This is a genomic window from Bacillus sp. FSL M8-0063 (assembly GCF_038005545.1).
Classification (GTDB): Bacteria; Bacillota; Bacilli; order Bacillales; family Bacillaceae_G; genus Bacillus_A; species Bacillus_A wiedmannii.
The window spans coordinates 713,317-768,675 of the sequence record NZ_JBBOTJ010000002.1 but is presented as its reverse complement, the minus strand read 5'-3'; the positions used below and the strand labels follow the sequence as shown (position 1 = coordinate 768,675).

71 protein-coding genes and 1 pseudogene (2 of these 72 cut by a window edge) are annotated in these 55,359 nt (G+C 36.7%); 34 read left to right on the top strand and 38 right to left on the bottom strand.

Translation table 11 applies throughout. The features are described 5' to 3' along the window. On the top strand, positions 1–655 hold the 3' portion of the coding sequence (locus MKX31_RS26485; RefSeq protein ID WP_098101649.1) for a 2-hydroxyacid dehydrogenase. It extends 326 nt beyond the left edge of the window; the window shows 655 of its 981 coding nt (coding positions 327–981); its start codon lies off the left edge, out of view; it ends in the stop codon at positions 653–655. A gap of 109 nt (positions 656–764) precedes the next feature. Then, positions 765–1,604, top strand: coding sequence for an alpha/beta fold hydrolase (locus MKX31_RS26480; RefSeq protein ID WP_001015206.1), 840 nt, complete (start codon positions 765–767; stop codon positions 1,602–1,604). A 29-nt stretch (positions 1,605–1,633) separates the two neighbouring features. Here the strand turns inward: MKX31_RS26480 and MKX31_RS26475 are convergent, their stop codons facing one another. Beyond that, positions 1,634–1,885: a YugE family protein gene (locus MKX31_RS26475; RefSeq protein ID WP_000537644.1), complete on the bottom strand. Its 252-nt coding sequence runs from the start codon at positions 1,883–1,885 to the stop codon at positions 1,634–1,636. A 117-nt stretch (positions 1,886–2,002) separates the two neighbouring features. Between MKX31_RS26475 and MKX31_RS26470 the strand changes: the two genes are divergently transcribed. Then, positions 2,003–3,157 (top strand): MalY/PatB family protein, encoded by a 1,155-nt coding sequence (locus MKX31_RS26470; RefSeq protein ID WP_001175862.1) that lies wholly within the window; start codon positions 2,003–2,005, stop codon positions 3,155–3,157. 95 nt (positions 3,158–3,252) lie between these two features. Here the strand turns inward: MKX31_RS26470 and sodC are convergent, their stop codons facing one another. Beyond that, positions 3,253–3,792 (bottom strand): superoxide dismutase [Cu-Zn], encoded by a 540-nt coding sequence (gene sodC / locus MKX31_RS26465; RefSeq protein WP_064476316.1) that lies wholly within the window; start codon positions 3,790–3,792, stop codon positions 3,253–3,255. Between the two features lie 68 nt (positions 3,793–3,860). Continuing rightward, complete coding sequence (locus MKX31_RS26460) at positions 3,861–4,037, bottom strand: hypothetical protein (RefSeq protein ID WP_000982763.1); 177 nt, start codon at positions 4,035–4,037, stop codon at positions 3,861–3,863. A 165-nt stretch (positions 4,038–4,202) separates the two neighbouring features. Between MKX31_RS26460 and MKX31_RS26455 the strand changes: the two genes are divergently transcribed. Beyond that, positions 4,203–4,586, top strand: coding sequence for a kinase-associated lipoprotein B (locus MKX31_RS26455; protein ID WP_001209345.1), 384 nt, complete (start codon positions 4,203–4,205; stop codon positions 4,584–4,586). Positions 4,587–4,628: 42 nt separating this feature from the next. Here MKX31_RS26455 and kapD read toward each other — a convergent pair whose 3' ends face one another. After that, on the bottom strand, positions 4,629–5,252 hold the full coding sequence (gene kapD, locus MKX31_RS26450) for a 3'-5' exonuclease KapD (RefSeq protein WP_064476315.1): 624 nt from the start codon (positions 5,250–5,252) through the stop codon (positions 4,629–4,631). Positions 5,253–5,541: 289 nt separating this feature from the next. On the opposite strand from kapD, the gene MKX31_RS26445 reads away from it, so the two are divergent. After that, on the top strand, positions 5,542–6,867 hold the full coding sequence (locus tag MKX31_RS26445) for an ArsB/NhaD family transporter (RefSeq protein ID WP_000545212.1): 1,326 nt from the start codon (positions 5,542–5,544) through the stop codon (positions 6,865–6,867). 110 nt (positions 6,868–6,977) lie between these two features. Here the strand turns inward: MKX31_RS26445 and MKX31_RS26440 are convergent, their stop codons facing one another. Next, positions 6,978–7,445 carry a hypothetical protein gene (locus MKX31_RS26440; protein ID WP_064476314.1) on the bottom strand — a complete coding sequence of 156 codons (468 nt, stop codon included), beginning with the start codon at positions 7,443–7,445 and terminating at the stop codon, positions 6,978–6,980. Positions 7,446–7,563: 118 nt separating this feature from the next. Between MKX31_RS26440 and MKX31_RS26435 the strand changes: the two genes are divergently transcribed. Beyond that, entirely contained in the window at positions 7,564–8,277 is a 714-nt protein-coding gene (locus tag MKX31_RS26435; protein WP_064476313.1) for a DNA alkylation repair protein, read from the top strand. Between the two features lie 344 nt (positions 8,278–8,621). After that, positions 8,622–9,998, top strand: a complete 1,377-nt coding sequence (locus MKX31_RS26430; RefSeq protein ID WP_060488162.1) for a glycine--tRNA ligase — start codon at positions 8,622–8,624, stop codon at positions 9,996–9,998. 38 nt (positions 9,999–10,036) lie between these two features. Here the strand turns inward: MKX31_RS26430 and MKX31_RS26425 are convergent, their stop codons facing one another. Further along, the gene (locus MKX31_RS26425) at positions 10,037–10,420 is read right to left on the bottom strand and encodes a hotdog fold thioesterase (RefSeq protein ID WP_000520763.1); all 384 of its coding nucleotides are present in this window, start codon (positions 10,418–10,420) and stop codon (positions 10,037–10,039) included. Positions 10,421–10,515: 95 nt separating this feature from the next. Between MKX31_RS26425 and MKX31_RS26420 the strand changes: the two genes are divergently transcribed. From MKX31_RS26420 to MKX31_RS26410, 3 genes are all read left to right on the top strand, one after another. After that, positions 10,516–11,259, top strand: a complete 744-nt coding sequence (locus tag MKX31_RS26420; protein WP_064476312.1) for a DUF3298 and DUF4163 domain-containing protein — start codon at positions 10,516–10,518, stop codon at positions 11,257–11,259. 50 nt (positions 11,260–11,309) lie between these two features. After that, positions 11,310–11,903, top strand: a complete 594-nt coding sequence (locus tag MKX31_RS26415) for a biotin transporter BioY (RefSeq protein ID WP_001252151.1) — start codon at positions 11,310–11,312, stop codon at positions 11,901–11,903. Positions 11,904–12,051: 148 nt separating this feature from the next. Then, on the top strand, positions 12,052–12,888 hold the full coding sequence (locus MKX31_RS26410) for a hypothetical protein (protein ID WP_340981701.1): 837 nt from the start codon (positions 12,052–12,054) through the stop codon (positions 12,886–12,888). A gap of 105 nt (positions 12,889–12,993) precedes the next feature. Here MKX31_RS26410 and galU read toward each other — a convergent pair whose 3' ends face one another. Both galU and MKX31_RS26400 read right to left on the bottom strand, forming a co-directional pair. Then, a complete protein-coding gene (gene galU / locus MKX31_RS26405) occupies positions 12,994–13,881 on the bottom strand; it encodes a UTP--glucose-1-phosphate uridylyltransferase GalU (protein ID WP_000832650.1) in 888 nt (295 codons plus the stop codon). A 108-nt stretch (positions 13,882–13,989) separates the two neighbouring features. Further along, positions 13,990–15,714, bottom strand: coding sequence for a phospho-sugar mutase (locus MKX31_RS26400; protein ID WP_064476310.1), 1,725 nt, complete (start codon positions 15,712–15,714; stop codon positions 13,990–13,992). A gap of 143 nt (positions 15,715–15,857) precedes the next feature. Between MKX31_RS26400 and cdaS the strand changes: the two genes are divergently transcribed. Then, a complete protein-coding gene (gene cdaS / locus MKX31_RS26395; protein WP_001158734.1) occupies positions 15,858–16,463 on the top strand; it encodes a sporulation-specific diadenylate cyclase CdaS in 606 nt (201 codons plus the stop codon). A gap of 130 nt (positions 16,464–16,593) precedes the next feature. Here cdaS and pepA read toward each other — a convergent pair whose 3' ends face one another. The 5 genes from pepA to MKX31_RS26370 form a co-directional block, all read right to left on the bottom strand. Further along, positions 16,594–18,078: a cytosol aminopeptidase gene (gene pepA, locus MKX31_RS26390; RefSeq protein WP_064476309.1), complete on the bottom strand. Its 1,485-nt coding sequence runs from the start codon at positions 18,076–18,078 to the stop codon at positions 16,594–16,596. Positions 18,079–18,224: 146 nt separating this feature from the next. After that, positions 18,225–18,851, bottom strand: a complete 627-nt coding sequence (locus MKX31_RS26385) for a 3D domain-containing protein (RefSeq protein WP_000920109.1) — start codon at positions 18,849–18,851, stop codon at positions 18,225–18,227. An 86-nt stretch (positions 18,852–18,937) separates the two neighbouring features. Continuing rightward, a complete protein-coding gene (locus MKX31_RS26380; RefSeq protein WP_000027007.1) occupies positions 18,938–19,255 on the bottom strand; it encodes a YuiB family protein in 318 nt (105 codons plus the stop codon). Further along, positions 19,252–19,758, bottom strand: a complete 507-nt coding sequence (locus MKX31_RS26375) for an NUDIX hydrolase (RefSeq protein ID WP_064476308.1) — start codon at positions 19,756–19,758, stop codon at positions 19,252–19,254. The genes MKX31_RS26380 and MKX31_RS26375 overlap by 4 nt, the downstream gene beginning before the upstream one ends. 123 nt (positions 19,759–19,881) lie before the next feature. Then, the gene (locus MKX31_RS26370; protein WP_142289306.1) at positions 19,882–21,090 is read right to left on the bottom strand and encodes an NAD(P)/FAD-dependent oxidoreductase; all 1,209 of its coding nucleotides are present in this window, start codon (positions 21,088–21,090) and stop codon (positions 19,882–19,884) included. A gap of 462 nt (positions 21,091–21,552) precedes the next feature. Between MKX31_RS26370 and MKX31_RS26365 the strand changes: the two genes are divergently transcribed. The 3 genes from MKX31_RS26365 to MKX31_RS26355 all read left to right on the top strand — a co-directional run bounded on the left by MKX31_RS26365 (position 21,553) and on the right by MKX31_RS26355 (position 24,567). Beyond that, positions 21,553–22,542, top strand: a complete 990-nt coding sequence (locus MKX31_RS26365; RefSeq protein WP_000829782.1) for an NAD(P)/FAD-dependent oxidoreductase — start codon at positions 21,553–21,555, stop codon at positions 22,540–22,542. Positions 22,543–22,667: 125 nt separating this feature from the next. After that, positions 22,668–23,144 carry a GyrI-like domain-containing protein gene (locus MKX31_RS26360; RefSeq protein ID WP_149173739.1) on the top strand — a complete coding sequence of 159 codons (477 nt, stop codon included), beginning with the start codon at positions 22,668–22,670 and terminating at the stop codon, positions 23,142–23,144. Between the two features lie 175 nt (positions 23,145–23,319). Continuing rightward, entirely contained in the window at positions 23,320–24,567 is a 1,248-nt protein-coding gene (locus MKX31_RS26355; RefSeq protein ID WP_064476305.1) for an MFS transporter, read from the top strand. Positions 24,568–24,584: 17 nt separating this feature from the next. Here MKX31_RS26355 and MKX31_RS26350 read toward each other — a convergent pair whose 3' ends face one another. Beyond that, positions 24,585–25,466 carry a helix-turn-helix domain-containing protein gene (locus tag MKX31_RS26350; protein ID WP_149173740.1) on the bottom strand — a complete coding sequence of 294 codons (882 nt, stop codon included), beginning with the start codon at positions 25,464–25,466 and terminating at the stop codon, positions 24,585–24,587. A 77-nt stretch (positions 25,467–25,543) separates the two neighbouring features. Here MKX31_RS26350 and MKX31_RS26345 point away from each other — a divergent pair, with 77 nt between their 5' ends. Then, positions 25,544–26,005 carry a DUF523 domain-containing protein gene (locus MKX31_RS26345; protein ID WP_098111116.1) on the top strand — a complete coding sequence of 154 codons (462 nt, stop codon included), beginning with the start codon at positions 25,544–25,546 and terminating at the stop codon, positions 26,003–26,005. A gap of 27 nt (positions 26,006–26,032) precedes the next feature. On the opposite strand, the gene MKX31_RS26340 is transcribed toward MKX31_RS26345, so the two are convergent. The 3 genes from MKX31_RS26340 to MKX31_RS26330 form a co-directional block, all read right to left on the bottom strand. Next, a complete protein-coding gene (locus MKX31_RS26340; protein WP_098101656.1) occupies positions 26,033–26,386 on the bottom strand; it encodes a YxeA family protein in 354 nt (117 codons plus the stop codon). A 105-nt stretch (positions 26,387–26,491) separates the two neighbouring features. Then, positions 26,492–26,599, bottom strand: coding sequence for a methyltransferase (locus MKX31_RS26335; RefSeq protein WP_081257367.1), 108 nt, complete (start codon positions 26,597–26,599; stop codon positions 26,492–26,494). 66 nt (positions 26,600–26,665) lie between these two features. After that, complete coding sequence (locus MKX31_RS26330) at positions 26,666–26,854, bottom strand: hypothetical protein (RefSeq protein ID WP_064476301.1); 189 nt, start codon at positions 26,852–26,854, stop codon at positions 26,666–26,668. Between the two features lie 256 nt (positions 26,855–27,110). On the opposite strand from MKX31_RS26330, the gene MKX31_RS26325 reads away from it, so the two are divergent. Further along, positions 27,111–27,674 (top strand): GNAT family N-acetyltransferase, encoded by a 564-nt coding sequence (locus MKX31_RS26325; RefSeq protein ID WP_064476300.1) that lies wholly within the window; start codon positions 27,111–27,113, stop codon positions 27,672–27,674. Positions 27,675–27,820: 146 nt separating this feature from the next. Here MKX31_RS26325 and MKX31_RS26320 read toward each other — a convergent pair whose 3' ends face one another. From MKX31_RS26320 to MKX31_RS26310, 3 genes are all read right to left on the bottom strand, one after another. Next, a complete protein-coding gene (locus MKX31_RS26320; protein WP_000573830.1) occupies positions 27,821–28,174 on the bottom strand; it encodes a HesB/IscA family protein in 354 nt (117 codons plus the stop codon). 41 nt (positions 28,175–28,215) lie between these two features. Then, entirely contained in the window at positions 28,216–29,082 is an 867-nt protein-coding gene (dapF, locus tag MKX31_RS26315; protein ID WP_064476299.1) for a diaminopimelate epimerase, read from the bottom strand. A gap of 243 nt (positions 29,083–29,325) precedes the next feature. Then, positions 29,326–29,565, bottom strand: a complete 240-nt coding sequence (locus tag MKX31_RS26310; RefSeq protein ID WP_000595025.1) for a YuzB family protein — start codon at positions 29,563–29,565, stop codon at positions 29,326–29,328. Positions 29,566–29,918: 353 nt separating this feature from the next. Between MKX31_RS26310 and MKX31_RS26305 the strand changes: the two genes are divergently transcribed. The 4 genes from MKX31_RS26305 (at position 29,919) to MKX31_RS26290 (ending at position 32,889) form a co-directional block, all read left to right on the top strand. Further along, positions 29,919–30,989: an NAD(P)/FAD-dependent oxidoreductase gene (locus tag MKX31_RS26305; protein ID WP_064476298.1), complete on the top strand. Its 1,071-nt coding sequence runs from the start codon at positions 29,919–29,921 to the stop codon at positions 30,987–30,989. A gap of 231 nt (positions 30,990–31,220) precedes the next feature. Next, positions 31,221–31,394 (top strand): aspartyl-phosphate phosphatase Spo0E family protein, encoded by a 174-nt coding sequence (locus MKX31_RS26300; RefSeq protein WP_063222111.1) that lies wholly within the window; start codon positions 31,221–31,223, stop codon positions 31,392–31,394. A 54-nt stretch (positions 31,395–31,448) separates the two neighbouring features. Continuing rightward, a complete protein-coding gene (locus MKX31_RS26295) occupies positions 31,449–32,108 on the top strand; it encodes an ABC transporter ATP-binding protein (protein WP_076541849.1) in 660 nt (219 codons plus the stop codon). After that, complete coding sequence (locus tag MKX31_RS26290; RefSeq protein WP_000679243.1) at positions 32,092–32,889, top strand: ABC transporter permease; 798 nt, start codon at positions 32,092–32,094, stop codon at positions 32,887–32,889. The genes MKX31_RS26295 and MKX31_RS26290 overlap by 17 nt, the downstream gene beginning before the upstream one ends. Before the next feature lie 92 nt (positions 32,890–32,981). Here MKX31_RS26290 and phnA read toward each other — a convergent pair whose 3' ends face one another. From phnA to MKX31_RS26265, 5 genes and pseudogenes are all read right to left on the bottom strand, one after another. Then, positions 32,982–33,323 carry an alkylphosphonate utilization operon protein PhnA gene (gene phnA / locus MKX31_RS26285; protein ID WP_000212737.1) on the bottom strand — a complete coding sequence of 114 codons (342 nt, stop codon included), beginning with the start codon at positions 33,321–33,323 and terminating at the stop codon, positions 32,982–32,984. A 234-nt stretch (positions 33,324–33,557) separates the two neighbouring features. Then, positions 33,558–33,839, bottom strand: a pseudogene (locus tag MKX31_RS26280) (DUF2628 domain-containing protein); the annotation flags it as partial. Positions 33,840–33,958: 119 nt separating this feature from the next. Then, complete coding sequence (locus tag MKX31_RS26275) at positions 33,959–34,636, bottom strand: CPBP family intramembrane glutamic endopeptidase (protein WP_088046863.1); 678 nt, start codon at positions 34,634–34,636, stop codon at positions 33,959–33,961. Between the two features lie 96 nt (positions 34,637–34,732). After that, positions 34,733–35,527 carry a nucleotidyltransferase domain-containing protein gene (locus MKX31_RS26270; protein ID WP_340981699.1) on the bottom strand — a complete coding sequence of 265 codons (795 nt, stop codon included), beginning with the start codon at positions 35,525–35,527 and terminating at the stop codon, positions 34,733–34,735. Positions 35,528–35,580: 53 nt separating this feature from the next. Further along, a complete protein-coding gene (locus tag MKX31_RS26265) occupies positions 35,581–35,889 on the bottom strand; it encodes a YuzD family protein (protein ID WP_048561653.1) in 309 nt (102 codons plus the stop codon). 206 nt (positions 35,890–36,095) lie between these two features. Between MKX31_RS26265 and MKX31_RS26260 the strand changes: the two genes are divergently transcribed. Together MKX31_RS26260 and MKX31_RS26255 are read left to right on the top strand one after the other, a co-directional pair. Beyond that, positions 36,096–36,332: a NifU family protein gene (locus MKX31_RS26260; RefSeq protein ID WP_000431158.1), complete on the top strand. Its 237-nt coding sequence runs from the start codon at positions 36,096–36,098 to the stop codon at positions 36,330–36,332. A gap of 313 nt (positions 36,333–36,645) precedes the next feature. Further along, positions 36,646–36,861 carry a hypothetical protein gene (locus MKX31_RS26255; protein WP_064476294.1) on the top strand — a complete coding sequence of 72 codons (216 nt, stop codon included), beginning with the start codon at positions 36,646–36,648 and terminating at the stop codon, positions 36,859–36,861. A gap of 58 nt (positions 36,862–36,919) precedes the next feature. On the opposite strand, the gene yutH is transcribed toward MKX31_RS26255, so the two are convergent. After that, positions 36,920–37,921 (bottom strand): spore coat putative kinase YutH, encoded by a 1,002-nt coding sequence (gene yutH / locus MKX31_RS26250; RefSeq protein WP_000581260.1) that lies wholly within the window; start codon positions 37,919–37,921, stop codon positions 36,920–36,922. Positions 37,922–38,041: 120 nt separating this feature from the next. Here yutH and MKX31_RS26245 point away from each other — a divergent pair, with 120 nt between their 5' ends. After that, positions 38,042–38,533: a phosphatidylglycerophosphatase A family protein gene (locus MKX31_RS26245; protein ID WP_000665100.1), complete on the top strand. Its 492-nt coding sequence runs from the start codon at positions 38,042–38,044 to the stop codon at positions 38,531–38,533. A gap of 20 nt (positions 38,534–38,553) precedes the next feature. Here MKX31_RS26245 and MKX31_RS26240 read toward each other — a convergent pair whose 3' ends face one another. Then, positions 38,554–39,033, bottom strand: a complete 480-nt coding sequence (locus MKX31_RS26240; protein ID WP_088046861.1) for a GNAT family N-acetyltransferase — start codon at positions 39,031–39,033, stop codon at positions 38,554–38,556. Between the two features lie 615 nt (positions 39,034–39,648). Here MKX31_RS26240 and MKX31_RS26235 point away from each other — a divergent pair. After that, a complete protein-coding gene (locus MKX31_RS26235) occupies positions 39,649–40,230 on the top strand; it encodes an NAD(P)H-dependent oxidoreductase (protein WP_064476293.1) in 582 nt (193 codons plus the stop codon). A 32-nt stretch (positions 40,231–40,262) separates the two neighbouring features. On the opposite strand, the gene MKX31_RS26230 is transcribed toward MKX31_RS26235, so the two are convergent. The 4 genes from MKX31_RS26230 to MKX31_RS26215 form a co-directional block, all read right to left on the bottom strand. Continuing rightward, on the bottom strand, positions 40,263–40,793 hold the full coding sequence (locus MKX31_RS26230) for a hypothetical protein (RefSeq protein ID WP_064476292.1): 531 nt from the start codon (positions 40,791–40,793) through the stop codon (positions 40,263–40,265). A gap of 115 nt (positions 40,794–40,908) precedes the next feature. Continuing rightward, complete coding sequence (locus MKX31_RS26225) at positions 40,909–41,673, bottom strand: TIGR01457 family HAD-type hydrolase (RefSeq protein ID WP_064476337.1); 765 nt, start codon at positions 41,671–41,673, stop codon at positions 40,909–40,911. Between the two features lie 107 nt (positions 41,674–41,780). Then, on the bottom strand, positions 41,781–42,413 hold the full coding sequence (locus MKX31_RS26220) for a helix-turn-helix transcriptional regulator (RefSeq protein WP_064476291.1): 633 nt from the start codon (positions 42,411–42,413) through the stop codon (positions 41,781–41,783). 86 nt (positions 42,414–42,499) lie between these two features. Beyond that, entirely contained in the window at positions 42,500–42,940 is a 441-nt protein-coding gene (locus MKX31_RS26215; RefSeq protein ID WP_064476290.1) for a DUF86 domain-containing protein, read from the bottom strand. 147 nt (positions 42,941–43,087) lie between these two features. Here MKX31_RS26215 and glpX point away from each other — a divergent pair, with 147 nt between their 5' ends. The 3 genes from glpX (at position 43,088) to MKX31_RS26200 (ending at position 45,213) form a co-directional block, all read left to right on the top strand. After that, positions 43,088–44,059, top strand: a complete 972-nt coding sequence (gene glpX / locus MKX31_RS26210) for a class II fructose-bisphosphatase (RefSeq protein WP_064476289.1) — start codon at positions 43,088–43,090, stop codon at positions 44,057–44,059. A 16-nt stretch (positions 44,060–44,075) separates the two neighbouring features. Next, positions 44,076–44,342 carry a DUF3055 domain-containing protein gene (locus MKX31_RS26205; protein ID WP_000392616.1) on the top strand — a complete coding sequence of 89 codons (267 nt, stop codon included), beginning with the start codon at positions 44,076–44,078 and terminating at the stop codon, positions 44,340–44,342. A gap of 373 nt (positions 44,343–44,715) precedes the next feature. Next, a complete protein-coding gene (locus MKX31_RS26200) occupies positions 44,716–45,213 on the top strand; it encodes a hypothetical protein (RefSeq protein ID WP_064476288.1) in 498 nt (165 codons plus the stop codon). Between the two features lie 41 nt (positions 45,214–45,254). Here MKX31_RS26200 and MKX31_RS26195 read toward each other — a convergent pair whose 3' ends face one another. Next, positions 45,255–45,566 carry a YutD family protein gene (locus MKX31_RS26195; RefSeq protein ID WP_002008894.1) on the bottom strand — a complete coding sequence of 104 codons (312 nt, stop codon included), beginning with the start codon at positions 45,564–45,566 and terminating at the stop codon, positions 45,255–45,257. 115 nt (positions 45,567–45,681) lie between these two features. Between MKX31_RS26195 and MKX31_RS26190 the strand changes: the two genes are divergently transcribed. Next, the gene (locus MKX31_RS26190) at positions 45,682–46,260 is read left to right on the top strand and encodes a YhcN/YlaJ family sporulation lipoprotein (protein WP_002191082.1); all 579 of its coding nucleotides are present in this window, start codon (positions 45,682–45,684) and stop codon (positions 46,258–46,260) included. A gap of 30 nt (positions 46,261–46,290) precedes the next feature. Here the strand turns inward: MKX31_RS26190 and MKX31_RS26185 are convergent, their stop codons facing one another. Further along, the gene (locus tag MKX31_RS26185) at positions 46,291–47,022 is read right to left on the bottom strand and encodes a MerR family transcriptional regulator (protein WP_064476287.1); all 732 of its coding nucleotides are present in this window, start codon (positions 47,020–47,022) and stop codon (positions 46,291–46,293) included. A 99-nt stretch (positions 47,023–47,121) separates the two neighbouring features. Between MKX31_RS26185 and MKX31_RS26180 the strand changes: the two genes are divergently transcribed. Then, positions 47,122–47,937 carry a YhfC family intramembrane metalloprotease gene (locus tag MKX31_RS26180; protein ID WP_142289305.1) on the top strand — a complete coding sequence of 272 codons (816 nt, stop codon included), beginning with the start codon at positions 47,122–47,124 and terminating at the stop codon, positions 47,935–47,937. 22 nt (positions 47,938–47,959) lie between these two features. Here MKX31_RS26180 and MKX31_RS26175 read toward each other — a convergent pair whose 3' ends face one another. Beyond that, entirely contained in the window at positions 47,960–48,403 is a 444-nt protein-coding gene (locus MKX31_RS26175) for a hypothetical protein (protein WP_064469504.1), read from the bottom strand. Between the two features lie 134 nt (positions 48,404–48,537). Between MKX31_RS26175 and MKX31_RS26170 the strand changes: the two genes are divergently transcribed. Both MKX31_RS26170 and MKX31_RS26165 read left to right on the top strand, forming a co-directional pair. Beyond that, positions 48,538–49,092 (top strand): histidine phosphatase family protein, encoded by a 555-nt coding sequence (locus MKX31_RS26170; protein ID WP_064469505.1) that lies wholly within the window; start codon positions 48,538–48,540, stop codon positions 49,090–49,092. Between the two features lie 74 nt (positions 49,093–49,166). Next, the gene (locus MKX31_RS26165) at positions 49,167–49,646 is read left to right on the top strand and encodes a YbaK/EbsC family protein (RefSeq protein ID WP_000272726.1); all 480 of its coding nucleotides are present in this window, start codon (positions 49,167–49,169) and stop codon (positions 49,644–49,646) included. A 20-nt stretch (positions 49,647–49,666) separates the two neighbouring features. On the opposite strand, the gene lipA is transcribed toward MKX31_RS26165, so the two are convergent. Continuing rightward, positions 49,667–50,563 (bottom strand): lipoyl synthase, encoded by an 897-nt coding sequence (gene lipA / locus MKX31_RS26160; RefSeq protein WP_000166376.1) that lies wholly within the window; start codon positions 50,561–50,563, stop codon positions 49,667–49,669. Between the two features lie 189 nt (positions 50,564–50,752). Between lipA and MKX31_RS26155 the strand changes: the two genes are divergently transcribed. Next, positions 50,753–51,736 (top strand): M23 family metallopeptidase, encoded by a 984-nt coding sequence (locus tag MKX31_RS26155; protein ID WP_000944679.1) that lies wholly within the window; start codon positions 50,753–50,755, stop codon positions 51,734–51,736. Positions 51,737–51,772: 36 nt separating this feature from the next. On the opposite strand, the gene yunB is transcribed toward MKX31_RS26155, so the two are convergent. From yunB to MKX31_RS26140, 3 genes are all read right to left on the bottom strand, one after another. After that, positions 51,773–52,504: a sporulation protein YunB gene (yunB, locus tag MKX31_RS26150; RefSeq protein ID WP_064476285.1), complete on the bottom strand. Its 732-nt coding sequence runs from the start codon at positions 52,502–52,504 to the stop codon at positions 51,773–51,775. A 54-nt stretch (positions 52,505–52,558) separates the two neighbouring features. Beyond that, the gene (locus MKX31_RS26145; protein ID WP_000248463.1) at positions 52,559–52,861 is read right to left on the bottom strand and encodes a YunC family protein; all 303 of its coding nucleotides are present in this window, start codon (positions 52,859–52,861) and stop codon (positions 52,559–52,561) included. A 64-nt stretch (positions 52,862–52,925) separates the two neighbouring features. Further along, positions 52,926–54,317 carry a bifunctional metallophosphatase/5'-nucleotidase gene (locus MKX31_RS26140; RefSeq protein ID WP_149173744.1) on the bottom strand — a complete coding sequence of 464 codons (1,392 nt, stop codon included), beginning with the start codon at positions 54,315–54,317 and terminating at the stop codon, positions 52,926–52,928. Between the two features lie 370 nt (positions 54,318–54,687). On the opposite strand from MKX31_RS26140, the gene MKX31_RS26135 reads away from it, so the two are divergent. After that, entirely contained in the window at positions 54,688–55,017 is a 330-nt protein-coding gene (locus MKX31_RS26135; RefSeq protein ID WP_098850334.1) for a PadR family transcriptional regulator, read from the top strand. After that, a protein-coding gene (locus tag MKX31_RS26130) for a VanZ family protein (protein ID WP_340981696.1) crosses the window boundary here: on the top strand, positions 55,017–55,359 show its 5' end (the start). 386 nt of this gene lie beyond the right edge of the window; 343 of the gene's 729 nt are visible here — the first part of the coding sequence; the start codon lies at positions 55,017–55,019; its stop codon lies off the right edge, out of view. Before MKX31_RS26135 ends, MKX31_RS26130 begins: the two co-directional genes overlap by 1 nt.

Sequence of the window (55,359 nt, the reverse complement as noted above, 5' to 3'; positions counted from 1 at the left end):
AGCTGACCTTGTTTTCGCTCTTATGTTATCTGCTGGTCGCCGCGTCTGTGAACTCGACTCCTACGTGAAAAATGGTGAATGGAACGCCGAAATTGGAAAAGAGCACTTCGGGCTGGATGTACACCATAGTACAATCGGTATTATCGGTATGGGGCGAATTGGAGAAGCCGTTGCAAAACGAGCGAAATTCGGATTTGATATGGATGTTCTTTATTATAACCGTCGCCGTAAAGAAGAAGCTGAACAAAAATTTGATGCTACATATTGTGATTTACAGACGCTACTCAAACAGTCTGACTTTATTATTCTTCTTACTCCATTAACAGATGAAACGTATCACCTTATCGGAGAAAAAGAATTTTCATTAATGAAAGAAACAGCAATCTTTATTAATGCTTCTCGCGGGAAAACAGTAGATGAAGAAGCGTTAATCCATGCGTTAACCGAAAAGAAAATCTTTGCAGCAGGCATCGATACTTTTACACAAGAGCCAATTCAAAAAGATAATCCCCTCTTATCATTACAAAATGTTGTGACTTTACCGCACATCGGATCTGCAACATTAAAGACTAGGCAGCAAATGGCTATGACAGCCGCTGAAAATTTAGTTGCAGGATTACAAGGAAAAACACCGCCTAATATTGTTCGTGGGTAATAATAAATAAGCGAAAGGCAAGATGACATCGTCATCTTGCCTTTTTTTGTTAACATATTTTTTTCTTCCTTGGAAATGATATGAACAAAAATCAATGGAGTGACAAAAAATGAATCACGAATATACTTGTCCTTATTTCACTTTTTCCACTCGCGGCACTACTATTCATTACGAATTGTATGAACATGACAACAAAACGGAACGTCCTACTTTCGTACTCGTTCATGGCTTTTTATCTTCCTCATTCAGTTACCGCCGCCTCATTCCTTTATTATCGAAAGCAGGAACAGTACTAGCTCTTGATTTACCACCATTCGGAAAAAGTGATAAGTCTCATCTCTTTAAGTATTCTTATCATAATTTAGCAACGGTTATCATCGATTTAATTGAACATTTATCTCTCTCAAATATTGTGTTAGTTGGGCATTCTATGGGTGGACAAATTTCTCTCTATGTAAACCGTATACGCCCTGAATTAATCTCAAAGACGATTTTACTATGTAGCTCTAGCTATTTAGCACGCGCAACCTTACCTTTACTGTACTCTTCTTACTTACCGTTCTTTCATTTATACGTAAAGAACTGGATTATACGGCGCGGGATTGTTCATAACTTAATGAATGTCGTTCATGATCACTCATTAATTGACGATGAAATGAAGGAAGGTTACTCCGCTCCTTTTTATGACAACCGTATATTCCCTGCTTTAACTCGTATGATAAGAGACCGTGAAGGTGACTTATCTTCAACTGAATTACAAAAGATCGAAACACCTACACTACTCATTTGGGGTGAAAAAGATCGTGTCGTCCCTGTACATGTAGGTCATCGGCTACACAAAGATTTACCAAATTCGAAATTTATTTCTTACGAAAACACAGGACATTTACTACCTGAAGAAAAGCCTGAACATGTTTATGAAGAAATCATTGCGTTTTCCGCGCAATAATGCAAAAGGCTGTCGGAAATTCCGACAGCCTACAATGAACAACTTCCGCCTTCTTTTATTACAAGTAATTCCACAGCTAACTTCTCACATTTTTCAAGCGCAGGTACTTCCTCAAAAGACATAAAGTATATATGTTGAATCTTTTTTGCGATGTATTTTGAATCGTCGAACACACTTACGACGTTCACAACATCGCTCGCTTCTGTTTCATAAAACTCCGGTCCCATTTGAAACGGATCCCAATTCTTCACAACCTCTATCATCTTTTCATATGTACCCATTCGCTTCCCGCCTTTTCACTTTTTAATGCTTTTCTTTATCCTATCACATCAGCTATTCTATAAGAAGAGAGAGAACTTTCATAACTTAACGGTTTTACAGAAGAAGGGGGCAAACTTATGCAACTATTTCATAAAACAGTCAATCGACGTGGAACTCATAGTACAAAATGGGATACGTATAAAAACGAAGAACTTATCCACGCTTGGATAGCTGATATGGATTTTGAAGTACCACAACCAATTCAAACTGCTTTAAAGAAACGTATCGAGCATCCTATTTTCGGCTATACACTTCCTCCCGAAAATATTGGAGATACTATTTGTAACTGGACAAAAAAACAGTACAACTGGGATATTCAAAAAGATTGGATTGTCTTTAGCGCAGGGATCGTTCCAGCTCTTAGTACGAGCATACAGGCCTTCACAAAGGAAAATGAATCCGTTCTCGTACAACCACCTATTTATCCCCCATTTTTCGAAATGGTTACAACAAACAATAGACAATTATGCGTGAGTCCATTACAGAAACAAAATGATACATATGCGATAGACTTCGAGCATTTAGAAAAGCAATTTCAACAAGGCGTCAAACTCATGCTTCTTTGTAGTCCTCACAATCCAATCGGGCGTGTTTGGTCAAAAGATGAACTCACACAACTTGGCGCATTGTGTACAACATATAATGTAATCGTTGTCGCAGATGAAATTCATGCCGATATTATTTACGGAGATCGTACTCATACACCATTTGCTTCTTTATCTGAAGAATTAGCAGCACGCACGATTACTTGTATGGCTCCGAGTAAAACATTTAATATCGCCGGATTACAAGCATCGATTATTATCATTCCAAACGAAAAACTCCGTCAAACCTTTACATCTATCCAATATAGACAAGGTTTCCACGGATTAAATACATTTGCCTATACAGCGATGCAAAGTGCCTATACAGAATGTAATGATTGGCTAAATGAAATTCGATTATATATAGAAGATAACGCTCAATTCGCTTGTGAATATATTAAAAATCACATACCCGCTCTTTCTGTAACAAAACCAGAAGGTAGCTTTTTATTATGGATTGATTGCTCTCGCCTACAGCTTTCTCAAAACGAACGCACCACATCGCTTGAGGAAAAAGGGAAAATCATCGTTGAACCTGGTGAGAAATACGGATTAGGCGGAGAAGAACATATTCGAATTAACATCGGCTGTCCAAGATCTGTTTTAGAAGAAATCTTAAATAGGTTGCGCCATACGTTTTCAGAATAAGAAAGGAGGCGACCTCCAATCGTTTTGGGACAACCTCCTTTATCAATATCTTTTCAATTACGTTTCACAAAAAAAGCTACCATGCACGGTAGCTTTTACTTTTTCTTCATATCCGATGCTTTTTTTACAATGACACCACAAGCAATTCGATCACCTGATTTACCTGTTGGTTGTGTCATACCATCATCAGCGTTTTCTGTAATAATAATAGACGCTCCATCTTTTCTATGAATCGTTGTTTTTCCTTCTTCAAGCGTTATGTGCGGCGCATCGATTTCTGCCTTGATCTTTCCAGAACCGTCTGCAATTACGTTCGGTAAATCACCGTTTTCTGCACCCTTCGGATTAAGAAGTCCATGTTTTTTATTATCAGGATTAAAATGATTGCCAGATGATTCAAAACGTGGTGCTTTACACTCACCAATTTCGTGTACATGTATGCCGTGCGGGCCTGGTGCAAAACCTTCCCCTTTAATCGTAATTTTCACTCCGCTTGTTTGTTGCTTTACTTTCGCAGTCCCCACTTCATCGCCTGAAGCATTATGTAATTTCACGTCAATTTCTTTCGGCTTTCCTTGGTCACAACCTGCCATCAGAAATAATAAACAACAACTGAAAAAAAGCCGTTTTTTCATTCTATTCCCTCCAAAATATATTCTGCCCTTAGATTGTCCGAGCATATAGGGAAACATACAAAAATGAGTTACTGTTTCTTTTCCGCTAAAAGTTTTTCTTCAACTTTCTGTAATCGCTCCGCTTCGCGTTTTGATACACGAATGAACATACGCCACGTAGCAACGGCACCAATGATAAATAGAACGCAAACAATCCCTGGAATAATATATTCTGTTTTATCTTCCGGAAAATATAAAGGCATCATAACGAACACTCCTTATTATTGGATTCAAAAAAACATCAGAATTTTCTGTTATATACCTTTAAATTATAGTTGAACCAGTTCATATTCTCAAGGGGCGTTCCAAAAGCGAATGATTTCTTTGACTCCTTCGCACACTTTCCTTACTATAAACTTGAGGTGAAAAATATGAGAGAAACATTTGAAATTGGTGAAATCGTTACTGGTATTTATAAAACTGGCAAATACATCGGCGAAGTTACAAATAGCCGTCCTGGCAGTTACGTCGTAAAAGTGTTAGCTGTTTTAAAACATCCGGTGCAAGGTGACTTACATAACGTAAAACAAGCTGACGTACCATTTTTCCATGAAAGACGTGCTTTAGCTTTCCGGGAACAGACGAACATTCCAGAGCAAATGGTGAAGAAATATGAAGGAGAAATTCCAGAGTATACAGAGTCACTCAAATTAGCATTAGAAACTCAAATGAATTCATTTTCTGAAGATGATTCACCTTTTGCGGTTCGTAGTCTAGAAACATTAGAGCAATTAAAAAAAGATTACAAACTTTAAAAAAAACAAAACGACCAAATTACATACTGTGCAATTTGGTCGTTACTGTGTACTCACTTTCTTTAACACTTTTGAAAAATCAACGAGTTCTCCCAATGTTGGAGGTGCTGGTTTCACTAAATACTCTTTATCTTTTTCTACTAATTTAAAAATATTATACGTCGTCATCGCATCATCTAGCGCACAATGATGCTTACCCGTCCCTGCTTTTCCATATGCCTCAATTGCTTTCCACAATCCAGTTTGATTTCTCTCCCCAAAAAACTTCTTATACTCAATTGATAAATCACGACACTGTCCTAAGAACGGAAAGTCTACTCTTGCCATTTCACAATTATGCTTCAACACTTTCATATCCATATTTCCCCACGTAACAATGGTTGGTTTACATCTCCTTTCATATTCTGCAAGTTTTTCAACGAGTTCTGGAAACGAAATTCCTTTATCTACGACTTCTTGTTTAATTCCTAAAAATTTCTTACATCGATCCGTTAAAGAAGGAAAAGTTTTCGGCCTAACATGAGCTGAATACGTGTCTTCTACCTTACAGCCAACAACCGAAACGAGTCCTACCTCAATGATTTCCGGGAAAAATCCTTTTGGTTTTTTTCTGTGCTGGGGCATCGTAAACTCAAAATCCAAAAATAAAAATCGTTGTTCATCCATACGATCCCTTCCTTATCATCTTTGTCATTCCTTTCTATTTGACACTCCTACACGAACAAGCTCGAATGCTAATTCCATTTTAAATATTCAGATTGGATGTATCTTATATATATGTCAAATGCCCACAAATATTTTTAAAAATAAGAAAAAATGACCGATGCAGAAAATATGACAAAATACCCCCTCTCATTTACATCCTCCATTTTTCTACTTTATAATGACTTTATGTGTGTTTCTTTGGGAACATTTTTGACACACTAAGAAAAGTGAATGAAAGGAGATGAGAGTTTTGCACGAAACAACGCAAGAGCTCGCAAACTGGCAGTATTATTTTGCTATCGCAGTCTTTTTAATTACATATGCCATTATTATTTCAGAAAAAATTAATCGCGCTGTCATCGCACTTCTTGGTGCAGCACTCATGGTAATTATGGGGGTCGTTGATTTACACAACGCCTTTACGAAACATATTGAATGGGGGACGATTACGCTACTCATCGGTATGATGATTCTGGTGAACATTACGAGTAAATCGGGTGTCTTCCAATACGTTGCCATTAAAGCAGCAAAAGGGGCGCAAGGAAATCCAATTAAAATTTTAATTTCACTTTCCTTACTTACTGCGCTTGGTTCCGCATTTTTAGATAACGTTACAACTGTACTTCTTGTTGTTCCAGTTACTTTATCTATTACGCGCATACTGCAAGTAAATCCTGTTCCTTATTTACTTTCTGAAATTATTTTTTCAAACATTGGAGGAACAGCAACATTAATTGGTGATCCGCCAAATATTATGATTGGTTCTGCAAATAAGCATTTAGATTTCAATGCTTTCTTATTCAACTTAGCACCTATCGTAATCATTATTATTGCTGTTACAGCGACAATACTTTACTTCATGTACCGTAAACAATTAATTGCTGATCCTGTACAAATTAAAAAATTAATGAGTTTAGATGAAAAACAATACATTAAAGATCCAGTATTAATGAAAAAATCTTTAACAGTACTTGGGCTTACAATCGTAGGTTTCATGACTCATTCGATCTTCCATGTTGATGCGGCTATCATCGCTTTAACTGGTGCTACTGTACTTATGCTAATCGGTGTGAAAGAACATGAAATTGAAGAGGTATTCGCAAGTGTAGAGTGGGTAACAATCTTCTTCTTCGCAGGACTATTCGTACTTGTTGGAGGACTTATTGATATCGGCCTTATCAAAATGTTAGCTCAAAAAGTAATTGGAATAACAGGCGGAGATGTTTCTTACGCATCTATCCTTATTTTATGGGTATCTGGTATCGCCTCTGCAACAATTGATAACATTCCATTCGTTGCAACAATGATCCCACTTATTAACGATATGGCAGTTGGGCTAGGTTTATCACCTTCTGACGCACAAATCGACGTATTATGGTGGGCATTAGCATTAGGTGCTTGTCTAGGTGGAAACGGAACATTAATTGGAGCTTCTGCTAACGTAATTGTTGCAGGTATCGCAAGTCGTGAGGGCCATAAATTTAGCTACATGGAATTCCTTAAAGTCGGCTTCCCAATTATGATCGTTTCATTAATCATTTCTCATATTTATATTTATTTACGCTACCTTATGTAGTAAAAAAAGGGCTGTCCTATGTGGCAGCCCTTTTTTCTTAGTCAACGAAATATCGATTAACCAACAAAGAGCTGTTCCAAAATATCTTTGAAACAGCTCCCCGCATATATCTACTCTTTATACCTTACCGGCTCATTCCGAATAATGAACAAGTGAATCGGTAAAAAAACCGAAAATGTGATTGTATGAATAATCGTAAACAATATAGAATTCGTTCCGTATCTATCTAAAATTGCGTAGATAAGATAAATAGACAGCACAATCGATACAGCTGTTGCTAATAAATATAGAATTGGTACGAAGTTAAAAATGAAACACGCGACATATATGCCGAATACTTTCCATCCTGCTTCTTCTTTTAAGAAATCCGGTAATTTGTCTTTCGCTAAATCCCCCCATATCTTACTATTTAAAAAAGGAATAAACGCAAGAACACCATCCGTTGCACCATCATTTTTCGCCATCGTATACAGTGCAAAAGCCGTTAATAAATACGCAATAATTGCCCAAATCAATATAACAAGAATAAACGCAAAACTAAGAGCAAAGAAACCTGCTAGTACGCCTTGATCTTCCATCTTATCCTCTCCTCTCTACTTTCAACATATTTCATTACTTTACAAGTTATGTTTTAAAATTTATCCAAACTCTCTGTATAATGGTATGAGAAAGGTAATAAGAAAGGAGAACGCACTTATGCATCCATTTGTACAAGCATTACAAGAGCATTTCATAGCTCATAAAAACCTTGAAAAAGCGGAACCGATGGCACGTTATATGAAAAATCACTTCCCATTTCTCGGTATTCAAACACCTGAAAGAAGACAACTGTTGAAAGACGTCATCCAAATACATACTCTCCCAGATCAAAAAGATTTCCAAGTTATCGTACGTGAGCTTTGGGATTTACCAGAACGTGAATTTCAAGCGGCCGCACTCGATATTATGCAAAAATATAAAAAGCATATAAACGAAACGCATATCCCGTTTTTAGAAGAACTCATTGTAACAAAATCTTGGTGGGATTCTGTCGATAGCATCGTTCCTACATTTTTAGGGAATATCTTTTTAAAACATCCGGAATTAATTTCCGCCTATATTCCAAAATGGATTGCATCAGATAACATATGGTTACAACGCGCCGCTATTTTATTCCAGCTAAAATATAAACAAAAGATGGATGAAGAACTTCTTTTCTGGATTATTGGACAACTACATTCTTCAAAAGAATTTTTCATTCAAAAAGCAATCGGCTGGGTCCTTCGCGAATATGCAAAAACGAAGCCCGATGTCGTTTGGGAATACGTGCAAAATAACGAGCTTGCCTCGCTTAGTAAACGTGAAGCAATTAAGCACATTAAACAAAATTACGGAATAAATAACGAAAAAATAGGCGAGACTCTATCATAGATAGACGCGTTCCTCTATTGAGATTTAAAAAAGAACGTGTTAGAATATGTTCATTATTATTAATATAAGTAGCGATGACGGACTTATAAGTACTTGCACAAAAGCGATTCAGGGATAGTGAAAGCCTGAAACCGCAAGGAAACGGCAGTCCCGAGCAATACGTGATAAAGTGGATGCACCTGTTGTGTATCAACTAGGGTGGAACCGCGGGCAAACGCTCGTCCCTAGGCAATTAAGCCTTGGGATGAGCGTTTTTTTATGTTTTCAAAGCATATACCGCTCGTTTCACTAGTATCTGAGCACGTCATCGCCAATACGTTAACTTTCAAAAGGAGGATTTTATTATGTATTCAATGGAACAAGTTGTAAACTTAGCGAAACATCGCGGTTTTGTTTTCCCTGGTTCTGAAATTTACGGTGGTCTTGCAAACACTTGGGATTACGGTCCACTTGGAATCGAATTAAAAAATAACGTTAAAAAAGCTTGGTGGAAAAAATTCATTCAAGAATCTCCACATAACGTTGGTTTAGACGCAGCTATTTTAATGAACCCAAAAACTTGGATCGCTTCTGGTCACGTTGGTAACTTCAACGATCCAATGATCGACTGTAAAAAATGTAAAGCGCGTCACCGTGCCGACAAATTAATTGAAGATGCATTAGATGCAAAAGGCATCGAAATGGTTGTTGATGGTCTTACTTTCGACCAAATGGCTGATTTAATGAAAGAACATGAAGTAAAATGTCCTGATTGTGGTAGCCAAGAATTCACTGAAATCCGTCAGTTCAACTTAATGTTCAAAACATTCCAAGGTGTTACAGAGTCTAGCACGAACGAAATCTTCCTTCGTCCTGAAACAGCACAAGGTATTTTCGTAAACTTCAAAAACGTACAACGCTCTATGCGTAAAAAGCTTCCATTTGGTATTGGCCAAATCGGTAAGAGCTTCCGTAACGAAATCACGCCTGGTAACTTCACATTCCGTACACGTGAATTCGAACAAATGGAACTTGAATTCTTCTGTAAGCCTGGTGAAGATTTAGAGTGGTTCGCATTCTGGCGTGAAACTTGTAAGAACTGGTTACTTTCACTTGGTATGACTGAAGAAAGCATGCGTCTTCGTGACCACGGTGAAGAGGAATTATCTCACTACAGTAACGCAACAACTGATATTGAATTCAGATTCCCATTCGGTTGGGGCGAACTATGGGGCGTTGCATCTCGTACAGACTTCGATTTAAAACGTCACATGGAACACTCTAATGAAGACTTTAACTATATCGATCCACAAACGAATGAGCGTTACGTACCGTACTGCATCGAGCCATCTTTAGGTGCTGACCGCGTAACATTAGCATTCTTATGTGATGCATATGAAGAAGAGCAATTAGAAAACGATTCTCGTACAGTTCTTCGTTTCCACCCTGCTTTAGCACCATACAAAGCAGCTATCTTACCATTATCTAAAAAGCTATCTGAAGGTGCTACTGAAGTATTCGCAGAACTAGCTAAAGACTTCATGGTAGACTTTGACGAAACTGGTTCTATCGGTAAACGTTACCGTCGTCAAGACGAAATCGGTACACCATTCTGTATCACTTACGACTTCGACTCAGTTGAAGACAAAGCTGTTACAGTACGTGACCGTGACACAATGGAACAAGTTCGTATGCCAATTAGCGAACTAAAAGGTTTCTTAGAGAAGAAAATCCAGTTCTAATTATAAGAAAAAGAGGCGCTCTATTGAGCCGCCTCTTTTTACTTTTCACGTTTTTCTTTAATTGCTACTGTACATCTTGATATGCATAGTAAATCATCATTTTCATCAATAATACGCACATCCCAAACCATCGTTGAATGTCCTCTATGTATCGGTGTCCCGATCGCTGTTACAATTCCATCTTTCTTTGAGCGAATGTGATTTGCATTAATTTCTAGACCGAAACAAATACATTTCTCTTGATCAATTAAATTGTATGAACCAACACTTGCTACTGTTTCCGCTAATGCAAGAGATGCACCGCCGTGTAAAAAACCAAACGGCTGATGCGTACGCTCATCAACAGGCATCGTAGCAACCACCTTATCTTCTGTCATCTCTAACAACTCAATTCCAAGTGAATCCATTAAAGTTTTTCCCATATCGTTTCCTCCTTCTCTTACTTTAATTGAATGTATAATTTTACCTATTTATTTTCAAACTACTTATAACACTTATATAAGGAGGTTTCACCTAAATGAAACAGAAATTTTGTATATTACTGCTTATGTTCTCCTTGCTGTCTATTGTACCAAATTGTGCACTAGCAGCCAAAGCATCCAACTTGACAATCGATGTTCAGACTGTAACACAAAAAGGTAAGAAACCTTATATAGAATATCAAATTAACAGACCTTCTTTTCACAATTTTTCCGATTCTAAATTTCAAAATAAGCTCAATTTCTATTACAAAAAATCTACCGATAAATTTAAAACAAAATTAGAAAAAGACGCAAAAAAATATTATAAAGAAACAGAAGGATCTAGTACACCATTTCATCCGTACGTGGCGAATGTTGATTATAAAGTCTCCCTGAATAAACCACCGTTTCTCAGCCTATATTTGAATTACTATCAATATACAGGCGGAGCACACGGTCTTTATACGTGGAAGGCAAACACATTTGATTTAAACGAAAAAAAGTTACTACGCTTAGATGATTTATTTCAACAAAAAGATACATATAAAGAAGTAATCCGCGCTGAGATCGTAAGACAAATTAAACAAAATGAAGGCATTTATTTTCCCGATGCAACTGAAAAGGTCATGAGCACGAAAAAGTTTCACTTCTTTTTAGAACCGGACAACCTCGTCATTTATTTCCCTTTATATGAGATTGCTCCTTATTCAAGCGGAATTCCTCAATTCCGTATTCCGTATACGTTGCTAAGAGAGTATTTGAAGCCTTCTTATCAAAATATTTTGATTGACAACAAGTAAATATTTTCGCTACGATAATGTTAACCTAAAAACAACAGGAGGTTAACATTATGAGAAGATTTCATGTTTTAGATTTAGCATTAGCTGCCATGTTCGTCGCTCTTATGGCCATTGGTGCAAATATTGTATCTTGGGCACCATTCCTGCAAGTAGCGGGCATCCCATTATCTATGCAACCATTTTTCGCAATTTTAGCAGGGCTTCTTCTTGGAAGTAGACTTGGTGCATTATCAATGACTGTGTATATGCTCGTTGGCTTAGCTGGTGCACCAATTTTCGCTAACTTCAAAGCTGGATTCGGGGCACTTTTAGATCCTACTGGTGGTTTTATTATTGCATTTATTATCGTTGCTTACGTATCAGGAAAACTAGTAGAACAAAAAGAACGACCAACATTCAGTACATTTGCAATTGCCTCTTTCACAGGAATCATTTTAACGTATATTATCGGTACTACTTATATGTACGGGGCAGTCAATTTCTTCATGGGTGGTAATATGAGTTATAAAGCTGCTTGGATGATTATGATGTGGTTCGCAGTAAAAGATATTGCATTTACCATTATCGGTGCTATTATCGCACCTCGCATATACTATGCTGTACGTCGTTCCGCTTATCAGCATTCTCATTCGACGATTTCATAATAAAAAGAGTTATCTTACTATGCTAAGATAACTCTTTTTTGTTTCTTCGACAATATACGACACATATTAAAAATGATTTTTGTTATGCTAATTCAGCAAATTAGATATTTTGCACATCTAATTAGAACAATATTTTGGAGGAAAATCAGTGAATCTATCAAAAAATACACTTATTAAAGTAAGTGTCGGAGTACTATCTTTATTTTTCATACTAGGTATGAGTATCGGTTACAAATTATATGGAAATAGCGAGTTAGGAATGTCATATACCTTTGGAAACGGCCTAGCATTTTTCTTTTTAATTCTTACTATAGTTAGTTTATGCGCGGCTTTAATCTTTATTGTTATTGGGTTAATTAAGAAAGTACGAAAATTACCAGCAAAAAAATCTTTAATAACATCGTTAATACTATTTCTAACAACCGTTATATCCGTCATCGTTCTTCTCTTTACGATAACAAAAGTAACAAATATGGAAGAGGAGTATCAAGCTCTTCAAGCCCAAAAGAAAAAAGAAGCTAATTACTTAATTGCCGCAGCATCTTTTTATAATAATATAAACACCTTTAAATATGCAGCATCTTACGTGTTATCCGAGTATTCAACTACATGGTCAAGCTCAATAGATAAAAGACAGGACTTCAATAATGCACTAAGTTCTAAGAGAACAGAAATTGACGGAATGATTACAAGCGTTGATACGTTTTATAACAATATGGGAAATGATTTAAAGTTAGTCTCTGAAGCTGCAAAAGAACAGCCTAATAAATATAAAGAAACCTATGAAGAATATAAAAAAATATATGGGATTATCACTGCGCTTAACGAACAGGCCCAATCTCCAAGTGGCAGCTTAATTTCATTTAATCAAAACGTTAATGCATTGATTCAGGAATACAAAAAAGCAGCTGGTAATATTAATATCGCTATTACTGATGAAATAAAATCCAAAGCTGATGAGCTAAAGCCTACTGATCAAAAGTAAAGACACTCTCTTGAGAGTGTCTTTTTTTCTCAAAAAAATCCCCTTTAGATTAAGCAGTAAATACGTTCCTTTACCGCTCATCCAACAGGGGATTATATCACTATATTAAGACTGTTGCTTCGTGTGTTCTTCTAAAATTTTCTGCATCATTGGAACCATTTCATCACGTAATTCTGGGTGTTGCAGGGCCATTTCGATTGTCGTTTGAACGAATCCTAACTTTTCACCTACGTCGTAGCGCTTTCCTTCGAAATCGTAAGCGAATACACGTTGAATTTCGTTTAAGTTTTGGATTGCATCTGTTAACTGAATTTCACCACCAGCACCAACATGTTGCTGTTCTAAGAACATGAAGATTTCAGGTGTTAAAACGTAACGTCCCATAATTGCTAAGTTTGAAGGTGCTGTACCTGCTGCTGGTTTCTCAACGAAATTGCGAACTTGGTAACGACGTCCTTCCTGCTCTAACGGGTCGATAATTCCATAACGGTGTGTTTCATCTTCTGGAACCGTTTGTACACCAATAACAGAAGAAAGCGTTTTATCATATTCTTCAATTAATTGACGTAAACATGGTTTTTCAGCTTGAACGATATCATCACCTAATAAAACAGCGAATGGCTCATCACCGATGAATTTACGTGCACACCAAACTGCATGCCCTAATCCTTTTGGTTCTTTTTGACGGATATAGTGAATATCTACCATTTTTGAAGAAGCCTGTACTTTTTCAAGTAACTCATACTTTTTCTTTTCTAATAAGTTTTGCTCTAACTCAAATGCATTATCAAAATGATCTTCAATAGAGCGCTTCGTTTTACCAGTAACGATAATAATATCTTCGATTCCTGATTTTATTGCTTCTTCTACAATGTATTGGATAGTTGGTTTATCTACTATCGGTAACATTTCTTTTGGCATTGCTTTTGTAGCTGGTAAAAAACGTGTTCCTAATCCAGCTGCTGGGATTATCGCTTTTCTTACTCTTTTCATCACAAAATACCCTCTCTTCTGTCAGAATCAATAACGATTATTTCCTTACATAGAACAAAAGGGAGGTTTCACTCCCTTTTGTTCCCTACTACTTAAAATTACTTTATATTATAAACGATTCATAATATCTTCTTTAATAGTAAGTAACTTTTGTTCACTATTTTGTAAAGAATTATCTTGAACACCGAAGTAGAACTTAATCTTCGGTTCAGTTCCAGATGGACGTAGGCAGAACCAAGAACCATCTTCTAATTGATATTTTAACACATTTGATTTCGGTAAGTGAATCTCTTCTTTATGTCCATCTTGTAAAGATGTAACGATGCTCGCTTTATAGTCTTCAACAGCCACAACTGTTAAGCCCGCTACTTCTTTCGGAGGATTTTCACGGAATGTTGCCATCATCTCTTGAATTTGTTCCGCTCCATCTTTTCCTTTTAACGTTAGCGATACAAGATCTTCACGGAAGAAACCGTACTTCTCAAATACTTCTAATAAACCATCGTATAACGTTTTACCTTGTGATTTGTAGTATGCAGCTACTTCACATGCAAATAGAACAGATTGTACTGCATCTTTATCACGACAGAATGGACGGATTAAATAACCATAGCTTTCCTCATAACCGAATTGGAATTCGTATTGTCCGCTTTCTTCATACTGTTTAATTTTCTCACCGATAAATTTAAATCCAGTTAACGTATCAACTGTATCTAAACCGTATGCTTTCGCGATTGTACGGCCAATTTCAGACGTTACGATTGTTTTTAATACAACACCGTTCTCTGGAAGCGTTCCGTTTTCTTTCTTTTGAGATAATAAATAATCAAGCATTAATGCACCTGTTTGGTTACCCGTTAATACTTGGAACTCACCATCGTGATTACGAACTGCAACGCCTAGGCGGTCTGCGTCAGGATCCGTTGCGATTAACACATCTGCGCCTACCTTCTCACCGTCACGAATTGCATACTCAAACGCTGCATGCTCTTCTGGGTTCGGTGATTTTACTGTAGAGAAGTTCGGATCTGGTAATTCTTGCTCTTTTACAACTGTTACATCTTTAAATCCAACTTCTTCTAAACCACGGCGTACAGAAATATTTGATGTTCCATGTAATGGTGTAAAGACGATTTTTAAGTCTTTTCCAACATTTTGTACCATTTCTTTATTAATGATGACATTGTTCAATTCTGTTGCATATGCATCATCTACTTCTTGTCCAATAATATGTAATAAACCGTCAGCTTTTAATTGCTCCACATTAGCAACCTCAACTGTTAACTCATCCTCTACTGCATTTACATAGCTAATTAATTCATCAGCTTCTTTTGGCGGCAACTGCCCACCATCTTCACCATATACTTTATAACCGTTATATTCCGGTGGATTATGGCTTGCCGTAAGAACGATTCCACTTACTGTATGTAAATGACGAACTGCGAAAGAAAGCACTGGCGTTGGACGCAAGCTTTCAAACACATATGTTGTGATACCGTGTGCACCAAGTGTAGCAGCTACTTCCATTGCAAATTCAGGTGATTTATGACGAGAATCGTACGCTACAACAACACCGCGTTTTTTCGCTTCTTCACCTAATTTTTCAATAAACTTTGCTAATCCTTGTGTTGCTTTACGAACTGTATATACATTCAAACGGTTCGTACCAGCACCAAGTTCACCACGCATACCACCTGTGCCGAATTCTAGATTTTTATAAAAGCTGTCCTCAATTTTCTTCTCATCTTGCTTCATGTTTTCTAACTGTTCTTTTAGTTCTGCATCTAACTCTGCATATGAAAGCCAGCGACTAAATTCTTGTTTCCAGTTCATATTTCTATCTCCTCTCGCTTGTCCTACCTTTATTATATGAAAAAAACAACCTGTATCTCAATATTTTTTACAATCTAACAGGATTTTACTAGGAATATTTGTATACACTATGGTTAAATACTCCAATAAAGGGAATGAGGATTATGCAAGAATGGGGCTTGTCAGAAGAGCTCAAAATACAAACAAAGCAAATGATTGAAATTGCTGAGAAAGAATTATCCATTATGAGACAAGCAATTGATAAAGAGGATGAATGTATTTTGTGCAAAATGGAAGATATTCATCATATGTTAGCAAACGTACAAACATTGGCAGCTACATACTATATTCAAGCGTATTTATCACCTTATACGGAAAGCTCACATTCTATTACAGCAACTGTCCAACATTTAAGTGCCCGAAAACACGGGGCTCTTATTGTTGTGGAAAGAAACGAGCCGCTTGACTCTCTCATTCAAACTGGAACAACATTACATGCTCATTTAACCTCACCGTTACTTGAATCCATTTTCTATCCAGGTAACCCTCTTCATGACGGAGCCGTTCTCGTTAAAAATAATCATATTGTTTCAGCTGCCAATATTCTTCCGTTAACGAAAAGCACAGAAGTTGATCCTGAGCTAGGAACACGTCACAGAGCTGCAATTGGTTTATCAGAAAAAAGCGATGCACTTATTTTAGTTGTCTCTGAAGAAACAGGCCGCACTTCATTCGCTTTAAATGGGACGTTATATACGATTTCTTTATAGGATCCATCTTTTCCTATAGAACAGTACAATAGGAAATGAAATTATATCGACTTACCGAAAAAAAATGACAATAATCATACCAATAAAAAAGGCTGTTCCAAAATATTGGAACAGCCTTTTCTATTGGATCTTACTCTTCCCCGAAACGTTCAACAAGTGTTGCAAGTGTACGTACCATTGCACCTGTTGCTCCAGCTGGCCCTAAATCATGCGCTCCTGACGTTTCAGATGTTCCCGCGATGTCTAAGTGTACCCAAGGTGTATCTTCAGCAAATTCACCTAAGAATGTACCTGCCATAACCGCATGTCCTTCACGGCCTGGTGAGTTATTTAAATCGGCAAACTTACTGTTTCGAACGCGTTCTTTATCACGATCAAAAATCGGTAATTGCCAAATTGATTCATCTGTTTCCATAGACGCCTCTAGCACTTGCTCAAACAACTCTTCATTGTTTGTCATTGCGCCTGTCGTCTGATTTCCAAGTGCAACAATTACACCACCTGTTAATGTGGCAACATCAATAAGATAGTTTGCACCTAGTTTTTTCGCATACGTAATACCGTCAGCTAACGCTAGGCGACCCTCTGCATCTGTATTTAATACTTCAATTGTTTTTCCGCTCATAGATGTGATTACATCGTCTGGCTTAAATGCTGTACCACTTACAACGTTATCAGTTGATGGAATAACAGCAATCACATTTTGCTCTGGGCGAAGTTCACCGATAATTTCCATCGCACCTAATACAGACGCAGCACCGCCCATATCACCTTTCATACCGACCATGCCTTCACGTGGTTTTAAAGAATAACCACCTGTATCGTATGTAATCCCTTTTCCAACGAATCCAATGACATCTGTCCACTCTTCTTTTCCTTTATAAATAAGAGCGATCATTTTTGGTGGCTCAGTAGATCCTTGGTTTACTGCAAGTAACGCACCCATACCAAGCTCTTCCATCTCTTCTTTCTCAAGAACTTTATAATCCATATCATACTTTTCTGCTAACTCAACAGCATACTCAGCAAGCTTTGTTGCTGTTAATACGTTTGGTGGCATATTTACAAGTGTACGAGCTGAATTTGTTGCACGTCCATGTACGTAGCCAACTGTTAATGCAGCTTCAATTTCTTGTGCATCTTCCGCTGTAATAGCCGTGAACTTCTCTAGTTCCACACGATCCTTTTTATCTGATTTATACGTTTGTAACTCATATGTACCAAGACCTTGTACTTCTGCTGCAATATGAGCTACATCAATCGCATCCAATTTCTCTGTTACGAAAGAATCAAGCAAGATTGCTGCATCTTGTACTTTCGCTGCTTGTAACGTTTTAAACGCCTTACCAAGAGCAGAACGCAACGTTTCTGTCGTGTAAGACACTTTCTTACCTAAACCAACGAAATAATAACGTTTCACATTTGTTTTTCCTAAACTATGTACTTTTGAAATAGCTTTCTTCTTAGTAGAAAGTTCTTTCTCTTCTAATAAAACTTGTAATTGTCCTTCAAAAGCTTTGTCCAGTTCTTGTACAAAACTACTCGTTTTCTCTTCTTCAAATAAGGCAACGATTACCGCTTCATGGCTTGCTAATTCTTTTTGTACTTGAAACATGTTCAGACCCCCTAAATTTCTCTACTCTGCCTTTATTATAACTTTATTTTCGATAAAATGCGACAATTCTAACTTCTGTTACATCCTATATAATCCATATTTCTTCTATTTATAAAATAAAAAAGTCTAGCGTACTTCCCACTAGACTATCTTTGTTTTAAATATTGACCGCGAAACACTTGCATCGTTTCGTCTTGATTTAACATCGTTAACTCTTCTTCTGAAAACTTACCATTTCCGACTTTCACTACATACACATTTACTTTTTTCTTACCCCATTGGCTATAAACATCTTTCACCGTATCATAATATAGATCAAGACGGTTTCCTTTTATTGCACCGCCCTTATCAGCTACTACACCGTACCCATAACCTGGTACGAATAGAATCGTTCCAATTGGGAATACGCGTAAGTCCGCAGCTATTGTGGAATATAAATCCCTTTTCACCTTAACTCCTGAATATGTAATACCATACTCCGGATGTCCCGGTCTCTTACCAGTTGATTCAATTCCCGACGTATAACCTGTTGCAGTCATTTCAATTGAACGATATTTAGACCAGTCGTTTGCCTGCTCTAAAGCATTTATCACTTCTTTACTCGGAGCAACATTTCTCTTAACTTCTGCTGCATGTACTTCTTTTGCACTCGTTCCCTCATATTTCTTTACAATCTCTAATAAAGAAACTCCTGTGAAAGCATTCCATGTTACGCATAATGCGGATACAAGTAAACAAGTCATCATAATGCGAATACAATATCGTTTTAACATTTTTATATTCCACACTCCTTCATCGTTAATCATTCCCTATACGATGAAGGAATATGCAAAAAAATAATCCCCAAATGAATTGGAGATTAAAACATTTGATATCCGCTTTTCCGAAGTTTCTTAATGACAATTCCGGCTAAGGCAGCACCTACTAATCCAGTAGATAGAATAAACACATCTGCCTGCCCTAAATGCGATACACTTGTCCCAAATGAAGAGAATGTTTCTTTCGGCTTTGAAAAATAATCCCACACACTCGCCTTATTAATAATAAGTATACAAACAATCGGATACACAATAACCATTACCCATGTCGCTCGCAATATCATGTTGAGTAAAAATCCAATTCCAAAAAATAAAATGAAAAATAACATCATTGAAATAAGTAGTACCGGTATACTCACTCTTTCTCCCTCTCCTTCGTCTGCGCCGTAAATACGTGATAAGCTGTATAACCAAATTGCTCTCCTGGATCTAATGTTTTGTTCATCTCAAGATGTGGTTCTGATCTTCCTTCAAACAAATATTTGATAAGTACAGACGTATTTGGATCGTCCGCAATCGTATCTGGATGTAAAAATGCTACTTCAGACAATTCCTTCTCCTGTACAATAATGTTTTCTCCTTCAGGCTCCAAAAGGAAAATAATCATATTATCACTAATCTCATTGCGAATCACGCCCGATCGAACACCAATGATCCCCTTCACATGAGCGACGATACCTGTCTCTTCTAACACTTCACGTTTCACAGCTTCATCAACCGTCTCACCTTCATTTACAAAACCAGCCGGTAAAGACCATTTCCCCTTTAATCCACTGTATTTTTTCTTAACGAACAGCCACCTGCCATCTTTTGTAGCAACTAAACCACTAACAGCTAACCACACTTTCCCTCGCTTCTCCATGATGTAATACCCTCCTCTACTAGAACGGACAGAATATTCTTTCTTTTTTATATATTATACTATATTTTTTAAATGAAAAAAGCAGAAACAGCTCTTAGCCGTTTCTGCTTTTTCTACTATATATTAAAAGAACTTTAATTTACCTTTTTTAAGAACTAATAAAGGTCCACCTAATAAGAATAGGTAACGGTTATCGATAACTTTCTTCATGAAAGAAGCTTTCCAACCTGTTAACTTTTTGCCCATAACAACGCCCATTGCATCGTCATGACCTAAAGAACATACAGATCCTTTATTGTCGAATGCGAATTTTTTCATTTCGCCTTTACCACGAACTAACACAGTTAAGTTGTGTGCAATGTTGTAACCTTCTTGAATTGCGATTTGTGCCGTTGGTGGGTATGGACGATTAATTTCTTCGTTAATGATTAACGCTGCGTCACCAACCATGAATACATCTTCGTATCCTGGAGCGTGCATGTACTCATCAACTTTTACACGTCCGCGCATTGCTTCAAAGCCAGACTCTTCTACAATACCGTTACCACGAACACCCGCAGCCCAAACTACTGTTTCAGACTTAAGTAATTCAGTATCATCACCGTTTGCAACGATAATACCTTCTTCAGTTGCTTCTTTAATTGCTGTACCGATGCGGAATTCTACGCCTTTTTTCTCAAGTTGTTTTACAGCATATTCTACTAATGCTGGATCGAAACCTGGAAGTGCTGTTGGAGCAGCCTCTACACAGATGATACGTGCTTTTTCACGTGGTACATTGTACTCTTTGCAAAGTTCTGGAACACGGTTTGCAAGCTCACCTACGTACTCGATACCAGTAAATCCAGCACCACCAACAACGATTGTTACTAACTCATCGCGTTGTTCAGCTGCATATTTAGCGAAACTAGCTTCCATATGCTCACGAATTTGACGAGTTGCATTAATGTTAGCGATTGAGAATGCATGCTCTTTTAATCCTGTAATTCCGAATGTTTCTGATTCGAAACCAAGACCGATTACTAAGTAGTCATACTCTAACTCGCCGTCTTTTAAGATAATGCGTTTTTCAGCAGCTTTAATTTCTACTACTGTATCTTGTACAAAGTTTACTTTATTTGTATCAATAACGTCTTGAATATCTAGACAGATTTTTTCATCTTGTAATGTACCAGCTGCGCTCTCGTGTAACCAAGTCGCTTGGTAGTGATAGCTGTTGTTGTTTACTAACGTAATTTCAGCTTCATTTACAGATAATGCTTTTTGCAGACGAACAGTCGTAATCATCCCGCCATAACCTGCACCTAAAACTACGATTTTTGGAGTCTTCACCAAATCACAACCCTTTTCTTTATATAATAGTAATGAAAAATAATACCAAGTACTAAAAACTCTATTTGTCAAGAATGTGGAATTTATCACATTCTATATCATAACAAAACGCAGTCAAAAAATCGTACGATTTTTGTCATAGAAATTTAACATAATACTTCCCTATATTAGTCGGTTTTATTCCAGAATTCAAGCGTCTGGCGAATTATCAATATTTTAAAATAACATAGCGTTTTCAAGGGTTTTTCAACCTTTTTTTCATGTATTTTCCTTTCACCATATTTTATACAATTAAAAAAGCATCTATGCGAAAACTTACACACAATTCAGTCGTTTTCGGAAGTATTATGAACTCAAATATGCTATCATTTATTTGAAAGTGTCATCATTTGCAGGATTTTCTTGTACATATGAACAATATATGAAATCAATATCAAAATTCCATCTATAGGGGGCATGAAAGTGGCAGAAAATCAAAAAGTTTACGACATAACAATTATTGGTGGTGGTCCAACAGGACTGTTCACAGCATTTTATGGCGGCATGAGACAAGCAAGTGTAAAAATCATTGAAAGCTTACCTCAACTTGGAGGACAATTATCCGCACTCTACCCTGAAAAATACATTTATGATGTAGCTGGATTCCCGAAAGTGCGTGCACAAGAATTAGTTGATAACTTAAAAGAGCAAATGAAGAAATTTGACCCAACCGTTTGTTTAGAAGAAGCTGTTGATACGCTTGAGAAACAAGCTGACGGTATATTTAAACTTGTTACGAATAAGCAAACTCACTATTCTAAATCAGTTATTATTACTGCTGGCAATGGTGCTTTCCAGCCACGCCGCTTAGAATTAGAAGGTACAGCAAAGTACGAAAAGAAAAACTTACATTATTTTGTTGATGATATGAATAAATTTGCTGGTAAGCGCGTCGTAGTATTTGGTGGCGGCGACTCAGCGGTTGATTGGACAATGATGTTAGAGCCAATTGCTGACAAAGTTACAATCGTTCATCGCCGTGATAAATTCCGTGCGCATGAGCATAGCGTAGAAAGCTTAATGAATTCCCGTGCGGAAGTAAGCACACCGTACGTTCCAGTTGAACTCATTGGTGATGACAATATTGAACAAGTCGTTCTTCAACACGTAAAAACGGAAGAAAAAATTATCATCGATGTGGATGATGTAATTGTAAACTACGGCTTCGTTTCCTCTCTTGGTCCAATTAAAAACTGGGGCTTAGATATACAAAAAAACAGCATTCTCGTGAACTCAAAAATGGAAACGAATATTCCTGGCATTTACGCTGCTGGTGACATTTGTACATATGAAGGAAAAGTAAAACTCATTGCTTGCGGCTTTGGTGAAGCACCAACAGCAGTAAACAATGCAAAAGCTTACTTCGATCCAAACGCAAAACTTCAACCGATGCACAGCTCAAGTATGTTTTAATATAGAAATGAAAAGAACTCCTTTTACGTGAAGGAGTTCTTTTATTATTGTGCTACCGTATCCTTCCAAAATATGTTACAATAAACAAGAACAAACGTTCTATTTGATAAGGGGGATATTTTAAAATGAAAGAACCTAAGATCGTAAAAAAAGAAGATTTCCAAGCAATCGGCGTTTCGATTACGACGACAAACGAAAAAGAAGCATCTACTGAAGGAAAAATCCCACAGCTTTGGAACCGATACTTCCAAGAACAAATGATGCATCACATCCCAAATCAACAAACGAAAGAAACATTCGCTTTCTATTCAAATTACGAATCGGATGAAACTGGTACATATCAATTTACGATCGGTATGCCCGTTTCTTCATTAGAAGACGTTCCTGAAAATATGACAACTTTAACAATACCTGCCGCTACATATGCGGTATTTACAACGAGAAAAGGACCAGTTGCTGAAGTCGTTTGTGAGGCTTGGGAATATATTTGGCAATGGTCGAAAGAAAACAAACGTGCTTTTACAACAGACTTTGAGCTTTATGATGAAAAAGCAACAGATCCAACCAACGTACAATTAGATATTTATATTGCATTAGCCTGAACGACAAAAAAGAAGATACCAAATGGTATCTTCTTTTTTGTCGTTAAATAGCCACTGTGCAAACCCAACATTATTGTCTACAATGAGAAAGTGCAGTATAGAAATATTAGAAACTGTATAAAACGATTGTTAATAGGTTTTTTAGTTTAAATTTGTCACATAGAAAGGAAGCAATATGGAGGAACTACAACAAAATAAATCTGCTTTAAAAGAAAATGCGAAACCGTTATTAAAAAATACAAATTTCCTTTTCCTTTGGGCAGCTACACTCTTTTCAAGTTTTGCCCTAGCCTTTTTTACTTTTTCACAAACCTGGTACATAGCAAAAACATTAAACCTTGAGGCTTCACTCGGTGTTGTTTTCGTAGCTCTTAGTGTTCCAAGGCTTATTTTTATGATTATCGGCGGTGCTGTAGCTGATAAATTCCCGAAAAAAAACATTATGTTTTACTCTAATATTATTCGTGCTATTCTTGTCGCAACCATCCTTACATGGTTCATCGTAGGTGATGTAACACTATATACATTTGCTTTATTCGCTTTATTCTTTGGGCTTGCTGATGCTTTTTTCTGGTCAGCTGATGGATCTATCTTGCCTGAACTTGTAGAAAAAAGCCGTTTAACACAAGCAAACTCACTTACACAAATGTCAAATCAAGCATCGGTCATCTTAGGCCCTGTACTGGGCGGAATTCTTATCAAATTTACGAACTATGAGACGATCTTTTCGATCACGATTTTATTACTAATTGTCGCAGCCATACTCGTTCAAAAAATACAATTTACGATGCCAGAACAGCAAAATACAGACAAAGGCATGTTCACTTCTATTAAAGAAGGAATTTTATATGTAAAGGAATCACCATTCCTTTCAACTTTCCTTCTTTGTAGCGCCTTTTTAAACTTATTTTTAATCGGTCCGATGCAAGTTGGTTTCCCGCTTTTCGTTAAAAATGTTCTGCACGGTGACTCGCTTCAGTTCAGTTACTTAGAAGCATCTGTAGGAGGCGGAATGGCAATAGGCGCTGTCATTGTCGGTTTAAAAAATATTAATCGTAGACGCGGTCTATTTTGTATTATCATGATGCTACTGTCTGGTGTATTCTTCTTATCAATCAACTTTAGCACCGTACTTTGGCAAGCATTATTAGCTGGCATGTTTTACGGTATTACAATTGCAATGGCTATCGTTCCGCTTATGGCGATGATTCAATCGACAGTAAAAGAAGAAATGATGGGACGCGTAATGAGTTTACTTATGCTCTCATCAATGGGCTTTATCCCGCTTTCTTATGCATTCACATCAATCGCACTTGCAATAGGACTTCCAATCGTAACCGTTATGAAAAGCGGTGCAATCGCCGTTATCGTCTTCGTACTCTTTGTAGCGATTCGTGTTCCAGTTGTAAGAAAGTTTGATTAACTACTTGGAGTCATGTGTTATACGCATGGCTCCTTTTTAAACGGATCAAATAACAGTATCCCCTTACTTCTTCTCACAGCTGCTCCCCATTCTAGTCCAACCTCTAAAAATAGATCCCGCACTGTACTATATAAGAGCGCCTTAACATTTTTACGGATTTCCCCGTATTTATACGCTCTCACAACACTCTTTACTCGCCAAATGAAATTTCCATACACTTCTTCATCAGCTAATATTTGCTCCAGTAAAACACCTTGCTCTAGTAACCCGCTCTTTTTATATGCAAGTTCCACCTTACTCCAAAATATATTAATCTTTTTCGGATTACGCGTCATTGGCACAAGTGCGTATATAAAAGGCTTCGGTATATCGTGACGGCAATACGTCTCATCAAGTTCGTACGTTTCTTTTCTATTCTCTTTTATTTGTGGAATGTTTTTAAAAATAATTGTTTCCCCTTCACTTTTTTGCTCATTTTTACTACAGCCATCTACACGATCCTCACTTTCACATGCGGACAGTTTCATACGGTCATCCATGCGGTCAATTGCAGATGTAAGAAATACATATAAGTTCGCACTATATCCGCCGCGCTTATGTCTTTCTTTTGTCGCAACACGCTTTATAATTCCTAGTTCCTCTAACTTTGCAATTGAGCGGCGTACTGTACGAATGCTCTTTCCAACTTTTGTAGCAATCGTCTCCATTAACGGACAAGCAACTCCCACTGTTTTCTGTTTCTCATTCACCGCATACTTTCCTAAAAAATGAATGATGGTAGTATCCGTTTTATTTAATTCAAATCGATAGCACTTCAAAATTTGTCTTTGATATGTATTAAACTCTTCTTTACTTCGAAATTCACTATATGGTTTCATTAAATTATATAAGCTTCCCATTTTTATCACCTCATTTATAGGTAAGAGTCAGGAAGCAAAATTGGCGTGATATTTTAAATTTTTTTGGAGGTGACAATATGATCGTAATTAGCGCTTGTTTAGGTGGTATCGCTTGTCGGTATGATGGAAATGACAATCTCGTTTCAAAAATAGAGGAGCTACTTCAGCAAGAAGATACAGTCCTCATTTGTCCTGAAGTATTAGGAGGATTACCAACGCCTCGTCCTTCAGCTGAAATTATTGGCGGGAATGGCGATGATGTTTTAGATGGGAAAGCGAAAGTGATGACAAAAGACGGTGAAGATGTTACAGAAGCTTTCGTGAGCGGTGCTTATAAAGCTCTAGAACAAATGAAAGATTTACATCCAGAATATATTATTTTAAAGGAACGCAGTCCATCTTGTGGTAGTTCTACGATTTACACTGGAGAATTTAACGGGAATAAACAAACTGGTTACGGGGTAACAACTGCTTTATTCAAAAGACATGGATTGAAAGTCATTTCAGAAGAGGATTTCGAGAATATAAAAAGGAATTGACCCTGTTCGTCAATTCCTTTTTCTTTCTTATTTTGCACCTAATTTTTCTTTCACTTTCGCAGGAAGCTCATCTTTCTTTACTTCTTCCCAAGCTGATACACCTTTTTTATCTGAGTGATATACACGTAAGAATGCTTCTTTACGAAGATTTTTTTGTGCATTAAATTCTAATTCTTTTTCTTTCCCGTCTTTATCAAAACCATTTAGTTTATATTCGTAATTTTTATACGGCTCACCATTATCAGATTTACCATTATACTCTTTTCCATCTACTGTAATTTGAACGTAATACTCGTCTTTACCCATACGATTTAAATCACAACCAACTAATAGGCTTGCAAATACAACTAAAATACTAAAAAGTGCAATATATCTTTTCATTTCCTTCACCTCATGTGTTTTTCTTATATTGTTATCTTAAAGCCTAAGCTTTAAAGAAGAAATTCAAAAACATGACATGAACATTACACTTTTGTAAGATAATCATTATTTCTTCACTTTAGAAACCGTCATTCCGTCACCAATTGGACTGAGTACGGATTCTAAACTTGGATGAGTTGCTACTACTTCGTTATAAAAAGCCTTAAGGGAAATGAATTAATCATCCCCCTTAAGGCATTTTATCCTCTATCTCTTTACTGCCAATTTTTTATGTACCTATTACCGCCAATAACGTCTTTCACGCCAGTTTCGCCACTTATCACAGATTTTATCACGTAATTTCCTTATACCGTTTATTACACCTTCTATTATGCATTCTATTATAATATCTATCACAAGGTATCTTATAACTCTAAAAATAGAACCTATAACGTACTTCAATATAAATTCAAAAATATCTTCCAGCATATATCTCCTCTTTCTACCCTTCAAATATAACTCAAACAAAGAGAACTTTAAAAGAAGCTCAAATAAATAATAATGCATAAGTTGAACAACTTAAAGCTACTTTAGCAGCTATTTTTTTGTACCAACTGGCAGTTTCGTCTTCAATATATGAAAAGGGATTTCTAAATGATGAATTGAATATATACTTATTGTTTTCTAGCTTTCGAGCGAAAGTTTTTATATGTCCTAATTTAAAGTTTTCGAGGAGAGAAATACTATGAACCCTATTTTATTGGATGTTCCGTTACAAATAGAAACAGACAGACTCATTCTTCGGGCACCACTTCAAGCTGGTGAAGGGAATATCGTACACGAAGCTATTAAAGATTCCATTCGTGAATTAAAGCAATGGCTACTTTTATTCCAGTCAATTCCTACTGTTGAAGAAACCGAAATTCTCCTGAGAAATGCGCATATAGATTTTTTGAAAAGAGAAAGCTTTCGCTATCTTATCTACCATAAGGAGACGAATGATTTTATTGGAACGGCTAGCCTTCACGAAATCGATTGGAAGGTTTCTAAATGTGAAATTGGATACTGGATTAACACGCAATTTAGTGGTAATGGATATATGACAGAAGTAGTAAGTGCGTTAATAAACTTTGGATTTCAGTTATTCAAATTTAGAAGGATTGAAATACGATGTGAACGTAATAATACGAAAAGTCGTGCAATCCCTGAAAAACTAGGTTTTGAGCTTGAAGGGACATTACGTAATGAAGATCTTTCAGCTGACGGCAAACAACTAACTGATACTTGCATCTATGCAAAAATAAATTAGATTTTAACATTCGTTGTGCAACATATCTTAAAGTCGGTTTCTAAATTGGGAAGGCGACGTTTTTGATTTTTTACGACAAAAGAAAAGACCTCCTTAACGATTTTATTTCATCGCTAAAAAGGTCTTTCTCTATTTCTGCTAAAAACTTAGCACTCTTCTGGCTTACCAGCATTCGTCGCTGTACGGAAAGATGATCCACATCCGCATGATGCGATTGCGTTTGGATTGTCGATTGTAAATCCGCCGCCAAGCATAGATTGTTTATAATCAATTTTTACTCCTTTAACAATTGGAGCACTTTCTGTATCGATAACAAATTCAACACCGAAAAACTCAAGAACTGTGTCGTCTTCTTTTGGTTCTACTTCAAATCCTAAGCCGTAAGAAAGGCCCGTACATCCGCCGCCATGTACAGCAAGGCGCACGTACTTCTCTCCATCTTCAGCATCTTTTAACATATCTTTAATTTGAAAAGCTGCTTGTTCTGTTACTTCAATCATGAAATACACCATCCTTTCTGTTCTCATTCTATTATACATCTTTACGCTTCTATCTTGTACTCATACACTCCGCGGCAAATTACTTCTGCTGGTCCTTTCATTAACACATTGCCTTCTTCTGTCCATGCAATCATTAAATCGCCGCCAGCTAAATGAACTGTAATTTCCTTACCATGTTCCATTTTCCCATTTAAAATAGAGGCTACAACTGCAGCACACGCCCCTGTTCCACAAGCTTGTGTTACACCAGATCCACGTTCCCAAACGCGGAAGTTCATCTCTGCATCATTCAAAATCTCGATGAATTCAACATTTACTCGCTCTGGGAACATTTCATGTGTCTCCAAGACTGGACCAAGTGTTGTAAGAGGCGCTTGTTCTACATCATCAACAAAAATAACCGCATGCGGATTCCCCATTGAAACAGCTGTAAATGCATAGCGATGATTATTGTATAAGAAGTTTTCACGAATAAATGGTGTTTCACCTTCACCAAGCATCGGTATTTCTGCACGTGTTAAACGCGGTGCTCCCATATCGATTTTTGCTAATGTAACTTTCCCTTCTTCTACCGTTACTTCCGCTGTTACAATACCAGCTAACGTTTCAATTGTGAAAACTGTTTCTTCTACTAGTTTATGCTCATACGCATATTTCGCTACGCATCGTAAACCGTTACCACAACTCTTTCCTTCTGAACCATCATTATTAAACATGCGCATTTTCACCGGAGCTACGTCAGATGGACAAATTAAAATCATCCCATCTGCTCCAATACCAGTATTAATATTGGAAACCTTTTCCGCCACAAGAGCTAAATCTTCTTCCGGAATTTGTTCTTCAAACATATTTACATATATATAACTATTGCCAAGACCATGCATTTTTGTAAAAGAAAATCGGCTCATTTGTATTCACTCCAAAAATAGTTTGTTATTTTAAGTATAAAATGCACGCTTTTAGAACACAATATGAATGTCCCCCGTTTCTCATATTTGACAACATTTGGCGATGAGCCATTCTTGCACAAATTGTGTAAGAAAAAAGCCCTTTTACAAGGGCCTTTTTTATTTATATACAATATTATCCTCCCCTGGGAAAGAAAATTTTATCTAATAGAAAAAGAAAAAGGTGCTGCTGATTGCAACACCTTAAAACATTGGATTTTCATCCAAATAATCATATACATTATTGACCAGTTCTTCTACTGTAGCACCTTGTACTACTTCACCATTTACAAGTGCAAACGGTCCTTCAAAACAAATGCCACAATATCCTAAACAACCATACTCCATTACATCTAAATTCGGATCTTTTTCTAATTTCTCTAAAGCTGCTTGTGATCCACTCGCAAGGTTACCTACACAAAATTCAATTAATGGTTTAATCAAAATTCTCCCCCCTGTACTACAAAACAAATTACCTTCTGACTCTATCTATTAAGAAGAAAACTAAGCTGTCTCTTGTTGTTTTCGTTATACATTCTAAACTATTTAGTTACTTCACTATTTCACTTCAAAGTAGATGGTCTTATTTTATATAACATGCTACCTGCAATGAAATAGTAACTAAAAAGGAAAAACAGTTTACTTTACTTTTCTTCTTATTGTACAACAGAGTATTCATTCATGCATTGTTATTTGTTCACAAATTCGATATAATTTGATTGAGTAAAGTCGAAATATTTTATTAATATAAAATTGTATGATTAGGGGATATTTCAACAGAAAAGGGGTAATCCATCATGAAACACCTCGTAATACTAGGTGGCGGCTACGGTGGAATGAGAATTCTGCAGAGGCTACTTCCAAGCAACCAACTTCCAGATGATGTACAAGTGACATTAATCGACAAAGTACCATATCATTGCTTCAAAACTGAATATTATGCATTAGTTGCGGGTACTATTTCAGAAACACATATTCGTATACCGTTTCCCGAGCACCCACGCCTCAATATTCAATACGGCACAATAACAAATATTGATCTCGAAGAAAAAGCTGTTCATCTCGATGGCGGCGAAGCGATCCAATATGATGATTTAATTATCGGTCTTGGCTGTGAGGATAAATATCATAACGTTCCTGGGGCGAAGGAATATACACATAGCCTACAATCGATTGAACAAACACGTAAGACATATGAACAATTAAATAGTCTAGAACCAAACGCAACAGTAGCTGTCGTTGGCGCTGGATTAAGTGGCGTTGAAGTTGCAAGTGAACTTCGCGAAAGCCGTTCTGATTTAAAAATTCACTTATTTGATCGAAAAGATAGAATTCTATTCCCATATCCAGAGAAATTAAGTAGATACGTAGAAGAATGGTTCGTAAAACATAAGGTTACTATTATACGAAACGCTAACATTACAAAAGTAGAACCAAATATTGTGTACAACCACGATGAACCACTTGAATGTGATGCAATCGTCTGGACAGCTGGTATTCAAGCAAATGAAGTTGTTCGAAACCTTCCAGTTGAACAAGATGGTAGCGGACGGGTTGTTTTAACAAAATATCACAATATTCCAAATAACGAGCACGTGTATGTTGTAGGAGATTGCGCAGCACTTCCACACGCTCCATCTGCACAACTTGCTGAAGGTCAAGGAGAGCAAATTGTCCAAATATTATTAAAACGTTGGAACAATGAACCACTTCCTGACGAACTACCTGTAATCAAATTAAAAGGTGTTCTCGGCTCTCTTGGTAAGAAGCACGGCTTCGGTTTACTTGCAAACCAACCATTAATGGGACGTGTACCGAGATTATTAAAATCCGGTCTTCTTTGGATGTATAAATATCATAAAGGTTAATACTTTACAAGCTGTCTACTAAGTAGGCAGCCTCTTTTATGAGTTACAATATAATTTTCAGACACATCTTTCTCAATATGGATAATGATTTATTTTTCATTTTTATATTAAAAACTATCGATGAACAGTGTATGCTATTTATAAGTTGTTTTATTTCCTTTAAGACCGAAGTCATTCGGTCTTATTTTTTTATGTTGTAAACACTTTTACAGGAGGTATTCCATTTCACTTATGAACTTAACGAAACTAAACAATCGAATAGAAGTAAAGAAGAAAGAATTGATCTATCTCGTTGAAAAGTACGGATTCACTCATGATAAAGTGATTTCTTTCAGTCAAGAATTAGATCGTTTACTTAACTTATTAATAAAACTCAAGACGAAGAAAAAACGTTGCTCTTTATAACCGTTATCTTCTCTTTTTTGATACGATATAAATAGAATCAGAAAGGAGCCATTTATGTTTATATTAAAAGACGTTACATACAAAGATATACTACACATTCCTTATTTACAGATTCAAAAAGAAAAAATCACATGTATTATCGGTGAGAGTGGGAGCGGAAAAAGTACATTGCTTCGCATGCTAAATGATTTACAATCTCCAACATCCGGTACAATTGAATATAACGGAAAGCTGATTTCTGATTATCCTCCTATTCAATTACGACGTGACGTAGTCATGCTTGGGCAAACTCCACCTATTTTTGATGGAACGATTAAAGACAATTTATTAATGGGACTTCGTCTTTCCGAAAAACCATTTCCAAATGATGATATTTTGCGAGGCGCACTAACGACTGTTAGCTTAGAAAAAAATTTAGAAGACAACGCCGATTCATTATCAGGCGGAGAAAAACAGCGACTTGCTTTTGCACGTATCGTACTTATGGATCCACCTGTTTATTTATTAGATGAACCAACCTCGGCACTAGATAGCGATACAGAACGCCGCGTTATGAAACAATTTACTATGCTAGCAAAAGAAAAGAAAAAAACAGTTATCTTCATCACACACTCACAACAACTTCCAGAAGAAATTGCAGACGATATTATTGAAATTAGCAAAACAAACGGTGCAACTAGAAAGGAAGTGCTCTCAGTTGAAGGGCGTTATTGAACTCCAAATTTGGCAACTTGCCGCTGCATATATTTTTATTCTTATTTTAATAGGTCTTGTAAAATTAAAAGGAATACCGCGTGAAAAACAAATTGCGCTCGCAACATTCCGTATGACGATTCAGCTCGTACTTGTTGCATATGTCCTTACATACGTATTTGAAAATAGTAATCCATTTTATACAATTGCTCTTATTACTTCTATTACTACCTTTGCCATTTTTAATATTTATAAACGAGTTAACATCCCGATGTCAAAAGACTTAAAACGAGTAGCCGCGCTTTCCATGGTTGCCGGATCAATCGGGCCACTTCTACTATTTATCTTTGTTATTATCGGGCATGATCCTTGGTATGCTCCGCAATATATCGTTCCGATTACAGGAATGTTAGTTGGAAATGCAATGACAGGTGTTTCTCTCGGTGCAAATACGTTCTTAAACAATATGAAATCGCAAAGAGGTCAAATTGAAGGAGCACTTATGCTCGGTGCAACACCGAAAGAAGCAACTGCTCCGCTCATACGTGACGCTTTTGACTCTGCTATTTTGCCAACAATCAACTCCATGGTCGGAATGGGAATTATAAGCCTACCAGGCATGATGACTGGTCAAATCTTAGCTGGTGTATCACCATTTACAGCCATTCAATATCAAATCGCCATCATACTCGGTATTTCTGGGAGTACTGCCTTTGCTGTCATTATCTTTTTACAGCTTGGATATAAAACATTCTTTAATAAACGGTGTCAGTTAAAAGAGATTGACTATGGTGCGCGGTAAATGTTGCACTGTTCACGGTAAATAAAATTATATAGACTTACCGATAAAAAATGACAATAAAAAAGAGGAGGCTAATCGCCTCCTCTTTTTACTTACGCCTTCTTAACGAACTGTGATTTTAACTTCATAGCTCCGAAACCGTCGATTTTACAATCAATATCGTGATCGCCATCAACTAGACGGATACTCTTTACTTTCGTACCGATCTTCACAACTGAAGAAGTTCCTTTTACTTTTAAATCTTTAATGACAGTAACAGCATCGCCATCTTGAAGAACGTTTCCGTTCGCATCTTTTACAACTTTTGCACCATCATTATTTTCAGCTTCTGCTTCTTGGCCCCACTCATGAGCACACTCAGGACATACGAAAAGAACGCCATCCTCATACGTATATTCTGAATTACATTTTGGACAATTTGGTAAAGTAGCCATAAATTCATTTCCTCCGTTCATTATTTATACGTAAAAATCAAAATTGATGTTTACATCTCGATAAATAAAATTTGTACAGCATTTCTTTATAGTGCCATAGTCTTACGTTATTGACAAGCCTACCTGGAATTCTCATTTATTATTGTATTTTACAAATTTTCAATTCGTATGGTGTTTCCAATAAAAAAAATGAACCTTCACAGGATTCTTCTTTTCAAAATAAACGAGTTTTCACTAGAAACTCCAACTATTTTCTTCAATATAAAATTGATACTCTTCTAACTCTTCTTCACTTAACTTTTTATTATTCTCATATACTTCTTGCCATTCAAAATAGTCTTCACTAAAATAAACAGCAAATTTTATTTTCACATTTTTCTTCTCTGTATAATCATAACCAGTAAACTCTACTACGTCATAATCTTTTTCTTTCTTCACAAACTTCCAAGTTGGATCATCCGTCATAATCTCTCAAGTAACACCTTCACTACTTTAGCGAACGACATTTTGTATATTTGATAATAAAAATGTTTCACATGAAACTATCTATATTTCGTATTACCTTACCTCTACACAGTACATGTAAATCCATTTCTCCAAAATACGAAAGACGCCCTTTTCAAAAAGGCGTCTTTTTACAGTTGAAAATTTACTAATATAAAAAATGAATTATTGAATAAATGAATTACCCATGGAACGAGTAAATTATTTGTTTTCTTATAAGTGTAGGCTAAACATATACCACCACCAAAAATATATAAAACACCACCTAAAGTAAGTGGATGCCCTAAAGTAAATATAAAAGCACTTATAACAATACTAGTAAGTGTAGAAAAGCGCTGAGATAATTTTGTGAAAAACATCCCCCGAAATAAAAGTTCTTCCCAAATCGGTGCGAAAATTGTGAGTACAACTACGTATAAAATGATTTCACTTTTAGTAGGCTCTATTACTATATTAGATTCATTCACACCAAGCCCATGTGGTAAAACTAAATTTAATACCGCAAGATATATAAGCAGTACGATCATCGTCATTACTATCGTTACATAATGCTTAAAATTATTGAACTGTATTGATTTTAATAAATGTGCACAGTAATTTCTTACTGGTGAGTATATTAAAATAATAGTAAGAAATGTTAAAGGCGGAATAAGATAATCTACATACCATGGATATAAGGAAGAGTCATATATAATGTTCAAAAAATCAATTCCATACATGACTCCAAAAATAATTATTATCATACTAATTACTTCGCGCATACTCATTTGTACATTCTTTTCTTCATATGTAGCTAATTCTGTATTCATCCTATCCCTCCAGTATAATTAAACCTTTTAATCCATTATATACCAATTCTAACACAAAAACAGACGATACAATCTAATGTATCATCTGTTTTTTTCCTACAATTTCTCTCTACATGTTTCAATTAAATGCAGTAAGTACTTCCTCGTCATATCTGCCCTTCTCCACCTTGAGAGCATTCGCTTTTCTTTTGGATTCTGCCGTATTCTCGCTACTTCTTTTAATAAAAGTCCCCATTCTTCCGCTGAACGTTCTAACAAGTATTGCAATCCACTATCTTTTGAAACGATTGTTTTATGATCCAGTGTATATAAAATACGGCCCATCGTAACGACAGCTGATTCTACCCACTCTTCTACGAAAAATAAATATGGCTGCTTTGCTTTTTCACTCCAGTATTGTTCTACGTTGTATTTCATCGTATTTACTACATCGTCCCACCTTATTTGAAACGAAAGATCTTCAGCTTCTTTCCCAGTAACTGTAATACCTTGATTTTTTAACGTCCACCATGTGACCGCATTAATATCCCAATGACCTATATTTGCTTTACCATCTGCACAATACACGTACTCATTCATTTCATCATTGTATTTTCCTAAATCAGCAAGCGGAATATACATACCATCCATTCTTTTACCTAACGTACTATCACTAAGTTTCTTATGAAGTTCTACAAGTTGCTGTTTTTCAGCTTCATTCACAGAATCACTTATTACCGTAACAAAATCAACATCGCTCGTTTCTGCATGAAATGCACCAAGTGCGATGGAGCCGTAAATATATACCCCGACTATCTTTTCGTCCAAAAAAATTTCTTTTAATTCTACTGTGTACCGCTCCATTAACTGTTGTACTTCCGTTGGTAACGCATGCTTCACTCCATTTTTCACATCTATCCCTCCAATAAAAAAGAGCCTTTGCGAATTCGCAAAGGCTTCCTGTTTTATAAATATTTCTCGATTTCTTCGTAAACATCCTTCAAACGAGGATTTCCTTCTCCAACAACTTCTCCATTTACAAGAACGACTGGATAAAATAGATCTTCCTCCACTACGCGCTCTGCGAATGCTTTTTTATCTTCATCTTCTTGTTTTTCTTGAAAATCAATATACTCGAAATTAAATTTATTTTCTTGTCCTTCATATTTACGCCCAATTGCCGCTTGTAACCATTCAAACGTTTCTGTTGAAGATGGCATTCCAACGCAGCTTGCACAAATTACTTTCGTCCCATACACTTGCACATTAACCATTTCTTCTCCCCCGCTTCTTGTTTCAACAGTATATTCAGATGTCTTAGTACATAAGCACATCATTTTACAAACTTATTCCCTACCCCTATACTGAAAAAACACGTTATAAACATGATAAAAAATTTCGACATTAAAACAAGAACAGAAAAAATAGATTTTCCCCTCTATCTTGATTATAATAAAACTGATGAAAGGAGTCGATAAAAATGGAAAACCCACATATGGAAGAACAAGTACTAGAAGTATTAGATAAATTACGTCCATTCTTACTTCGCGATGGCGGAGACGTTGAATTAGTAGACATTGAAGAAGGTATCGTAAAATTACGCCTTATGGGTGCTTGCGGAAGCTGCCCAAGTTCTACAATCACACTAAAAGCTGGTATCGAACGCGCATTACTTGAAGAAGTACCAGGCGTTATTGAAGTAGAACAAGTATTTTAATTAAAAGCGGAAGCGGCTCATTCAGAACAGGAGGTCATTGGAGCTCCTGACGAAGAGGCGCTTTTTGCCTCACAGGAAGGCGCGAAATGGCCGACTGTTCTAGCCGCTGAAGCTAGATATTAATCTAAAAGCGGAAGCAGCTCGTTCAGAATCGCTTCCTAGGAAGAGACCCAAATGGGTCTCTTTTTTTATTCAAATAACACTTCTCCTTTAACATCATAAAACAAAATTGGAAATCCTTCTCAAAAAGTGAGATAATTAATACTATAGAATCGTTCACACATATACAGAAAAAAACATAGGGGGACGACACATGCCAAGAATGGGAAACACTTTTTTAACAATTCAAGAACTAGAAAAGAAAAAAGAATATTTATTAGACCTTTCATCCGTTATACCAACATGGAATACAAGCTATCAATTTTTATTTAAAGAAATCCAGCAAGAATTATTGAGTAAAGTAAATGAAAAAATCGAAAGACATCAATTCATTTTAAATATATGTACAGATCAACAGGTAGGGGCATAATGTATTACATACAATTGTAGTATAAAAAAAAGAGACCTCACCCGGTCTCTTTTTTATTTTAAGATAGCCAATCTAATTTCCTAATACCTAACTTATCAACTGGTAAACGAAGTGATCCATAAAAGTGCTTCATAAATTGCTCAGAGCGGTTCACATCGTGTAAAATGGCTTCTAAGCGATCTCTATATATGCTTTTTTGTTCTTCATTTCCTGTTTGGTAATATCGTTCGACTGTTTCAAAATAGTGAAGTGGGAACAGGAGCCTTGCAAATAATAAGCGCCAACCAAAAGAGGATAGCGAATAATTTCGTTCATAGTCTGTAACAAATTGAACGATTGTTTGCTCCCAGTCTTTCTTTTTTTCTATCATCATATAGCGGATTAATTCTGCCATATCTCGAGTTGGGTGATCATACACCCAATCAAAAGGAAGTTTGAGGCGCTTCGTTTGATGCCATAATAAAGGTGTGAATCGTTCTTGGCAAATTGTTGCTGCATCAGTCATTTGCGGCGTATCATCCATCTCTGTATCAACAACATATTGAATTGCATTTTCTGCAACTCCTAAGTAATACGGGAAGGATTCAATAAACAATTGATCGAATACGTCTGTAGGGTGGTTCATCACTTGTGATTGCCAAAACTTTTCTAATTGGTCGAGTCTTTTTTCCCATAACGCTTTCCATTCACCAATGCGGCTTAATTGCTCGATTTCTTCTGGAAAGAATGCGCCTCGTTTATGGAATATAGAAAGCTCACTTCCTAATGATGTAGCATGTCGTTCTAACGCACGCATACCTTTTAATAAGCAGTAATTTTGTTCTTCTATCTCACATACATAGTAGCCGTGTATAGTCGGAACGAAAGTCGCTACAGTTATATCCCCTTGCTGGTTCATATAGTCACTGAGCTTTTTCATCTCTACAAGTACTTCTTCCTCCATTTCTCCAATTGGAACAAGTACATAAATTTTGTTGCGAATCCAAAAGCTTTTATAGGGGCCAAGGGGGATTAATTCTTTAACATGCATGTGATAATGCTCATAAATATGATGAATCATCGCAGTCGCCACCTATGGTTTTTCTTTATATATATGAGCTTGTGCTCGCCTTTCATGCCTATGCACATGATAAAGCAACGAAACGTATACAAATACTAAAAAGAAAAAAAGGTGATAAACATGAAAGAATCAAATCAACTACAAGAAAGAGCATTACAACTATTACAAGAGCGCGGTGTAACAATTGACGATATTGCTGAGCTTGTTCATTTTCTTCAAAAAAAATATCATCCAAATTTAGAGATGTCAGAATGCCGTTATAACGTTGAGCGTGTATTATCAAAACGTGAAGTACAAAACGCACTGATTACTGGTATCGAACTCGATGTTCTTGCTGAAAAAGGAATGTTAAGTGAGCCGTTACAAGATATCGTAAAACGTGATGAAGGCTTATACGGAATTGATGAAGTGATCGCACTTTCTATCGTTAATGTGTACGGCTCTATCGGTTTCACGAACTTTGGATATATCGATAAATTAAAACCTGGTATTTTAGAATTCTTAAATGATAAATCATCTGGAAAGGTGCATACATTCCTTGATGATATCGTTGGCGGAATTGCTGCCGCTGCTTCAAGCCGCTTAGCGCATAGAGCTGAGCATTCGGAATAAAATATGAAAGACCGTCAGTTTCATACTGACGGTCTTTCATATTCCATGAGCATAAATTCTCTTCCGCGGCTTAAAAAAATAGGACCTTGTTGAAAACCTATTTTTTTATATAGCGTAATCGCCCTTGTATTAAATGTCGCTACACTAAGTCGAAACATCTTCGGCTTATATTCTTTCGCTGCAAAGGCTATCCCAGCTTGAAAAAATATGTTACCCAGCCCTTTCCCTGTTAACGCTGGCTTCATGCCAAGTCCGATATCAATTACATCTTCACCACCATATAAATGAGCATCTCTTCCACCTGGTACTTGTGCATTTTCCCCAAAACAAAAATAGCCGATAAACTCTCCCTTATCGTCACAACAGCCATAATACGTCCCATCTAATAATTCTTCTATTGCTTCTTCCTCTCCTGAAAAATTATACAAATCATAAGGTTCTTCATACGTCCACGTATTTATCTCATTTGCTTCTGCTACCGTTAACTTATGTATATCCATCCTTCTCTCTCCTAATCAAATATTCTATATATACTCATTCATTTTTCGCGCCTCATTTCCCTCTAATTGGAATATGCATAATTACATACGCACACCTATGAAACAAATGGTACAATTTATTTGAATCGCTGTTGCTACACTTCTTGATCAAAGAAAAGGCGTTAAAACGGATATTAGCGCCTTATCAAACTCAAGCAATTGGCACATTTTGTCATCATGAAAGACACTCGAAAGAGTGTCTTTTTTTTATATCTCACAAGGACTTACTCATTTCAACATATAAACACATAAAATAATGTAACTCTTTACATGCATGAACCCTTTTCTCAAAGTTTTGAAGTAGACTCAAAATAAAAAAAGCACTCTTGGCTAGAGTGCTTTTTACTTTCAAATAAGGAGGTTACATAATATGGATAGTACTCTCGTATTTAATTTCGGCATTGGTATTGTCATCATTTTATTTGTTTTCTTTGTTCTTTGTATGAGTGGGGTATAGAAAGACGATTTTTGCCGTCTTTTTATACATATGTATCATTTGACTTCCGCAAAAGAAGTAACCATAATAGTTACATAAATAAAAAACTATTCACATATCCACAAATAGGAGGAAGAGCAATGAAACATGTAATCGTTTATGCACACCCAAATACAGAAAGCTTCAACCATGCAATTTTAGAAACGGTAAAAAGTGAATTAGAAGAAAAAGGTCATGAAGTACGCGTTCGTGATCTATACGAATTAAACTTCAATCCAGTATTAGGCGCTTCCGATTTCATCTCATTTTCTCAAGGAAATACACCAGAAGATATTAAAGAAGAGCAAGAGCACATCTCTTGGGCCGATAGCATTACATTCATTTATCCAGTTTGGTGGGCGGGACTTCCTGCTATTTTAAAAGGATACGTTGACCGTGTATTTAGCCACGGCTTCGCTTATGCTTACGGTGAAAATGGTATTGAAAAGTTATTAAGCGGTAAAAAAGGATTATTATTATCCACAATGGGAAATACGAAAGAAGCATACACAGCAGGCGGTATGTTTGAAGCAATGAAGAAAACAGCGGATGTTGGTATTTTTGAGTTTACAGGCATTGAAACAATTGAGCATACATTCTATACGAGTGTTCCTTCTGTGGATGATAATGTGCGTAAACAATATCTTGAAGAAGTGAAAGAGGTAGTAAATCGTGCATTCTAATAAAAAACTCCGGTTGTTAAAACCGGAGTTTTTTATTTCATCATTAATTTCGGAATATATCTTTGAAGAATGCTTTCTAATTCATTCATATCTTCCTGTCTAATAAGTAAATTCACATTGTCATTCATTTTTTCTCGCCCGCGATATAAAAATATATTTTCTTTTGGATTTTCCCATGTCGATGTTTTATAGCCTTTTAATTCTTCGTATGAATAAAAGTTTAATCCGTCTACTACACCTTTTTCATATATTTGTACACTTTTAATAAGATGGATAGCTATTAAAGTCATAAAACAACTTGCTACAACATAACTACCCGACTGAATAAGAAACTGTTCAGCTGTATCAATATCGCCACTTACGTACTGAGCATATATATACATACATTGTCCAATGAAATATGCTGGTCCAAGTAATGCAATCCAACGTCTCTTCACTCGTGGATATGTTGCAATAAGTTTTCCCACACTTTTTTTCATTTCATTTATTTTATATATCTTCCATAGAACAAAAAATAAAACACATAATGTAAAAACAAACATAATACATGACATCCAGTACACTCTAATTCCCTCCCCTCAATATCATTACATATAAATTTTACATTTTATATAACAATAGCACATATGCAATTATGCATAAAAAAACAGGTAACCACTTCCGGTTACCTGTTTTTCATTACATCTTCTCAATCCACTCCGTCAAGTTATGCACAACTTGCGTTGGTTGTACTTCATATTCTGTTAACTTCTCCACAGTTGTGACTCCAGTGTGGACAAGAAGCGTATGCATGCCAGCATTTACTCCCGCTAAAATGTCTGTATCGTAGTTATCCCCAACCATTAATGCTTCATCTTTTCCTATCCCAAGCACTTTTAACGCTTGTTCCATAATGATTGATTCTGGTTTTCCGATAAAGATTGGCTCCACACCTGTTGATACTGCTACAACTGATGTTAATGAACCGTTACCTGGTAATAATCCGCGCTCAGTCGGAATGGCAATGTCTCCATTTGTAGAAATAAACGTTGCGCCGTTACGCACAGCAAGACAAGCTTTTGCTAATTTTTCATATGTGATGTCACGATCTAAACCAACAACAACGAAATCAGGATTTTCATCCACAAGTTCAAACCCTTTTTCCACAAGCGCATCATGTAAGCCTTCTTCACCAATCATATATACCTTTGCATCTTGTTTACGTTCATAAATAAAGTTCGCTGTCGCCATACTCGTTGTGAATACTTGCTCTGCTTCCGCTGGAATATCGAAACGAACAAGTTTTTCTGCCACTTGTTCTGGTTTACGCGTCGAATTATTCGTAACGAATAAATAAGGAATGCCGCGCTCTCCTAATGCTTTTACGAAGTCGCTTGCTTCTTCAATTTGTTCTTCTCCGCGATACATCGTACCGTCTAAGTCAATTAAGTAACCTTTATACATCATTATGTCTCTCCTTCTATGCTAACGTTCTCACCTATCATACCACTCTTATATTACCCGCTTTTTCCAAAGAAAAAAACGCTTTACCTTAAAGCGCCCCATAACGTTCATTTTTTCTCTTTTACTTGGTAAGAACAACTACAATCGCCCTCACACATGTTTGCCAACGTCTTTACATCTGCTCCTGCAAATAAACGATTATACATCTCTTTTTCATCTTCGCATACTTGCGGGAATCTCTCTGCAATTTCTTTTAACGGACAGTTTTGTTTTTCAATTACGAAAGAGTTCTCTCCATCTCTCTTTATTTGAACCATATAACCATTTTTCTCTTGCATAGCTGCTATCTCTTGCACTTTATATGCTAAACTCTTCTGATTACTCACTCGCTTTTGCAACTGGTCTTCCATTCGCTTCGTTCTCTCTTTTAAAATGTGACTAAGTATTTTTTCATCACCCATTCGAGCTAAATCTTCTAGCATATCAATCGCAAATTGCTTATACTCTTTCGGGAATGTATCTTCTCCCTTTTCACTTAATCCATACAAATAAGTTGGTCTTCCGACATGTTGTCTTACCATCTTAGAATAAATGAAACCATCTTTCTCAAGATTACTTAAATGTCTTCGAATCGCCATTTCTGTAATCTCTAAAACATCAGCTAATTCCGCTACCGTGTGCTCTCCCTTTACTTTCAACAATTGCACAATTTCATCTTTCGTCGTACGTGCTTCCCCCATGCTTCACCCTTCACCCTTCTCCCTTTACTTTCTCACATACAATATAAGATCCCCAAAAGATAGTCCTGGGGATCTTATAAGCATAATTATTCTGGTACAAATGCAGATACAGGTCCTAATTCCTTCTCTAAATAACTGCGAATATTTGCTGGGTATTTCTCTACCACTGCAATATGTTTTTGAATCGTCTTATATAATTCATCATGATTCATTTGAATATAATCTTGCGTAAGCATTTTTCGAAGAAGGATAATTTCTTTCATTCCTCTTCCTTCTTCTGCACTTATCACTCGCTCGTCCATCAAAATGTCGATAATATCTTCATAACTTCCTGGATCGCGCATAATAAATCCATCAATCATCGCATTCCCTACATCTAATACACAATCAATAATTAGATGGGCTATGCGTTCTAATGCGTAAAATTCAAACTCGGTTTCATATATCTTTTTCTCTTGAAATGTACTTGTTGCTCGTTCTAAACATACTAGCATTTGTTCTATTTTCTTTCTGTCTACAAAATACATGAATGTCACCTACCTGGAAATTAAAGCATTTACATTTTAATTGTAACGCTTTCTTCTGAAAAAATCGACAATTTTTCGAATTCACCTTTTCTCCGTTATTTGTTATAGTTATATTTGTATGATTTTTGAAATTGGAGGAATGGAATCTTGGAACGTGAACTCGCACTAGAAATTGTCCGTGTAACAGAAGCAGCAGCATTAGCATCCGCACAGTGGATGGGCCGCGGAAAGAAAAACGAAGCAGATGATGCAGCAACTACAGCAATGCGTGATATGTTTGATTCAGTAAACATGGCAGGTACAGTTGTAATCGGTGAAGGAGAACTTGATGAAGCACCGATGTTGTATATTGGTGAAGAACTAGGAACAGGTAACGGTCCAGAAGTAGACATCGCCGTTGACCCATTAGAAGGTACAAACATCGTTGCAAAAGGTCTTGCAAATGCAATGGCAGTTATCGCAATCGCCGATAAAGGAAACCTTCTTCATGCTCCTGATATGTACATGGAAAAAATCGCGGTTGGTCCAAAAGCAGCTGGTAAAATTAGCTTAGATGATCCAATTGAAAAAACAATTGAAATTGTAGCAGAAGCTAACAATAAAAAGATTCGCGATCTAACAGTTATCGTGCAAGAACGTGAACGTCATCAAGATATTATTGAACGTGTTCGTGCAAAAGGTGCACGCGTAAAGTTATTTGGTGATGGTGATGTTGGTGCGTCAATCGCAACAGCACTACCTGGAACGGGTATTGATTTATTCGTAGGTATTGGCGGAGCTCCAGAAGGTGTTATTTCTGCAGCAGCATTAAAATGCCTTGAAGGTGAAATGCAAGCTCGCTTAGTTCCAATGAACGAAGAAGAAGAAGCACGTTGTCGTGAAATGGGATTAGAAGATCCTCGTCAACTGCTTATGTTAGATGACTTAGTATCTGGGGATGATGCAATCTTCTCAGCAACTGGTGTATCTGCTGGTGAGTTATTAGACGGTGTGAAATTCCTTGGCGGAGATTTAGCTGAAACATATTCTATCGTTATGCGTTACAAAACAAGAACGGTACGATTCATTAAAACGCATCACCATTTAGATCATAAACCACACTTAAACTTAGATATTTAATAAAGGAGCCATGTGTATGGAAGAACGTTTCTTTCTGTACGACGATACAGTCGCTACAAGAACTCGTTTCGTTAGCTTTATGGGAGAAAATGAGCGTCATGATTTAGCGCTTTTATACTCCGATCGTCATTACGGTAAAACAATTGTCCTTGATATGCAGCGCAATAGATTTGCAATCATCGGTCCTGACGATTTAAACGAACCAGGCTACTTAGAGCATGCATTTTCGATGACTGAAGAAATTGCAGAAGAACTACGCTCATTTTTATTTGAACTTATATAATTTATCGTAGGCACCAGCTATGTTAGCTGGTGTTTTTCCGTTATAAGAGTTTTGAATTTTCAATCTTCTATGTTATAATTAAGAATAAATCTATTTGGATAAAAAGGACGTTATCTACGTATGCCAACATTTACTTTGTAATGGACCAGCAATTGGATAGCATTACTCTCAAAAAAGCACCATGCTTTTTCAAGGGAGTAATCTGCCCATTCCCATTACAAAGGAACGTAACGCATCTGTAGTATGATGTTTACGGAGGTTCCTCTTTGGGGAACCTCCTTTTATTTTTGTCTATTTCTCATGTCTTCATACTACAAGACATCCAAATAGCTGTATTACGTTCCTTTACCACTACTATAAGAGGTGAAGGAAAATGCAGAAAGTACAACTTTCTTGGAGTTTATATGAAAATGAGCAAAATACAATCGAAAAGTATTGTAAAAATTGCAGACGCACTACCCTATTTACTGACACGAATATTCGTAGGCATAACGCCAACGGAAAAAATATATATCGTTTTGCCATTTATAAATGTCCGAAAGATCATACTTGGAACCAAAAACTTCGTATTTATAAATCATTTACTGATCATGTGGAAACAGTCGACATGAATACGCAAGATCAAACAGAAACAACTACTACCATTTCCATTACACATCATAAAGAAAGTGGCGTAGCTGAAATTACAATCGTATTAGATATCGTTTTCGGTTCCCACCGAATCGATAAAGCTTTATCCACATATATTTCTGACTGGAGCCGTACACGCATTGTTGATAAAATTAAAAATGGGGATATTCAATTGAACGGACAACAAATGAAACCAAATGCAATACTTTCTGAAGGTGATTCTATTTCAATTTGTTTGTGAGCAAGTAAAAAAAATCCTCTTACAATCGTAAGAGGATTTTTTTATTTCTTCACTTTTCGTAATACAAAGTGTGCACAACCGAAGTTACAGTACTCGTATAAATACTCCGTTAACGTACTAATTTTCGTATCATATGTCGAACGTTGATTACTATCATCAAAGAAACCGCGCAATCTAAGTTGCTCATAACCCCAGTCCCCAACGATATAATCATATTTATTTAAAATTTCTGCATAACGCTCTTTAAATGCTTCTTCACTAAAACCGTCACGAAAGTTTTTAATTACTTCGTACTGCACATTATTAATGCTCACCGTAGCATGCATCTCTTGCTCTTGCTTTTGCTCCATCATTAACTTCCTCTCTAAGCATTCTTCTTTTTATCGTATCACAAAGCATACCAACCAACAATTTCAAATACAAAAAATTGAAAATTAGTGCATACTATGGAGAAGGAGGTGATACATCGTGAAAAAACAAATTATACTCTCTCTCCTCACTCTTTCCTTATTTGCAGGCTGTCAATCAACGAATAAAGCCGAAATGGAACGTGAAGAAGGAAGTCGTGTTCTTGTTTCCAATAAAAACGACATGTATCATACGGAAAATACAAATACACGGCTTACAAGAGTCGGTTATTCATCTAAACAAAAACATGAAGTATCTAACAAACAAGTAGGAGCCATTAACCGCGAGAAAGTCGCTGAAATGATTACAAGCATGACAGTCAAACTTCCTGACGTTACAAACGCTGCTACGCTCGTTACCGATGATGAAGTATTTGTTGTATACCGTGCAAACACAACGGATCCAAAACTCGTAGCAGATCAAGTATATAAAGCTGCTTTGTCCATCGTCCCTCGCTATTATAAAGCATATGTATCAACAGACCAAAAGTTGATTTCTCAAATTCAAGGGCTTCAATCTGGCGCGTTAAATGATACAGAATATACACAAAGCCTTGATATGCTAAAGCGAGAAATGAGCAAAAATCCTCATTTGAACAATACGGGGGATCAGACTTTGAATGATATGATAAAAAAATAAAGAAGGTGGAGAAAACCTCCACCTTTTTTACTATTTCTTACAATCCGCATAAACCTCCATCGCATCACACATAAACTGTGCTAACCCCTCACCAAACTTATCGATATTTTTCGTAAAGCGCTCATCAGCGACATACATTTGACCGAGTCCTTTAAAAGCATCTAATGAATATTCTCCGAAGTTTTGCAAGTAATCGTACCATACCCCGATTGCTTCTTGTGCCTCTTTAGAATCTGGTGCGCCGTGTCTAAGCGCCGCCAAATTTCTATAAATCGTATTAAACTCTTCTTGATTGTCTTTTGACATACCTTTCGCGTATTCATTCGCTTTATCTACAGCTGCGTCTCCCCATCGTTCACGCGCTTCTTCTTCGTACGGATTATGGCTGAAATCGAAGCCTTCAAATTTCTCTTTATTCGTCATTTCAATCTCTCCTTTTGTATGCTGAATTGTTTTATCAATCGTCGCAATCACTTTATCTAACCTAGCACGCTTTTCAAGAAGCATTTTCTTGTGAAGCTGTAGTGCTTCTTCGTGGTCAAATGATGGACTCATGATAATTTCTTTAATTTTCTTTAAAGGGAAGCCTAGTTCTTTAAAAAATAAAATTTGCTGCAATGTCTCTAAATTTTCATTGGAATACAGACGATATCCAGACTCTGTCGTCTCGTCTGGGGTTAATAACCCAATTTCATCGTAATGATGCAGTGTGCGCACACTAATTCCAACTAAATTAGCTACTTCCTTTACCTTCATTGTCATGTGTATCTCCCCCTTAATACATACGATAAAGTATGACGCAACGTTAGAGTCAATAAGTACATTCATTTTTTGTTAAAAGTTTCATCTCTCCCATATTTCATGCATAATAGATATGTACATATATTAGAAAGCGGTGAAAGTATGGTTTCAAATACTGTAATTGCCAGCATCATATTTCAACTCGTTGTTTCGGTTCTGGTCCCAATTGTTGTACTCGTTTATTTCCGTAAAAAATATAATATTAATTGGAAAGTGGTCGGCGTTGGTGTTCTTATCTTTATTGGATTTACCCAAATTCTCGAAACACCGTTCCACCTATTTATGCGCGGTAATCCAGCAATCGCTCCATTTTTAGAAAATCCGTTTGTCTTTGCAATTTATGGCGGACTAACTGCTGGTATTTTTGAAGAATTAGGACGCTTCGTTGCCTTCTTCTTCCTACTAAAAAAATATCTAGAATATAAAGATGGCTTCGCTTATGGAATTGGTCATGGCGGGATTGAATCCATTTTAGTTGGCGGATTCTCTGCCTTGCAGACACTTATATTCGCTAATGCTATTAACAATGGTAGCTTCGCTCAAATGGCAGAAAAACTACCACAATTAAATGTTGTAAAGGATATGTTAATAGAACAACCTGCTTATTTATACTTCCTTGGCAGCTTGGAAAGAATTATGGCCCTTGTATTACAAATTGCCTTTACAATGCTTGTCTTATTCGCTGTAAAACAGAAGAAATATATCTTCCTTGTTTACGCTATATTATTCCACGCATTTGTAGACTTTTTCGCGGCGCTTTACCAAACAAAAACAATTAACATCTTCGTCGCAGAAGGAATTACCCTTCTCTTCACAATTGGTGCTGTCATTCTTATTCGTAAAATGAAAGCGAAATTAATGAGTGTACCGGCGTAAAAATAACCCACCAGTTGGTGGGTTATTTTTTATATGGATTATCGTAATGATGATAACTTTTGCCCTCTCGCAGCTCCTTCTTTGTTTCTGCATCTATAACAATGTACTTATGAAATTCGTCTACTTCATTTTGAGAAAAGGAAGCGAAAAAATAAACTTGGCGATCAGGGTGAATAAAAATATCTTGAAGCACCACTTCACCCCGGCAACCCACGGCTGTTTTTTGCCTGAAAGAAAATTCTTCATCGGGCACTTCTTTAAATAAAATCTTTTTCCGAACGCTATATGTTGCATTGTTGTATTCTTTATAGATTTTCTTATCTAACTGTTCGTAAAACACACCCTCACTCACAAACGATTTATTTCGATTGCTTGGATAATTTAATTTTTGATTGGATTCTGCATATGTTGTGGACAAGTGTATAAAAAAACAAAGACCGAATATAATACATATCATTTTTTTCATCATTACACCTCAAATATTCATTTATCCACATTACTTTTCCACATATTTAGATCAATATGCCGTTTCCAATAAAAAGGAATTTTTTCCACATTTGTCGAAGTATATAGCGTCAACTTGAAAGATGGGGATGAATTATGAAGAAATTGATTGTAATACGACATTGTTCAGCAACTGGACAAGAACGTGATGCCGAATTAACGATTGCAGGAAAAAATCAAGCAAACACTCTTGCTACATTCCTCTTAGAAAACCAACCACAAATAGATCATATTATTTCAAGCCCATTTGTGCGAGCTATCGATTCTATTCGGCCCTATGCGCTTCAAGCTAACTTGTCTATCCAAGAAGATGAACGATTAGCTGAACGCATATTAAGCGACGTTCCAATGGATGATTGGTTGCAAAAACTAGAATCTACTTTTACAAATATAGATATTGCCTTTTCAGGCGGAGAGTCTACAAAACAAGCGACGGATCGAGCTATATCACTTATCCAAGACGTTTTAAAGTTAAACCATACTACAACACTACTCGTTACACACGGCAACTTACTCACGCTCATTTTAAAGCACTTTGATCATACGATCGGCTTTATTGAATGGAGAGCTTTAACGAATCCTGATATTTACGAAATTACACTCGATAAACAATGTATCCTAAAACGATTATGGGGAGCACCGTCCAAGTAATATCTCTTTCCAACACATTCAGTTGACGCCACGAGAAGAAACTGTACTAACAATAGAAAGGGGTATCACTCCATATGTACGAAGATGTACTTGCTTTACTACATAAAACAAATGCTTCTTACGAAAAGTTTGAACACGAACCAGTACTCGATTATGAAACAGATCGTATCGTACGTGAAAGGCTTGGCTTACACGGCACTCCAAGTAAAAGCTTATTTTTAAAATCAAAGTCTGGAGATTATTACGTATTTTTCACGTTAGAGGGCACAAGGCTCAACCGAGGAGAGATGAAAGAAATAACTGGAGAAAGCTTATCTCTCTGTTCTCCTGATGAGCTAAGAGAAGAAACAGGCTGTACGCCAGGATGTGTAGCTCCTTTCGGTTATTCACAACATGTAACGATTATTGTGGATAGTGCTATTTATGCTTACGATAAAATTTTAATTACACCTGGTGTACCTGAATTTACAATTGAATTATCCACAGAGGAATTAAAGAAAATCTTATTAACATGCCCAAATACTGTTTTAGAATATAAACAAAAAGAGAGCTAATCATTAGCTCTCTTTTGTCATTATTTTGCTTCTGCTACTTTTTCTTTTGCAGAACGAACTTGCTCGTCCGCATGGTAAGAAGAACGTACAAGTGGGCCAGCTTCACAGTGACTAAATCCTTTACTAAGTGCAATTTCTTTAAGCTCTGCAAATTCTGCTGGTGGGTAATATTTAAGAACTGGTAAATGCTTCTTAGATGGTTGTAGGTATTGTCCAAGAGTTAAAATATCCACATTGTTTGCACGTAAGTCATCCATTGCTTCAATTAAATCTTCTCTCGTTTCACCTAAGCCCACCATAATGCTCGATTTAGTTGGAATATCAGGCTGCATTTCTTTCGCTCGACGTAAAAACTCTAATGAACGGTCATATTTTGCTCTAGCGCGAACTCGGTTAGATAATCGACGTACTGTTTCAATGTTATGGTTTAAAATATCTGGTTTTGCATCCATTAACATTTTTAAGTTTTCTTCTACTCCACCCATATCAGATGGTAATACTTCGATTGACGTAAATGGGTTTTTGCGACGAACAGCGCGTACTGTTTCAGCAAAAACAGCTGCTCCGCCGTCCTTTAAATCATCACGTGCAACCGCTGTTATAACAACGTGCTTTAAGCCCATTTGTACTACAGAATCTGCTACGCGTTCTGGCTCTTGTAAATCAAGCTCAGTTGGTAAGCCTGTTTTAACCGCACAAAAACGACAAGCACGTGTACAAACCGCACCTAAGATCATAAATGTTGCTGTTTTCCTTACAGCCCAGCATTCATGAATATTCGGACATTTCGCTTCTTCACAAACTGTATGAAGATTCTTAGAACGCATCATTTTCTTTAAGCCTGTATAGTTTTCATTCGTGTTTAACTTAATTTTCAACCATTCGGGCTTGCGCTTATATTCTGTTTGTTTTGTCATGGTTATCAACTCCGCACAATATGAAATAGTTTACCGTGTTCGCTTCTTTCAATGTAACATATCTATTCTAACGTATGAAAGCGATTTGCTCAAATGAAGATTCTAAGATTTTTTCCAATCGTTCCCTATAATGAAATACTCCGTATATCCCACACTAAAAAGAGTGATGTTGTGAAAGGAGTCTATTTCATGCTTCGAAAAATTTCTCTTTTGCTTTCGATTTGCTTTCTTCTCCACCAAAACATCGCTTACGGTGAAGATAATCAGCAAAGCATATACGAAAAGCGCATGGCACTATATAAAGAAACCGAGCAATCTTCAGGCATTCCGTGGTATTACTTAGCTGCAATGGATCAATATGAAAGAAATATACGGAGCGTAAGAAAAGATATTCCGAAAAAACCAGATGCCATCATTTCCCTTTATTTCAAACCAGAAATATGGGCTGGACCCGTTAATATTAACGACACTCTTCCCCATACAATTTCTCTATTTGGCGGGATGGGTTTAGATGGTGACAAAGATGGATTTGCAAATGCAAATAACGACCGTGATCTTTTGCATACAGCAGCAACGATTTTAAAGAAACAAGGACCGTCCGAAGACCGTATTCACATTATGCTTTGGGAATATTATAGACGTGCGAAAACAGTTGAATTAATTACCGAATACGCCCGTATTTATAAACATTATGGACGTATTAATTTAGAAGGAAATGCTTTCCCTCTCCCGATTCGTAGTGATCATAGCTACCGTAGTACTTTCGGTGCTGGAAGAAGTTTCGGGGGAAGGAGAGTTCATGAAGGAACCGATATTTTTGCAGGCTACGGCGTACCAGTAAGATCCACTTGCTATGGCATTATTGAAACAAAAGGCTGGAACCGTCTTGGCGGATGGCGCATCGGCATTCGTGACCTTCATAATAACTACCATTATTACGCTCATTTAGGCGGATTCTCAAAGGAAATACAGCTTGGACAAATTGTTGAGCCCGGAAAAGTAATCGGATTTGTCGGTAGCACCGGTTACGGCCCTCCCGGCACAGCTGGAAAATTCCCGCCCCACCTACATTTCGGCATGTATAAAGACAATGGTTATACAGAATGGGCTTTCGATCCATACATGCATTTAAGTCTTTGGGAGCGAAAAGAACGCGCGAATACAAAGCGATAACCGTAGCAATATGCTACGGTTATTTTTTAAATTCGGCTAACTATCCGTTTTCTTTTTATCAGGTACAACAACACTCCCGCTTCCATAATAAGTAGGTACTTCCCCTTGAACAATGCGCGTTGCAATCGGAACGTCTTGCTTCACTGTTATTTCTTTCGTATGAAATGGAATAATCACTTGCAACGTGACTTCCATCTCCATAATAATTTGAATCGCTGTCGTATTGATCCCGTGCGGTTCAATTTTTTGTTTAATATCCGTATTCACATGACCAATCGTCGTGAAATCGATTGGAATATCGGGACCTATATTTCCAAGAAGCGCATTATCCGTTACACGACCAAAAGGAACTGCCATCGTTGCTCCATTTTTTTCAGAAATACCTAGCCCCTTCAAATCACCTTGTTCTACTTGCTGTAAATATTTTTCTATGTATGTGGTCGTTGATGTTACGATTTCATTTACTTGCTTCGTATTTAAATTAATTGTGGATACTTTCCCGTTTTTATCATTTTGTACTTTCATTAATGAATCGACATCGAATCCTTCATTAATTCTATCTTTTACCGCCTTTGTCATAATCGCTGTCGCCATTTTATGCGTCTCTACTTCTCCATATTTAAGTAATGTTGGCTGAATGCTACTATTCACAATCCATAATCCTTGCACGAGTAATATAACAAAAAGAATAAACGACATAAGCAGTATGTACCGAAAGGAAATAGGCCCCCTTCGAAACCGCGAATTTTTCGAACGAAATATACTCATAAAAAAACCTCCTTCTTATATCATTTCTATGCAAGAAGGAGGGACGATATATGCTTATCTCATTTTTAATAATGCTTCTTTTCCAATTGTGCCTGCCGTAATACCTAAAGCTTCGGCTTCAATCGTTACTGATTCTAGCGGTGCTTCAAGAAGCTGTTCAATCGTTCTTACACCAACCGCACGGCCAGCAATAATTCCTCGATCCCCTAACTTCTCATTTAAAAGACCTACATCTAATGCACCGCACATAATATATCCTTTATCGCTCATTACAGCTAGCAAATTTGTCTTTGGAAGTTTGACGCTAACCGCAATAAACGTATAATTATCAATTATAATTGGCTCCACATTAACCATAGTTCACACCCCTCTCTTTCTTATCTGTATGACAAGAGAAAAATGAGTGTTACAAGTAACTAGCCTATAGTTTGACGGAAGATGTATGAGTTATCAACACGTCTGTTAACACATCTCTGAGTAACTCTGGCATATAATATTGTTTGTCAGAAAGTGTGGATAGCTCTGGGTATAAGTATCCGAACGTAAACATATCAATCGTTCCTACCGTATATATACGATCTAATTCCAGCGATTCCCCGTTAATCAATACATCTTCGAGTAAAATTTTATTCCCAGGAATCGTATCTGGAATGACCTCTACACCAGCATAAATCATTTTTCCCATCACTTTTCCGCGAAATCCGAATCCTTTTACCTCAAGGTTCTCCATATTCGGGCGACGTGCTTTCAAAATAACTTCTCGTAACGTTTTTCCTGGCACTTTTAATAAACATGGATTAATTGGATGTGGACAAATTCTGTGAATATCTCCGCGCGTCACAACACCTTCTTCTAATCCTTCAAGAAGTACACCAGCGTTCACCATGCCAATCTCTGCATCGCACCACGTTTTCAGCGCATTTGCTAACATGTGAGAAAATGATGTCTCATGAAACCAATCGATCGGTAATGATTCCTTTAAATGAACGACAGGCTCTGCCATAATATGTTTACTTTCTTCCTGCAGCATTTCAATTGTGGATAACGGTTTGCTATAAGCACCTAAACGTTCTGTTTTAATCGCCCTACCGTCCTTTTTCAATAACTTCTTCGTCTCTTTATCCACAGTAAGCTGAACGTGCCCAACGTAACGTCCCCACTTTTCACAACAACAAAGTAAAGTATTATTCATGAGAACTCCACGCTCAAATAAATGGTGCGTATGTGCACCTAAAATAACATCTATATCATAATGCTCTGCCATATACTCATCCATGCTTTTTCCAAGATGAGAAAGGACAACCGTAATATGAGCCTCATCTCGCACTTCTTCTAAAATAGACTCTAAATGGATAAGTGGATCTTCAATATGCCAATCGAGCATATGATAAAACTCTGGATAAGCTACCGTTAACCCGATAAAGGCAATCGTAACCCCATCTGTCGTTGTATGTAATTTATAAGGCTTTGCCCACTCCGGACGTACACCTTCTTTTTCAAATAAATTCGCAACGAGCACCTCAAATCCAGCATCATCATATAGACGATTCAAATGCTCCTTCGCTAACGTAATTCCTTCATTATTTCCGATTGTTACATAATCATATAACGCCTCATTCAAAAGCTTAGTATTGCCAAGTCCATTCGTCGCTTCCGAAATACTATGAAAACGATCCACATGATCGCCGATATCAACCGTCAAAACGGTCTCTCCCGCTTCCTGTCTTCGCTTTTTCTCCCCTTGTACAAACCGAGAAATTTGCGGCCAATTTTCAAAATGACTATGTATATCGTTTGTATGATAAAGGTGGATGATTGTTTCTTTATTTATATTCAGAGAAAAAACCTCCTCTCAGTTCCTTACTGCCATTTACGCTACACGTACGCAATAATCCTGTAAATACTTTTCGTCTTTTCTTGCTATTTTACATTGTACTCGCATTGAGAGAAAAAGCAAAAGATTGCCCTTTTAATATGGAAAACTTTATTTTTTCTAATCTGTGGATTAGTTGGAGGAGGATTTTCTTTGTAGTCGGTGGTGGGGCCTATTTGTCAGGAAGTTTGTTGGACGGATTGACGAAGAGCTTTTTGCTGCCTCCTAGATGGAGTATTACCCTACACATATACCTTGTAACACGACATATGTCGTGTTACAATCTCATCATAAGGTGGTGAACCATAAAATGGATAAAGAGATATTAAAAGGAAGTATTGATATTTTACTTCTCTCCATCATTAAACAGCACGATACGTACGGATATGAAATTATTCAAAAACTAAAAGAGAACAGCAATGATTTATACACGATGAGCCAAGGTACACTCTACCCAGCACTCAAACGCTTGGAACAAAAGGATTTCATCAATTCATACTGGGGTGAATCTGAAACTGGTATGAAACGAAAATTTTATCGCATTACTACGAGCGGAAAGAAAATTTTAGAAGAAAAACTAACAGCGTGGGATTCAGTTACAGCTCTTATTAAAACTTGTCAGAAAGGAGCTTTAAATTAATGACGATTGAAGAATACATAAAGAATATTGTTCAAAAAACAAGCCTATCGCAATCTGATAGAGACGAACTATACTTCGAAATTTTTGATCATCTTACAAGCTTAAAACAAGAATTTCTCGATCAAGGAAAATCTGAAGAAGAAGCTACTACATTAGCCATTCAAAATTTTGGAGAAGCCTCTACTTTAGGAACTGAAATTGAAAAAGCGATGCAATCTTCTACGCAAAAATATGTACAGTGGATTGGCTGGGGATTATTTTTACCGTATTCGTTTGTTTTGTTATTTAAACTGTTGATCGGGAGACCAGCTTTTTACTTTGGTAATCTGAAGTACTTCTTTG

Excerpts from the sequence above, each read along its gene's own strand:
- MKX31_RS26475 (WP_000537644.1), bottom strand. The coding sequence starts at position 1,885 with ATGGGTACATATGAAAAGATGATAGAGGTTGTGAAGAATTGGGATCCG.
- MKX31_RS26175 (WP_064469504.1), bottom strand. The coding sequence starts at position 48,403 with ATGAAAAAAATGATATGTATTATATTCGGTCTTTGTTTTTTTATACAC.
- MKX31_RS26205 (WP_000392616.1), top strand. The coding sequence starts at position 44,076 with ATGGAAGAACGTTTCTTTCTGTACGACGATACAGTCGCTACAAGAACT.
- MKX31_RS26155 (WP_000944679.1), top strand. The coding sequence starts at position 50,753 with ATGCTTCGAAAAATTTCTCTTTTGCTTTCGATTTGCTTTCTTCTCCAC.
- MKX31_RS26400 (WP_064476310.1), bottom strand. The coding sequence starts at position 15,714 with ATGAACTGGAAACAAGAATTTAGTCGCTGGCTTTCATATGCAGAGTTA.
- MKX31_RS26440 (WP_064476314.1), bottom strand. The coding sequence starts at position 7,445 with ATGGAAGATCAAGGCGTACTAGCAGGTTTCTTTGCTCTTAGTTTTGCG.
- yunB (WP_064476285.1), bottom strand. The coding sequence starts at position 52,504 with ATGAGTATATTTCGTTCGAAAAATTCGCGGTTTCGAAGGGGGCCTATT.
- MKX31_RS26260 (WP_000431158.1), top strand. The coding sequence starts at position 36,096 with ATGGAAAACCCACATATGGAAGAACAAGTACTAGAAGTATTAGATAAA.
- MKX31_RS26170 (WP_064469505.1), top strand. The coding sequence starts at position 48,538 with ATGAAGAAATTGATTGTAATACGACATTGTTCAGCAACTGGACAAGAA.
- dapF (WP_064476299.1), bottom strand. The coding sequence starts at position 29,082 with ATGAGCCGATTTTCTTTTACAAAAATGCATGGTCTTGGCAATAGTTAT.
- sodC (WP_064476316.1), bottom strand. The coding sequence starts at position 3,792 with ATGAAAAAACGGCTTTTTTTCAGTTGTTGTTTATTATTTCTGATGGCA.
- MKX31_RS26240 (WP_088046861.1), bottom strand. The coding sequence starts at position 39,033 with ATGGATATACATAAGTTAACGGTAGCAGAAGCAAATGAGATAAATACG.
- MKX31_RS26200 (WP_064476288.1), top strand. The coding sequence starts at position 44,716 with ATGCAGAAAGTACAACTTTCTTGGAGTTTATATGAAAATGAGCAAAAT.
- MKX31_RS26255 (WP_064476294.1), top strand. The coding sequence starts at position 36,646 with ATGCCAAGAATGGGAAACACTTTTTTAACAATTCAAGAACTAGAAAAG.
- MKX31_RS26220 (WP_064476291.1), bottom strand. The coding sequence starts at position 42,413 with ATGGGGGAAGCACGTACGACGAAAGATGAAATTGTGCAATTGTTGAAA.
- MKX31_RS26165 (WP_000272726.1), top strand. The coding sequence starts at position 49,167 with ATGTACGAAGATGTACTTGCTTTACTACATAAAACAAATGCTTCTTAC.
- MKX31_RS26180 (WP_142289305.1), top strand. The coding sequence starts at position 47,122 with ATGCATAATAGATATGTACATATATTAGAAAGCGGTGAAAGTATGGTT.
- MKX31_RS26415 (WP_001252151.1), top strand. The coding sequence starts at position 11,310 with ATGAGAAGATTTCATGTTTTAGATTTAGCATTAGCTGCCATGTTCGTC.
- MKX31_RS26360 (WP_149173739.1), top strand. The coding sequence starts at position 22,668 with ATGAAAGAACCTAAGATCGTAAAAAAAGAAGATTTCCAAGCAATCGGC.
- MKX31_RS26135 (WP_098850334.1), top strand. The coding sequence starts at position 54,688 with ATGGATAAAGAGATATTAAAAGGAAGTATTGATATTTTACTTCTCTCC.
- MKX31_RS26345 (WP_098111116.1), top strand. The coding sequence starts at position 25,544 with ATGATCGTAATTAGCGCTTGTTTAGGTGGTATCGCTTGTCGGTATGAT.
- MKX31_RS26185 (WP_064476287.1), bottom strand. The coding sequence starts at position 47,022 with ATGACAATGAAGGTAAAGGAAGTAGCTAATTTAGTTGGAATTAGTGTG.
- MKX31_RS26245 (WP_000665100.1), top strand. The coding sequence starts at position 38,042 with ATGAAAGAATCAAATCAACTACAAGAAAGAGCATTACAACTATTACAA.
- MKX31_RS26425 (WP_000520763.1), bottom strand. The coding sequence starts at position 10,420 with ATGGGAAAAACTTTAATGGATTCACTTGGAATTGAGTTGTTAGAGATG.
- MKX31_RS26375 (WP_064476308.1), bottom strand. The coding sequence starts at position 19,758 with ATGGAGAAGCGAGGGAAAGTGTGGTTAGCTGTTAGTGGTTTAGTTGCT.
- MKX31_RS26235 (WP_064476293.1), top strand. The coding sequence starts at position 39,649 with ATGAAACATGTAATCGTTTATGCACACCCAAATACAGAAAGCTTCAAC.
- MKX31_RS26300 (WP_063222111.1), top strand. The coding sequence starts at position 31,221 with ATGAACTTAACGAAACTAAACAATCGAATAGAAGTAAAGAAGAAAGAA.
- MKX31_RS26355 (WP_064476305.1), top strand. The coding sequence starts at position 23,320 with ATGGAGGAACTACAACAAAATAAATCTGCTTTAAAAGAAAATGCGAAA.
- MKX31_RS26305 (WP_064476298.1), top strand. The coding sequence starts at position 29,919 with ATGAAACACCTCGTAATACTAGGTGGCGGCTACGGTGGAATGAGAATT.
- MKX31_RS26330 (WP_064476301.1), bottom strand. The coding sequence starts at position 26,854 with ATGCTGGAAGATATTTTTGAATTTATATTGAAGTACGTTATAGGTTCT.
- MKX31_RS26480 (WP_001015206.1), top strand. The coding sequence starts at position 765 with ATGAATCACGAATATACTTGTCCTTATTTCACTTTTTCCACTCGCGGC.
- MKX31_RS26460 (WP_000982763.1), bottom strand. The coding sequence starts at position 4,037 with ATGATGCCTTTATATTTTCCGGAAGATAAAACAGAATATATTATTCCA.
- MKX31_RS26435 (WP_064476313.1), top strand. The coding sequence starts at position 7,564 with ATGCATCCATTTGTACAAGCATTACAAGAGCATTTCATAGCTCATAAA.
- MKX31_RS26350 (WP_149173740.1), bottom strand. The coding sequence starts at position 25,466 with ATGGGAAGCTTATATAATTTAATGAAACCATATAGTGAATTTCGAAGT.
- MKX31_RS26420 (WP_064476312.1), top strand. The coding sequence starts at position 10,516 with ATGAAACAGAAATTTTGTATATTACTGCTTATGTTCTCCTTGCTGTCT.
- MKX31_RS26340 (WP_098101656.1), bottom strand. The coding sequence starts at position 26,386 with ATGAAAAGATATATTGCACTTTTTAGTATTTTAGTTGTATTTGCAAGC.
- lipA (WP_000166376.1), bottom strand. The coding sequence starts at position 50,563 with ATGACAAAACAAACAGAATATAAGCGCAAGCCCGAATGGTTGAAAATT.
- MKX31_RS26195 (WP_002008894.1), bottom strand. The coding sequence starts at position 45,566 with ATGATGGAGCAAAAGCAAGAGCAAGAGATGCATGCTACGGTGAGCATT.
- MKX31_RS26455 (WP_001209345.1), top strand. The coding sequence starts at position 4,203 with ATGAGAGAAACATTTGAAATTGGTGAAATCGTTACTGGTATTTATAAA.
- MKX31_RS26215 (WP_064476290.1), bottom strand. The coding sequence starts at position 42,940 with ATGTATTTTGTAGACAGAAAGAAAATAGAACAAATGCTAGTATGTTTA.
- MKX31_RS26430 (WP_060488162.1), top strand. The coding sequence starts at position 8,622 with ATGTATTCAATGGAACAAGTTGTAAACTTAGCGAAACATCGCGGTTTT.
- MKX31_RS26385 (WP_000920109.1), bottom strand. The coding sequence starts at position 18,851 with ATGTTAAAACGATATTGTATTCGCATTATGATGACTTGTTTACTTGTA.
- MKX31_RS26265 (WP_048561653.1), bottom strand. The coding sequence starts at position 35,889 with ATGGTTAATGTGCAAGTGTATGGGACGAAAGTAATTTGTGCAAGCTGC.
- MKX31_RS26295 (WP_076541849.1), top strand. The coding sequence starts at position 31,449 with ATGTTTATATTAAAAGACGTTACATACAAAGATATACTACACATTCCT.
- phnA (WP_000212737.1), bottom strand. The coding sequence starts at position 33,323 with ATGGCTACTTTACCAAATTGTCCAAAATGTAATTCAGAATATACGTAT.
- galU (WP_000832650.1), bottom strand. The coding sequence starts at position 13,881 with ATGAAAAGAGTAAGAAAAGCGATAATCCCAGCAGCTGGATTAGGAACA.
- yutH (WP_000581260.1), bottom strand. The coding sequence starts at position 37,921 with ATGATTCATCATATTTATGAGCATTATCACATGCATGTTAAAGAATTA.
- pepA (WP_064476309.1), bottom strand. The coding sequence starts at position 18,078 with ATGTTTCAAGTACAAAAAGAATTAGCAAGCCATGAAGCGGTAATCGTT.
- MKX31_RS26470 (WP_001175862.1), top strand. The coding sequence starts at position 2,003 with ATGCAACTATTTCATAAAACAGTCAATCGACGTGGAACTCATAGTACA.
- MKX31_RS26275 (WP_088046863.1), bottom strand. The coding sequence starts at position 34,636 with ATGAATACAGAATTAGCTACATATGAAGAAAAGAATGTACAAATGAGT.
- MKX31_RS26225 (WP_064476337.1), bottom strand. The coding sequence starts at position 41,673 with ATGTATAAAGGTTACTTAATTGACTTAGACGGTACGATGTATCGCGGA.
- kapD (WP_064476315.1), bottom strand. The coding sequence starts at position 5,252 with ATGGATGAACAACGATTTTTATTTTTGGATTTTGAGTTTACGATGCCC.
- cdaS (WP_001158734.1), top strand. The coding sequence starts at position 15,858 with ATGCAAGAATGGGGCTTGTCAGAAGAGCTCAAAATACAAACAAAGCAA.
- MKX31_RS26145 (WP_000248463.1), bottom strand. The coding sequence starts at position 52,861 with ATGGTTAATGTGGAGCCAATTATAATTGATAATTATACGTTTATTGCG.
- MKX31_RS26325 (WP_064476300.1), top strand. The coding sequence starts at position 27,111 with ATGAACCCTATTTTATTGGATGTTCCGTTACAAATAGAAACAGACAGA.
- MKX31_RS26320 (WP_000573830.1), bottom strand. The coding sequence starts at position 28,174 with ATGATTGAAGTAACAGAACAAGCAGCTTTTCAAATTAAAGATATGTTA.